At 62.3% G+C, this 54,311-nt stretch carries 59 protein-coding genes and 3 tRNA genes (2 of these 62 cut by a window edge); 26 read left to right on the top strand and 36 right to left on the bottom strand.

Annotated features, from left to right (window positions below; all coding sequences use genetic code 11):
* On the bottom strand, positions 1-12 hold the start of the coding sequence (locus OGV19_RS13805; protein ID WP_264309285.1) for a sigma-70 family RNA polymerase sigma factor. It extends 516 nt beyond the left edge of the window; the window shows 12 of its 528 coding nt (coding positions 1-12); its start codon is at positions 10-12; its stop codon lies off the left edge, out of view.
* 556 nt (positions 13-568) lie between these two features.
* Between OGV19_RS13805 and OGV19_RS13800 the strand changes: the two genes are divergently transcribed.
* Positions 569-766 (top strand): hypothetical protein, encoded by a 198-nt coding sequence (locus OGV19_RS13800; protein WP_264309284.1) that lies wholly within the window; start codon positions 569-571, stop codon positions 764-766.
* Between the two features lies 1 nt (position 767).
* Here the strand turns inward: OGV19_RS13800 and OGV19_RS13795 are convergent, their stop codons facing one another.
* Both OGV19_RS13795 and OGV19_RS13790 read right to left on the bottom strand, forming a co-directional pair.
* Entirely contained in the window at positions 768-1,181 is a 414-nt protein-coding gene (locus OGV19_RS13795) for a DoxX family protein (RefSeq protein WP_264309283.1), read from the bottom strand.
* A 103-nt stretch (positions 1,182-1,284) separates the two neighbouring features.
* Positions 1,285-1,369 (bottom strand) — tRNA-Leu (locus tag OGV19_RS13790).
* 327 nt (positions 1,370-1,696) lie between these two features.
* Here OGV19_RS13790 and OGV19_RS13785 point away from each other — a divergent pair.
* The 3 genes from OGV19_RS13785 to OGV19_RS13775 are packed head-to-tail and all read left to right on the top strand — an operon-like array spanning position 1,697 to position 4,674.
* Complete coding sequence (locus OGV19_RS13785) at positions 1,697-2,857, top strand: two-component system sensor histidine kinase NtrB (protein WP_264309282.1); 1,161 nt, start codon at positions 1,697-1,699, stop codon at positions 2,855-2,857.
* A gap of 5 nt (positions 2,858-2,862) precedes the next feature.
* A complete protein-coding gene (locus OGV19_RS13780) occupies positions 2,863-4,308 on the top strand; it encodes an ATPase domain-containing protein (protein WP_264309281.1) in 1,446 nt (481 codons plus the stop codon).
* Between the two features lie 12 nt (positions 4,309-4,320).
* On the top strand, positions 4,321-4,674 hold the full coding sequence (locus OGV19_RS13775) for a response regulator (protein ID WP_264309280.1): 354 nt from the start codon (positions 4,321-4,323) through the stop codon (positions 4,672-4,674).
* A gap of 45 nt (positions 4,675-4,719) precedes the next feature.
* Here OGV19_RS13775 and csrA read toward each other — a convergent pair whose 3' ends face one another.
* The 8 genes from csrA to OGV19_RS13735 form a co-directional block, all read right to left on the bottom strand.
* Positions 4,720-4,917, bottom strand: a complete 198-nt coding sequence (gene csrA / locus OGV19_RS13770; RefSeq protein ID WP_004375914.1) for a carbon storage regulator CsrA — start codon at positions 4,915-4,917, stop codon at positions 4,720-4,722.
* Between the two features lie 253 nt (positions 4,918-5,170).
* On the bottom strand, positions 5,171-6,193 hold the full coding sequence (locus OGV19_RS13765) for a DNA topoisomerase IB (protein WP_264309279.1): 1,023 nt from the start codon (positions 6,191-6,193) through the stop codon (positions 5,171-5,173).
* A gap of 57 nt (positions 6,194-6,250) precedes the next feature.
* A complete protein-coding gene (gene modC / locus OGV19_RS13760; RefSeq protein WP_264309278.1) occupies positions 6,251-7,342 on the bottom strand; it encodes a molybdenum ABC transporter ATP-binding protein in 1,092 nt (363 codons plus the stop codon).
* A 1-nt stretch (position 7,343) separates the two neighbouring features.
* The gene (modB, locus tag OGV19_RS13755; RefSeq protein WP_264309277.1) at positions 7,344-8,024 is read right to left on the bottom strand and encodes a molybdate ABC transporter permease subunit; all 681 of its coding nucleotides are present in this window, start codon (positions 8,022-8,024) and stop codon (positions 7,344-7,346) included.
* Positions 8,024-8,782, bottom strand: a complete 759-nt coding sequence (gene modA, locus OGV19_RS13750; protein WP_264309276.1) for a molybdate ABC transporter substrate-binding protein — start codon at positions 8,780-8,782, stop codon at positions 8,024-8,026. The genes modB and modA overlap by 1 nt, the downstream gene beginning before the upstream one ends.
* Positions 8,783-8,888: 106 nt before the next feature.
* Complete coding sequence (locus tag OGV19_RS13745) at positions 8,889-9,965, bottom strand: NAD(P)H-dependent flavin oxidoreductase (protein WP_264309275.1); 1,077 nt, start codon at positions 9,963-9,965, stop codon at positions 8,889-8,891.
* A gap of 51 nt (positions 9,966-10,016) precedes the next feature.
* Complete coding sequence (locus OGV19_RS13740) at positions 10,017-10,187, bottom strand: hypothetical protein (protein ID WP_264309274.1); 171 nt, start codon at positions 10,185-10,187, stop codon at positions 10,017-10,019.
* Positions 10,188-10,194: 7 nt separating this feature from the next.
* Positions 10,195-10,497, bottom strand: coding sequence for a DUF1883 domain-containing protein (locus OGV19_RS13735; RefSeq protein WP_033696846.1), 303 nt, complete (start codon positions 10,495-10,497; stop codon positions 10,195-10,197).
* A 161-nt stretch (positions 10,498-10,658) separates the two neighbouring features.
* Between OGV19_RS13735 and OGV19_RS13730 the strand changes: the two genes are divergently transcribed.
* The 9 genes from OGV19_RS13730 (at position 10,659) to OGV19_RS13690 (ending at position 19,343) form a co-directional block, all read left to right on the top strand.
* A complete protein-coding gene (locus OGV19_RS13730) occupies positions 10,659-11,018 on the top strand; it encodes a hypothetical protein (protein ID WP_264309273.1) in 360 nt (119 codons plus the stop codon).
* Between the two features lie 144 nt (positions 11,019-11,162).
* Positions 11,163-11,813, top strand: coding sequence for a c-type cytochrome (locus tag OGV19_RS13725; RefSeq protein WP_264309272.1), 651 nt, complete (start codon positions 11,163-11,165; stop codon positions 11,811-11,813).
* 62 nt (positions 11,814-11,875) lie between these two features.
* On the top strand, positions 11,876-12,724 hold the full coding sequence (locus OGV19_RS13720; protein ID WP_264313941.1) for a c-type cytochrome: 849 nt from the start codon (positions 11,876-11,878) through the stop codon (positions 12,722-12,724).
* Between the two features lie 204 nt (positions 12,725-12,928).
* Complete coding sequence (locus tag OGV19_RS13715) at positions 12,929-14,290, top strand: UDP-glucose dehydrogenase family protein (protein WP_264309271.1); 1,362 nt, start codon at positions 12,929-12,931, stop codon at positions 14,288-14,290.
* Between the two features lie 48 nt (positions 14,291-14,338).
* Entirely contained in the window at positions 14,339-15,178 is an 840-nt protein-coding gene (gene galU, locus OGV19_RS13710; protein ID WP_033696852.1) for a UTP--glucose-1-phosphate uridylyltransferase GalU, read from the top strand.
* A 97-nt stretch (positions 15,179-15,275) separates the two neighbouring features.
* Positions 15,276-16,631 carry a glutathione-disulfide reductase gene (gene gorA, locus OGV19_RS13705; RefSeq protein WP_264309270.1) on the top strand — a complete coding sequence of 452 codons (1,356 nt, stop codon included), beginning with the start codon at positions 15,276-15,278 and terminating at the stop codon, positions 16,629-16,631.
* A 213-nt stretch (positions 16,632-16,844) separates the two neighbouring features.
* On the top strand, positions 16,845-17,408 hold the full coding sequence (ahpC, locus tag OGV19_RS13700; protein ID WP_264309269.1) for an alkyl hydroperoxide reductase subunit C: 564 nt from the start codon (positions 16,845-16,847) through the stop codon (positions 17,406-17,408).
* Positions 17,409-17,532: 124 nt separating this feature from the next.
* Positions 17,533-19,095, top strand: a complete 1,563-nt coding sequence (ahpF, locus tag OGV19_RS13695) for an alkyl hydroperoxide reductase subunit F (RefSeq protein WP_264309268.1) — start codon at positions 17,533-17,535, stop codon at positions 19,093-19,095.
* Between the two features lie 59 nt (positions 19,096-19,154).
* Entirely contained in the window at positions 19,155-19,343 is a 189-nt protein-coding gene (locus OGV19_RS13690; protein ID WP_264309267.1) for a hypothetical protein, read from the top strand.
* Between the two features lie 5 nt (positions 19,344-19,348).
* On the opposite strand, the gene OGV19_RS13685 is transcribed toward OGV19_RS13690, so the two are convergent.
* From OGV19_RS13685 to nhaR, 3 genes are all read right to left on the bottom strand, one after another.
* Positions 19,349-19,996, bottom strand: a complete 648-nt coding sequence (locus OGV19_RS13685; protein WP_264309266.1) for a YceH family protein — start codon at positions 19,994-19,996, stop codon at positions 19,349-19,351.
* Between the two features lie 88 nt (positions 19,997-20,084).
* A complete protein-coding gene (gene sstT, locus OGV19_RS13680) occupies positions 20,085-21,296 on the bottom strand; it encodes a serine/threonine transporter SstT (protein ID WP_264309265.1) in 1,212 nt (403 codons plus the stop codon).
* Between the two features lie 82 nt (positions 21,297-21,378).
* Positions 21,379-22,272 carry a transcriptional activator NhaR gene (gene nhaR / locus OGV19_RS13675; RefSeq protein WP_264309264.1) on the bottom strand — a complete coding sequence of 298 codons (894 nt, stop codon included), beginning with the start codon at positions 22,270-22,272 and terminating at the stop codon, positions 21,379-21,381.
* 135 nt (positions 22,273-22,407) lie between these two features.
* Here nhaR and OGV19_RS13670 point away from each other — a divergent pair, with 135 nt between their 5' ends.
* Both OGV19_RS13670 and OGV19_RS13665 read left to right on the top strand, forming a co-directional pair.
* Positions 22,408-22,647 (top strand): hypothetical protein, encoded by a 240-nt coding sequence (locus OGV19_RS13670; protein WP_264309263.1) that lies wholly within the window; start codon positions 22,408-22,410, stop codon positions 22,645-22,647.
* Between the two features lie 28 nt (positions 22,648-22,675).
* Positions 22,676-23,428, top strand: coding sequence for a TerC family protein (locus OGV19_RS13665; protein ID WP_264309262.1), 753 nt, complete (start codon positions 22,676-22,678; stop codon positions 23,426-23,428).
* Positions 23,429-23,555: 127 nt separating this feature from the next.
* Here OGV19_RS13665 and OGV19_RS13660 read toward each other — a convergent pair whose 3' ends face one another.
* The gene (locus tag OGV19_RS13660) at positions 23,556-23,735 is read right to left on the bottom strand and encodes a hypothetical protein (RefSeq protein WP_264309261.1); all 180 of its coding nucleotides are present in this window, start codon (positions 23,733-23,735) and stop codon (positions 23,556-23,558) included.
* 166 nt (positions 23,736-23,901) lie between these two features.
* On the opposite strand from OGV19_RS13660, the gene OGV19_RS13655 reads away from it, so the two are divergent.
* Positions 23,902-24,645 carry a peptidase C39 family protein gene (locus OGV19_RS13655; RefSeq protein WP_264309260.1) on the top strand — a complete coding sequence of 248 codons (744 nt, stop codon included), beginning with the start codon at positions 23,902-23,904 and terminating at the stop codon, positions 24,643-24,645.
* Between the two features lie 50 nt (positions 24,646-24,695).
* Here OGV19_RS13655 and OGV19_RS13650 read toward each other — a convergent pair whose 3' ends face one another.
* Entirely contained in the window at positions 24,696-25,979 is a 1,284-nt protein-coding gene (locus OGV19_RS13650) for an NAD(P)/FAD-dependent oxidoreductase (RefSeq protein WP_264309259.1), read from the bottom strand.
* A gap of 201 nt (positions 25,980-26,180) precedes the next feature.
* Between OGV19_RS13650 and OGV19_RS13645 the strand changes: the two genes are divergently transcribed.
* From OGV19_RS13645 to OGV19_RS13630, 4 genes are all read left to right on the top strand, one after another.
* Positions 26,181-26,257 (top strand) — tRNA-Val (locus OGV19_RS13645).
* Between the two features lie 171 nt (positions 26,258-26,428).
* Positions 26,429-26,505: transfer RNA gene (locus OGV19_RS13640), tRNA-Val, on the top strand.
* Between the two features lie 168 nt (positions 26,506-26,673).
* Complete coding sequence (locus OGV19_RS13635) at positions 26,674-27,243, top strand: SPOR domain-containing protein (RefSeq protein WP_264309258.1); 570 nt, start codon at positions 26,674-26,676, stop codon at positions 27,241-27,243.
* 130 nt (positions 27,244-27,373) lie between these two features.
* A complete protein-coding gene (locus OGV19_RS13630; protein ID WP_264309257.1) occupies positions 27,374-27,799 on the top strand; it encodes a GTP pyrophosphokinase in 426 nt (141 codons plus the stop codon).
* Between the two features lie 3 nt (positions 27,800-27,802).
* Here OGV19_RS13630 and OGV19_RS13625 read toward each other — a convergent pair whose 3' ends face one another.
* From OGV19_RS13625 to OGV19_RS13570, 12 genes are all read right to left on the bottom strand, one after another.
* Complete coding sequence (locus tag OGV19_RS13625) at positions 27,803-28,495, bottom strand: endonuclease (protein ID WP_264313863.1); 693 nt, start codon at positions 28,493-28,495, stop codon at positions 27,803-27,805.
* Between the two features lie 6 nt (positions 28,496-28,501).
* Positions 28,502-28,744 (bottom strand): DUF1654 domain-containing protein, encoded by a 243-nt coding sequence (locus tag OGV19_RS13620; protein ID WP_027596110.1) that lies wholly within the window; start codon positions 28,742-28,744, stop codon positions 28,502-28,504.
* Positions 28,745-28,894: 150 nt separating this feature from the next.
* A complete protein-coding gene (locus OGV19_RS13615; protein ID WP_264313862.1) occupies positions 28,895-30,091 on the bottom strand; it encodes an amino acid aminotransferase in 1,197 nt (398 codons plus the stop codon).
* Between the two features lie 17 nt (positions 30,092-30,108).
* A complete protein-coding gene (locus OGV19_RS13610) occupies positions 30,109-31,755 on the bottom strand; it encodes a thiamine pyrophosphate-dependent enzyme (protein ID WP_264313861.1) in 1,647 nt (548 codons plus the stop codon).
* Positions 31,756-31,766: 11 nt separating this feature from the next.
* A complete protein-coding gene (locus tag OGV19_RS13605) occupies positions 31,767-33,179 on the bottom strand; it encodes an amino acid permease (RefSeq protein ID WP_264313860.1) in 1,413 nt (470 codons plus the stop codon).
* Positions 33,180-33,398: 219 nt separating this feature from the next.
* Positions 33,399-34,328 carry a LysR family transcriptional regulator gene (locus OGV19_RS13600; protein WP_264313859.1) on the bottom strand — a complete coding sequence of 310 codons (930 nt, stop codon included), beginning with the start codon at positions 34,326-34,328 and terminating at the stop codon, positions 33,399-33,401.
* Between the two features lie 8 nt (positions 34,329-34,336).
* Positions 34,337-35,056, bottom strand: a complete 720-nt coding sequence (locus OGV19_RS13595) for a B3/B4 domain-containing protein (protein WP_264313858.1) — start codon at positions 35,054-35,056, stop codon at positions 34,337-34,339.
* 133 nt (positions 35,057-35,189) lie between these two features.
* A complete protein-coding gene (locus tag OGV19_RS13590) occupies positions 35,190-36,485 on the bottom strand; it encodes an NAD(P)/FAD-dependent oxidoreductase (RefSeq protein ID WP_264313857.1) in 1,296 nt (431 codons plus the stop codon).
* A 53-nt stretch (positions 36,486-36,538) separates the two neighbouring features.
* The gene (locus OGV19_RS13585; protein ID WP_264313856.1) at positions 36,539-36,961 is read right to left on the bottom strand and encodes a RidA family protein; all 423 of its coding nucleotides are present in this window, start codon (positions 36,959-36,961) and stop codon (positions 36,539-36,541) included.
* Between the two features lie 28 nt (positions 36,962-36,989).
* On the bottom strand, positions 36,990-38,129 hold the full coding sequence (locus OGV19_RS13580) for an ornithine cyclodeaminase family protein (RefSeq protein WP_264313855.1): 1,140 nt from the start codon (positions 38,127-38,129) through the stop codon (positions 36,990-36,992).
* 274 nt (positions 38,130-38,403) lie between these two features.
* The gene (locus OGV19_RS13575; RefSeq protein ID WP_264313854.1) at positions 38,404-39,714 is read right to left on the bottom strand and encodes an alginate export family protein; all 1,311 of its coding nucleotides are present in this window, start codon (positions 39,712-39,714) and stop codon (positions 38,404-38,406) included.
* Positions 39,715-39,903: 189 nt separating this feature from the next.
* Positions 39,904-41,391 (bottom strand): aldehyde dehydrogenase family protein, encoded by a 1,488-nt coding sequence (locus OGV19_RS13570; protein ID WP_264313853.1) that lies wholly within the window; start codon positions 41,389-41,391, stop codon positions 39,904-39,906.
* Positions 41,392-41,668: 277 nt separating this feature from the next.
* On the opposite strand from OGV19_RS13570, the gene OGV19_RS13565 reads away from it, so the two are divergent.
* From OGV19_RS13565 to feaR, 3 genes are all read left to right on the top strand, one after another.
* Positions 41,669-43,165 carry an APC family permease gene (locus OGV19_RS13565; protein ID WP_264313852.1) on the top strand — a complete coding sequence of 499 codons (1,497 nt, stop codon included), beginning with the start codon at positions 41,669-41,671 and terminating at the stop codon, positions 43,163-43,165.
* Complete coding sequence (locus OGV19_RS13560; protein WP_264313851.1) at positions 43,146-43,730, top strand: DUF3156 family protein; 585 nt, start codon at positions 43,146-43,148, stop codon at positions 43,728-43,730. Before OGV19_RS13565 ends, OGV19_RS13560 begins: the two co-directional genes overlap by 20 nt.
* A 114-nt stretch (positions 43,731-43,844) precedes the next feature.
* Complete coding sequence (gene feaR, locus OGV19_RS13555; protein ID WP_264313850.1) at positions 43,845-44,786, top strand: transcriptional regulator FeaR; 942 nt, start codon at positions 43,845-43,847, stop codon at positions 44,784-44,786.
* 163 nt (positions 44,787-44,949) lie between these two features.
* On the opposite strand, the gene OGV19_RS13550 is transcribed toward feaR, so the two are convergent.
* Both OGV19_RS13550 and OGV19_RS13545 read right to left on the bottom strand, forming a co-directional pair.
* The gene (locus tag OGV19_RS13550; RefSeq protein ID WP_264313849.1) at positions 44,950-45,315 is read right to left on the bottom strand and encodes a cupin domain-containing protein; all 366 of its coding nucleotides are present in this window, start codon (positions 45,313-45,315) and stop codon (positions 44,950-44,952) included.
* Between the two features lie 29 nt (positions 45,316-45,344).
* Positions 45,345-46,643, bottom strand: a complete 1,299-nt coding sequence (locus OGV19_RS13545; protein ID WP_264313848.1) for an NAD(P)/FAD-dependent oxidoreductase — start codon at positions 46,641-46,643, stop codon at positions 45,345-45,347.
* Positions 46,644-46,884: 241 nt separating this feature from the next.
* On the opposite strand from OGV19_RS13545, the gene hpaR reads away from it, so the two are divergent.
* From hpaR to OGV19_RS13530, 3 genes are all read left to right on the top strand, one after another.
* The gene (gene hpaR, locus OGV19_RS13540) at positions 46,885-47,307 is read left to right on the top strand and encodes a homoprotocatechuate degradation operon regulator HpaR (protein WP_264313847.1); all 423 of its coding nucleotides are present in this window, start codon (positions 46,885-46,887) and stop codon (positions 47,305-47,307) included.
* A 180-nt stretch (positions 47,308-47,487) separates the two neighbouring features.
* Complete coding sequence (locus tag OGV19_RS13535; RefSeq protein ID WP_264313846.1) at positions 47,488-48,657, top strand: p-hydroxyphenylacetate 3-hydroxylase oxygenase component; 1,170 nt, start codon at positions 47,488-47,490, stop codon at positions 48,655-48,657.
* Positions 48,658-48,732: 75 nt separating this feature from the next.
* A complete protein-coding gene (locus OGV19_RS13530) occupies positions 48,733-49,671 on the top strand; it encodes a p-hydroxyphenylacetate 3-hydroxylase reductase component (RefSeq protein ID WP_264313845.1) in 939 nt (312 codons plus the stop codon).
* A 40-nt stretch (positions 49,672-49,711) separates the two neighbouring features.
* Here OGV19_RS13530 and hpaI read toward each other — a convergent pair whose 3' ends face one another.
* The 6 genes from hpaI to hpaE form a co-directional block, all read right to left on the bottom strand.
* On the bottom strand, positions 49,712-50,515 hold the full coding sequence (gene hpaI, locus OGV19_RS13525) for a 4-hydroxy-2-oxoheptanedioate aldolase (RefSeq protein WP_264313844.1): 804 nt from the start codon (positions 50,513-50,515) through the stop codon (positions 49,712-49,714).
* A 10-nt stretch (positions 50,516-50,525) separates the two neighbouring features.
* Positions 50,526-51,329 (bottom strand): 2-oxo-hept-4-ene-1,7-dioate hydratase, encoded by an 804-nt coding sequence (gene hpaH, locus OGV19_RS13520; protein WP_264313843.1) that lies wholly within the window; start codon positions 51,327-51,329, stop codon positions 50,526-50,528.
* A gap of 17 nt (positions 51,330-51,346) precedes the next feature.
* Positions 51,347-52,654 carry an MFS transporter gene (locus OGV19_RS13515; protein ID WP_264313842.1) on the bottom strand — a complete coding sequence of 436 codons (1,308 nt, stop codon included), beginning with the start codon at positions 52,652-52,654 and terminating at the stop codon, positions 51,347-51,349.
* A gap of 44 nt (positions 52,655-52,698) precedes the next feature.
* Complete coding sequence (locus tag OGV19_RS13510; protein WP_264313841.1) at positions 52,699-53,109, bottom strand: 5-carboxymethyl-2-hydroxymuconate Delta-isomerase; 411 nt, start codon at positions 53,107-53,109, stop codon at positions 52,699-52,701.
* Between the two features lie 59 nt (positions 53,110-53,168).
* Positions 53,169-54,092, bottom strand: coding sequence for a 3,4-dihydroxyphenylacetate 2,3-dioxygenase (gene hpaD / locus OGV19_RS13505; protein WP_264313840.1), 924 nt, complete (start codon positions 54,090-54,092; stop codon positions 53,169-53,171).
* Between the two features lie 190 nt (positions 54,093-54,282).
* Positions 54,283-54,311, bottom strand: the end of a protein-coding gene (hpaE, locus tag OGV19_RS13500) for a 5-carboxymethyl-2-hydroxymuconate semialdehyde dehydrogenase (protein WP_264313940.1). The gene runs 1,432 nt beyond the window's last position; only the last 29 of its 1,461 coding nucleotides appear in the window; the start codon falls outside the window, past its right edge — the gene reads right to left on this strand; its stop codon occupies positions 54,283-54,285.

The following is a 54,311-nucleotide window of genomic DNA, read 5'->3' as shown; positions in this document are numbered from 1 at the left end:
CGCGTAAGACACCGGAAGGTTCCTGATCGTATATGCGGATAAGAATTGATCGCGATTATAGGGGTGGGGCTGGACTTTGCAATATGGTCAGGGTTTATAGTCCCTTGCCGTGCGCGTGGCAGTCGCTCAGCGCTTGTTCAGGTCAGGGCAGCACCGGGGGGGCAGGGGGCATCGCCATCGACGCCGATGGCACGCACCGTATCTGGCTGGATTATCAGATTGCTCAGGGCTGAGGCCGTGCGATTATCTGCCGGCAAAAGAAAAACCCGCCGAAAAGGGGCGGGCTAAAGGAACGTACGGAGCAAGGTCAGTGTGCCAGGCAGGTTGTCAGTAATCCGTGAAGATGAGGTCATGAGCCTGTCGTTTGGTGCGGGCATTGTTGGATCTTGGACCGTAGCCATTCCTGTGCGGCCGGCCAAAAAAAGCCCGCCATGAAAGGCGGGCAATAAACGCTTGAAGGGAGAGCCTGCAGGCTGCCCTTGCCTGGTTAACCCAGCATTAAGCCGCCATCCATTGACCTTGCCCCTTGTTCAGCCTATATAGGCCTCCCGCCAATCCAGGAGCCAGCATGCGCGACGAAGACGACCTGCACGAACCCGAGCATGACCACTTGCTCGACCACGAATTCCTTTACGACGATATAGAGCGCGAGGCAGACGCCCAGGGCGCCGAAGACGAAGTCGAGGAAGATGAGGAAACGCTGGATGACCTCGATGACGAAGATCGCGATCACCCAGCCTGGTATGACGACTGCGAAGACGAATGAGTCAGCGGCGGTCCAGCGAGAAACGCCCAGGGCCGCTCACCGCCAGCAACAGCAAGCCGCCAATGATGCTCAGGTTTTTCAGGAACTGAGTCATGTTGGCGCTGCGCTCGGGGTCGACCATGTTCCAGAAGGGATGGCCGATCAGCGCCGTGCCCAGCACGAACAGTGCGAACAGAAAGGCCAGTGGGCGTGTGTAGAACCCCAGAATCAGCACGATGCCGACAAAGAACTCCATGATCACCGCGACTGCCGCGGCAAGCATTGGGGCAGGGGCGCCCAGAGAGGTCATGTAGCTGACCGTGCCTTCAAAACCGGTCAGCTTGGCCCAGCCGGACACAACAAACAGAATCATCAGCAAAATGCGGGCAATCAGGATGATGATGTCGCGTTGACCATCGAACAGGGAGTAGCGCATGGCGGCGTTCCAGTGGACGGGGACAAACTCCACTCTAGCAGTTGCACCGGGAATTTCCGCTGGACAGAAAAAGGCGCCACAAAGGCGCCTTTTCGAAGGAATTTGGTGCGAGTGGCGGGACTCGAACCCGCAAGGCTCACGCCGACAGATTTTAAGTCTGCTGTGTATACCAATTCCACCACACTCGCACTTGAATGGGTCCAGGCGACCGGTGTGCTTCTAAGCCATGCTTATAAGCAGAAGCGCCTTGCATTCAAGCGCGCTTTATAACCCATTGTTATAGTTGAGTCAACCGCAGCACCTATGATCAAGGAAGTGAAGGGGCAATCGAATGGGTGATTGACACCTTGCTATCATTACGCCACTGTTGCCCCCTCATTTGGATCCAATGGTTGTGAAACGATGACTCGGGGCAACTCGTCCGATGCGACCAATCAGTTGCCACGGGGGCGGATGCAGGGGGGCACTCCTGGCCACGCCTAATTCCTCCCTTCCGCTGTGCCTGTGGAGTTTGCATGGTTTCAGCTGACTGCATCGACCACCCTGCCATGCCCGCGCACCGTTACGAACAACTGGTTCAATCGGTGGTGGACTACGCCATCTACATGCTTGATCCGTCCGGGCACGTGGTGTCCTGGAACGCCGGCGCCGAACGTATCAAGGGCTATCGCGCCGATGAAGTGATCGGCCAGCATTTCTCGTTGTTCTTCACCCCTCAGGATTGTGCCGAAGGGCGCCCTGAACGCCTGCTGCGCCAGGCGCTGGAGCAGGGTGTGGCGCAGGATGAGGGGTGGCGCGTGCGCAAGGACGGCTCGCAGTTCTGGGCACTGGCGGCGCTGGATGTGATCCGCGATGACCTTGGGCAGATCGTCGGTTTGGCCAAGGTCACCCGGGATATCACCGACCGGCGCGAAACGGCGCTGCAGCTCGATGCGGTGCGTGCCCAGCTGTTCCAGGCGCAGAAGCTCGAAGCGCTCGGCCAACTGACCGGTGGCCTGGCGCACGATTTCAACAACATGCTCACTATCATCTTGAGTTCGGCGCGGCTGGCCCTGACCACTCAGAACCCGGCGCGTATCCAGCGCATGCTGCAACACATTCTCGACGCCGGCCAGCGGGGCACCGAACTGACCCAGCAGTTGCTCAGTTTTGCCCGCAACCGAAAGCTCGATATCGCCCGCATTGCGCCCCTGGAGTTGATCGCCGCCACCCGTGGGCTGCTTGAGCATGCGCTGCCGAGCGACATCGACCTGCAGCATCGCCTGCCACCGAACCTGCCATCCATAGAAGTGGATGCCGGGCAGTTGCAGATGGTGCTGCTGAACCTGCTGTTCAATGCCCGTGACGCCATCGAGGGTCAAGGCAGCATTCGCCTGGCGGTTGACGTTGTCGAGCTTGCCGGGGAGGTGGAAGGGTTGCGTGGCCGCTACGTGTGCTTCGAGGTGCAGGACAGCGGAAGCGGGATCGCCCCCGAAGTGCTGCCCCGTATTTTCGAGCCTTTCTTCACCACCAAGGCTTTCGGCAAGGGGACTGGCTTGGGCCTCAGCCAGGCTTATGGCTTCGCCAAGCAGAGCAATGGCACCATCAGCGTTGACAGCGTGCTCGGCAAAGGGACCTGCATGCGCCTTTATTTGCCAGCGTGTGACCAACAAGCAGATTGCCAACTCGACAGGTAGACACCATGGCACAGGCACTCAAGCGGCTGGTGACGGGGATCGAAGGGCTCGATGCGCTGCTCAGGGGCGGATTGGTGGCAGGTGCGTCGTACATCATTCAAGGCCCGCCGGGTGCTGGCAAAACCATCCTGGCCAATCAGTTGGCCTGTCACCACGTACAGGGTGGCGGCAGGGTGCTGGTGGCGACGCTGCTCAGTGAATCCCATGAGCGGCTGTTCCAATACCTGGCGACCTTGGAGTTTTTCGATCCGACTCTGGTCGGAGACCAGATTCAGTTCGTCAGTGCCTTCGACACCCTGGAACAGGAAGGGCTCGATGCCGTCGTCAAGCTGTTGCGCCAGGAAATTAGCCGCCAACAAGCCAGTCTGCTCATCGTCGACGGGGTACTCAATGCCCGCGTGCGCGCACAGACCTCCCTGGATACCAAGAAATTCGTTTCGGAACTGCAAGGCCATGCGGCCTTCGCCGGTTGTACCGTGCTGTTGTTAACCAGCGCACGGTTGGATGAGGGGAGCCCGGAGCACACCATGGTCGATGGCGTGATCGAGCTGGGCGAACAACTGGTGGGCAGCCGTGCGGTGCGCCATATCCAGCTGCGCAAGACACGTGGCAGCGCAGCCTTGTCGGGGCGACACGAATGCCTGATCGATGAGGCAGGCATGCATGTCTTCCCGCGGCTGGAGACGCTGTTCAGCCATCCCACGCAGATTGGCCGCGCCGCCTTGAACCGGATTTCTTCTGGTATATCGACCCTGGATGACATGTGCGGCGGCGGGCTGGCGACGGGCTCGGTCAGCCTGCTGATGGGGCCGTCAGGCATCGGCAAGACGTCCCTGGGCCTGGCATTTCTCGGTGCATGCACCCCGCAGGCGCCTGGGGTGCATTTCGGTTTCTACGAGACACCGGAACGCGTGCGGCTCAAGGCTGCGTCGCTGGGCTACGACTTTGCTGCACTGGAGCGCGAAGGCGCTGTGCAGTTGTGCTGGCAACCGATCACAGACGGTTTGCTGGACCAGGTCGGTGTGCGCTTGCTTCAGCGCGTCGAGGCGCAAGGCAGCAAGCGTGTGGTCATCGACAGCCTGGGCGCGTTCAGCCGCCTGGCGATCGACCCGGCGCGGCTCAATGCGTTTTTGCCTGCCTTGATCGGCGAGTTGCGCGCGCGCGATGTCAGCGTGCTGCTGACCTGGGAAATGCGCGACATCTTCGGGTCGGAAATCACTGCCCCGGCACCGGACCTGTCGAGCATCGTCGACAACCTGATGTTGATGCGCTTCGTCGAGCTGGATTCGCAGCTGCGGCGCATGCTGTCGATCCTCAAGGTGCGTGACAGCCACCATGACCCTGCGCTGTACGAACTACTGCTCGGCCAGCAGGGCATTACCTTGCGCAAGGCTTTCGAGGGTGCCAGCGGTGTGCTCTCGGGGACCCCGCTGCCGCAAGGGAGCGAGTGACGGGGCTGGCTGATGAACACTATTTTGATCGTTGATGACGAATACCTGATCGCCGACATCCTCGGCTTTGCCCTGGAGGATGAAGGGTATCTGGTGGAGAAGGCGAGCAATGGCCTCAAGGCCCTGGAAGCGCTCAAGGAAAAGCGCGTCGAACTGGTGATCACCGACTACATGATGCCCCTGCTCAATGGCGAAGAGCTGGTGCGTTTGATGCGCGATGAGCTGCAGCTAAGCGACCTGCCGGTCATCTTGATGAGCGGCGCTCAGGCCAGCCAAGGGTGCCCGGAGCTGTTCGCCGCAGTGTTCGACAAACCCTTCGACATGGACAGGATGATCGCCAAGGTGCGCGAACTGCTGGGCACCTGAGGCGCCGTCGATCAAGCGCGTCCGTGCGGCTTGAGGCAGGTCCGCTCAGTGCGAGTCGTCGTGTTTTTCCGGGGCTGGGCTGCCAGCCTGGATACGCTTGAAGATCTCTTCGCGGTGCACCTGGACATCTTTTGGTGCATCGATACCAATCCTCACCTGCATCCCTTTGACGCCCAGAATGGTGACTTTGATGTCATCGTTGATGACGATGCTTTCGCCAACCTTACGGGTGAGTATCAGCATGTAGTTCTCCTTGGTAATGTTGAAATCCGTCGGGCTAATTGCCGCGGCGGTGGGAGCCAGTCCCTCTTCCTTCTCATTAAAGACGCTTTCGGCGGATAGGAATTCCCCGACAGACAAATTCTGTTGCGTGTCCTGAGTTGCAGGCGCCGAACCCCACTGCAAGCGGAGTGTCGGCGAAGGTGCTCGGTGGCAAGAATAGGGGGGTTCAGCCCGTATGGGAAATTTCTCTGCATCATGGGCTAAATAGACAGTGTCAATGATCGTCCTGTTCCTCCAATGCCTGAAGAAATAACAGCAATGCCACTTCCTCGGGGTCCAGGCCCTTGCGATTGCGCTTGCGCGGCAAGCTGGTCAGGCGCCCGACGGCAAAGTGTTCCAGCACTGCCGGGTGGATGTAGCAGCGCCGGCACACGGCCGGGGTGTTGCCCAGGCGGGTGGCGACCTGCTTGACGATGCTGGCGACCTGGCGCTTCGCTTCGCTCTCCGGCTCCCAGGCCAGCGGCCTGAGCAGGTTCAGCGCCAGGCTGCTGCCGGCCCAGGTGCGGTAGTCCTTGGCGGTGAAATCGGCGCCAGTGAGTTGCTGCAGAAACTGGTTGATCTCACTGGAGCCGATGCTGTGGCGTTGGCCGTCTTCGTCCAGGTACTGGAACAGCGCCTGGCCCGGTAGCTCCATGCAGCGCTTGAGCAGGTTGGCCAGGCGCCGGTCCTGCAGGGTGACATCGTGTTCGACGCCGCGCTTGCCGCGGAACTGGAAGCGGATGGTGCCGCCTTGCACCTTGACGTGGCGGTTGCGCAGTGTGGTCAGGCCGTATGACTGGTTGTCGCGCAGGTAGCGCTGGTTGCCGATGCGGATCAGGGTGTGGTCCAGCAGGCTCACCACCAGTGCCATGACCTTTTCCCGGTCCAGGCCCGGGCGGGCCAGGTGGGTTTCCAGTTGCGAGCGCAATTTCGGCAGTGCCTGGGCAAAGGCCAGCATCCGCCCATATTTGTGCTGGTCGCGCAGTTCGCGCCATTGCTCGTGGTAACGGTACTGCTTGCGGCCACGGGCATCGCGCCCGGTGGCTTGCAAATGGCCTTGCGGGTCAGCGCAGATCCACACTTCACGGTAAGCCGGTGGGATCACCAGGGCGGCTATGCGCGTGAGGGTATCGGGGTCGCGCACCCGCTGGCCTTCGGCGTCGAAGTAGATGAAGCGGTCGCGCCAGCGTCGCCGGCTCAGGCCTGGCTGGCTGTCGTCAACGTAATGCAAAGTCCGGGGCAGGGGGCAGTCGAGCATCGGCGGCAAGCCTCGATCAGGTCACTGATCAGTGGACAACGGCCGCGTGGTGGTTGCTCAGCCCAACAATGCCACCGACTTGATCTGGGCAAACAATGCCTGGCCTGGGTGCAGGCCAAGCTGGTCCGCCGAGAAGCGGGTGACCCGTGCCAGCAAGGCGTTGCCGCCAGCGTCCAGGCTGACCAGTACATGGGCTGGGTTGTCTGCCGGGCGGCTTTCACGTACCCGCACCGGCAACCGATTGAGGATGCTGGAGGTGCTGTCTGCCGTCAGGGCCAGGCTCACATCGCGGGCCTGCACCTTTACCCGCAGGGTGGTGCCCATCACGTGCGCGGGGTGGGCGATGCGCAGTATGGGCGCGCCACTGCCGGGCAGGCGCAGGTCGAGCAAGTCGTAATGGGGGTCATGGCCAACCACCAGGCCTTCGAACACCACCCCGGCGTCCTCGCCCTGGGCCAACGAAAGGTCAAGGCGCGCGAGCGTTTCGCTAATCGGGCCGCTGGCCATGGCCTGGCCTTGTTCCAGCAACACCAGGTGGTCTGCCAGGCGCGCCACTTCGTCCTGGGCGTGGCTGACATACACCAGCGGGATGTCCAACTCGTCATGCAGGCGCTCCAGATACGGCAAAATCTCACGCTTGCGTGGCCCGTCGAGGGCGGCCAGTGGCTCGTCCATCAATAACAGCCTTGGGCTGCTCAACAGTGCGCGGGCGATACCGACCCGTTGCGCCTCGCCACCAGACAGCGTCGCAGGCCGGCGTGCAAGCAGGTGGCCGATGCCCAGTAGCTGGCAGGCGTGTTCCAGGTTGACCTTGCGCTCGCCGGGTGCCACCCGGCGCCAGCCAAACTCCAGGTTGCCGCGCACCGACAAATGCGGGAACAGGCTGGCTTCCTGGAACACGTAGCCCACCGGTCGCAGGTGCGGCGCCTGGAAGTAGCCGCGCGCGCTGTCTTCCCAGACCACACCGTTGACTTCGATGTACGCGCTGGCGGCGCGCTCCAACCCCGCCAGGCAGCGCAGGCAAGAGGTTTTGCCAGACCCAGAGTGGCCGAACAGCGCGCTGACCCCACGCCCCGGCAGTTGCAGGTCGACATCCAGGGTGAAGTCGTCGCGCGCAAGCTTCAGGCGCGCCACAATCGATCCAGTCATTTCAGCTCCAACCAGCCTTGCCGCGGCGCCCAGCGTACAGCAGGAGCAGCACCAGGAACGAGAACACCAGCATGGCACCGGCCAGCCAGTGGGCTTGCGAATACTCCATCGCCTCGACGTGATCGAAGATCTGCACCGAGACCACACGGGTCTTGTCGGGGATGTTGCCGCCGATCATCAGCACTACGCCAAACTCACCCACGGTATGGGCGAAACCGAGGATGCTCGCAGTGATGAAGCCGGGACGGGCCAGCGGCAGTACCACATGAACGAAAGTGTCCCAGGGGCTGGCGCGCAGGGTGGCTGCGACTTCCAGCGGCCGCTGGCCGATGGCGCCAAAGGCGTTTTGCAACGGCTGCACCACAAAAGGCATGGAATAGATCACCGAGCCGATCACCAGCCCCGAGAAGCTGAACACCACGCTACCCAGGCCCAATGCCTGGGTAGCCTGGCCAAGCCAGCCATGAGGGCCAAGGGCGATCAGCAGGTAGAAGCCGATGACCGTTGGCGGCAATACCAACGGCAATGCCACCACCGCGCCCACCGGCCCGCGCAGCCATGAGCGCGTACGCGCCAGCCACCAGGCGATGGGTGTGCCGACCACCAGCAGAATCAAGGTGGTCAGGCTGGCCAGTTTGATGGTCAGCCAGATGGCACCCAGGTCACTGGCGTCCAGTGGCATCAGAGTTCATAGCCATAGGATTTGATCACCGCAGCAGCTTTCGGGCCCTTCAGGTACTCGACCAGCGCCTTGGCGGCGGCACTGTCCTTACCTTTGTTGAGGATCACGGCGTCCTGGCGGATGGGGTCGTGCAGGGTGGACGGCACGATCCAGGCCGAACCGGTGGTGACCTTGCCGTCCTTGTAGATCTGCGACAGTGCCACAAAGCCCAGCTCGGCATTGCCGGTGGAAACGAACTGGAAGGCCTGGGTGATGTTCTGGCCTTCGACGATCTTGCCCTTGGTGGCCTCGGTCAGCTGCAGCTTGTCCAGCACCTGGGTCGCGGCCAGGCCGTAAGGGGCGGCTTTAGGGTTGGCGATGGACAGGTGCTTGTACGCATTCTTCTTCAGTACTTCACCCTTGGCGTCCACGTAACCTTCCTTCGCCGACCACAAGGCCAGGGTGCCGATGGCGTAGGTGAAGCGCGAACCGGGGACGATTTCTTTTTCCTGCTCAAGCTTGGCTGGGGTGCTGTCGTCGGCGGCGAGGAACACTTCGAACGGTGCACCGTTCTTGATCTGCGCATAGAACTGCCCGGTGGCGCCATAGGCCGCGACCAGCGTGTGGCCGGTGTCTTTCTCGAAGTCCTTGGCGATGGCCTGGATCGGTGCTGTGAAGTTCGCTGCGACCGCGACCTGGACTTCGTCGGCCCAGGCAGTGTTGAGGCAGATCAGGCTGGCCAGGGCAGTGGCGGCCAGGTGGAACGGGCGGATACGCATGAAGACAGCTCCTTGGGTTATCGTTATAGCGTGAACTATATAGCGATAGGCCGTTTGCCGGGAAGAGGCCTGGCGGCAACAGTCTTACATGCGTTCGCAAACCTGCTCAGCGCCCAACCCGTTCCAGCGCCTTGAAGGCAATGTCCCGGGTCAGCTCACCCGCTGGCATGTGCCTGCCCAGGCGCAGCGCCTGGCCCGACCACAGGTTGCTGAAGTCGCTGTTGCCTTGTGGGTCGGTGACAGCGCGCAGTGGCATCAGCGCACCACCGGCCAGCGGGAAGCGCGGCGCCAGGTCGCTCATCGGCCCCAGCTCGCGCATGATGCGGTTGTTGATGCCCCGCGCCGGGCGGCCGGTAAACAGGTTGGTCAGCGCCGTGTCGCTGGCTGGCGCAGTGTCCAGTGCGCGGCGGTGGGCCGCAGACACATTGGCCTCGGGGCAAAACAGGTAGGCCGTGCCGATCTGCACGGCCGAGGCGCCAAGGGCCAGGGCGGCGATCAGGCCGCGGTGGTCGCCGATCCCGCCGGCGGCAATGACCGGCACCTTGACCGCATCGGCAATCTGCGGCACCAGGGCGAACGTGCCAATCTGGCTGGTGATGTCTTCGCTGAGGAACATGCCGCGATGGCCACCGGCTTCATAGCCCATGGCGATGATCGCGTCGCAGCCGTGGCGCTCCAGCCACACCGCTTCTTCTACCGTGGTGGCGCTCGACAGCACCTTGGCGCCGCTGGCCTTGACCCTTTGCAGCAACTGCGCCTCCGGCAGGCCGAAGTGGAAACTCACCACTTCAGGGCGCAACTGCTCGACCAGCTGGCAGCTTTGCTCATCGAAAGGCGCACGGTTGGAGACCGGGGTAGGGGCCTCGAAGTCGGCACCCACTTCGCTGTAGTAAGGCTTGAGTGCCTGCTTCCAGCGTTCATCGCGCATCACATCGGGTGGCGGTGGCTGGTGGCAGAAGAAGTTCAGGTTCAACGGCCGCCCAGGGCAGGCGGCGCGGAATGCTGCGATCTGGGCACGCACCTGTTCGCCGGTAAGCATGGCGCAGGGCAGCGCACCCAGGCCACCCGCAGCGCCCACGGCGATGGCCATGGGCGCGCCGGTCGCACCTGCCATCGGCGCCTGGAGAATGGGCAACTCGATGCCCAGCAGATCGAGGATGCGACGGTCGGGCCAGTGGCTCATGCGATTCTCCATGCGGGCGGCGTGATCGGTGCGGCAGTACGCGCGGGGCGTTTACAGGGCTTTGCTGACCTGGATGTCGCTGATCTTCTCGGCATCGTCGCCGTGGATCTTGCGCAGTGCCTGCAGAGCCTGCTCCTGGGAAGCATCGGGCATGAGGGCGAAATCCCAGCGGCGCTCGCCGTCGAGTTTGTATTTGATGACGTACTTGATGGTCTGGGTCATGGCGGTCTTATCTGAGTTTCGACGACGAGCGACGGATGATCTTGATCTTGTGGGTCAAGGTCGGCTTGCGCGTTACCGAGATCGGGCGAGTGGTCACGGTATCGAGGGTGATGTTCCAGAAACCAGTGCTTGGGACAGTGATTTTTGCCGGGAACTGGTCGAAGGCTCCCCCATGATAGGTGTGCCGGCCGCCATTTTTGAAACTGCGGAAGTTGGCGTCGTTCATCAGGCGGATGTTGCAGCGCTGGGAGCACTCGATGACGACGATATCGTCCTCGTTCAGGTGCTCGCGCTGGTGTACGAATTTCATGTGATGCTCCGCAAAGTTTGGATCTGCAAAGGCGAAAGATACCACGATGTAGCGCTACACTGCCGCGCTCGATGGTCGGGCGTAGATAAATCTGCCAGAGCAGGGAGCAAAACGGCCTGGCCGTGGTCGAACGGGATTCTTGAAAGGCAGAGGTGCTGCAAATGAAGTGGATGGTGGCGGCGTTGTCCCTGACGCTAGGTGGCTGTGTCAGCGTTTCGGAACTTGAGCAATCCCGCGAGACGCTGGGTGTGATCTCTGGCAAGACGCCGCGTGAGTACGCCGATTGCGTCAAGCAGAAACTGGCCGATACCCGTGATCCGTTGGTCGAGGAGCAGCGCGGCGATGGCCTGCGCCTGATCGTACCGCAGAAGCTCACCTCAGGGGCCGGGCCTGCGGCGCTGGTCGATATCGACAAACGGGGCAGCGGCAGCAGCATCAAGTTGCGTGAACGGTTGAACAACTTCCCGCTGCGCCTGGGCGATGTGCGCACGGCAGCGACGCAATGCATTTCTGGCCATTGATCTGGCGCAAGTGATTCACGGTTAAAAGGCCAATCGCCCTCGCTTGGCCCCTCTGACATTGTTGCGATTTGCCTTACGGGGCTAGTATCCATTTGCTTATGTTTTTTGAGCCTAAGCTTATAACAAAAGAAATGGAGATTCGTGATGACCCCGTTGAGTCGAGTCGTGATCGGCAGCCTGCTGATCCTGGCCTGGCCCACGGCGCATGCCGCCGATGGCCAGAAAGTCTTCACCCAGGGCGGGGAGAACCCCGCTGCCATGGCCTGTCTTGGCTGCCATGGACCAGACGGCAAGGGCATTGCCGCTGCTGGATTCCCCCGATTGGCCGGGCTACCGGCCGGCTACCTCAGCAAACAATTGCATGACTGGCGTGCCGGCACCCGCAAGCAGCCGGTCATGGAGCCGCTTGCAAAAGCCTTGAGCGAAGACGAAATCAAAGCGGTCAGCGCCTACCTGGCCAGCCTCCCGGCAGAGCCTGCAAGTGACCTGCGCCGACAGCAGATTGCCGATGACCCCACCACGCGCATGGCGCTTTACGGTGACTGGGGGCGGCAGATCCCAGGTTGTGTGCAATGCCATGGCCCCGGTGGCAGCGGTGTCGGTGAGCATTTTCCTCCCTTGGCCGGCCAGCCTGCGGCTTACCTGGTGGCGCAGCTCAATGCCTGGCGCGACGGCAGCCGCAGCAATGACCCCAACCAGCTGATGGTTGGCGTGGCCAAGGCCATGACCGATGACGAGGTCAAGGCGATCGCCGAGTTCTTTGCCCGCCCCGCCAGCCAGGAGGTCACGCCATGAAGCCCTTGATACCCGCCCTGTTGCTGTTGGCCATGGGCACTGCCCAGGCGGCCCCGATCGCCATGGAAGACCAGTCGCAGTTGAAAGTGCCCGGCGTGCAAGCTGCGCCGCAGTTCGTGCCGCCTGCCGAGAGCGAACTGCCGGACAATGCCTTTGGCAAGATGGTCCGCCAGGGCCATGCGCTGTTCGTCGATACTCGCCGCTTGATGCCAGAGGCCGTGGGCAATGGCTTGAACTGCAGCAACTGCCACCTCGACCAGGGGCGTCTGGCCCACTCTGCGCCGATGTGGGGTGCGTACCCGATGTACCCGGCTTATCGCAAGAAGAACGACAAGGTCAACACCTATGCCGAGCGCATCCAGGGGTGTTTCCAGTTCAGCATGAACGGCAAGCCTCCGGCGGCAGACAGCCCGCAGATGACGGCGTTGTCGGTGTATGCCTACTGGTTGTCGACCAAGGCACCTACAGGCGTGGAGATCGCCGGGCGTGGCTACCCGGACGTGGCGCAACCCAAAGGTGGCTACGACTTCAAGCGCGGCCAGCAGGTATACCGTGAGCAATGTGCGATCTGCCACGGCGACAATGGCGAAGGGCAGAAGGTGGCCGGCGAGTATGTGATGCCGCCGCTGTGGGGTAAGGACGCCTACAACTGGGGGGCCGGGATGCACCGTATCAATACGGCAGCGTCCTTCATCAAATACAACATGCCACTGGGCAAACCTGGCAGCTTGAGCGATGAACAGGCCTGGGATGTGGCGGCGTGGATCAACCGCCATGAACGGCCGCAAGACCCGCGTTTGGTCGAGGGGTCGGTTGAGAAGACGCGGCTGAAGTTTCATGCCAATGACGGGGTAAACCTGTATGGGCAGAAGGTCGAGGGGGTGCTGATCGGGCAGGGAACGGGTAGCTGATAGGGTGCCTGTACCGGCCTCTTCGCGGGCAAGCCCGCTCCCACAGCATCTCCGCCAGTTTGGAGGGTAGCGCTGTACCGGTGGGAGCGGGCTTGCCCGCGAAGAGGCCAGCACAGGCAACAACTGCTTTTGTCATCTGCCTGTCACCGCCCTGCAACCACTGCCGGGTTGCAATGACCGCCATCATCCTCAAGGAGCGCGGCCATGGAACTCTGTGTGATCGGGGCGGGGTATGTCGGCTTGGTGACGGCGGCCTGTTTTGCCGAAATGGGCAATCACGTGGTCTGCCTGGAGCGTGACCCGCAGCGCCTGAGGCTGTTGCGTCAGGGCCAGAGCCCGATCCATGAGCCTGGCCTGCAGGCGCTCTTGCACAGTGGCATGCAAGCGGGCCGGCTGGCATTCAGCGATGACTGGCAGCAGGCCCTGACCAGCGCCGAGGTGGTGTTCATCGCCGTAGGCACGCCCAGCCAGGAGGATGGCTCGGCCGACCTGCAGCATGTGCTGGCCGTGGCCGACAGCCTGGGGCGCTATTTGACCCGCCCGTGCCTGGTGGTGAACAAATCGACAGTGCCGGTAGGCACCGCAGCGCGTGTGGCCCGGCACATTGCGCTTGGCCTGCGCGCGCGTGGTGCAGGCTTTGCCGTCGAGGTGGCGAGCAACCCCGAGTTTCTCAAGGAGGGCAGCGCCATCGATGACTTCATGCGCCCGGACCGCATCATCATTGGCAGCGACAGCGCAGCGGCCGGCCAGTGCCTGCAGCGGTTGTATGCGCCGTTTGTGCGCAACCATGAACGCATTCTGTTGATGGCGCCACGCGCCGCCGAATTCACCAAATACGCTGCCAACGCCTTCCTGGCCACCAAGATCTCCTTCATCAACGAACTGGCCGGGCTGTGCGCGCAGCTGGATGTGGACATCGAGCAGGTGCGGCGGGGTATCGGCAGTGATCGGCGTATTGGCAGCCATTTTATCTACGCAGGCTGTGGCTACGGCGGCTCATGTTTCCCCAAGGATGTCCGCGCCTTGATCCGTACTGCCGAACAGCAGGGTTACCAGGCCGCTATCCTGCAGGCGGTACAGGCCCGTAACGAAGAACAGAAAACCTTGCTGTTCAAGGCGCTGCACCAGCACTTTGGCGGCTTCATGCGCGGGCGTACCGTGGCGCTGTGGGGGTTGGCCTTCAAACCGGGCACCGACGACCTGCGCGAGGCGCCCAGCCTGGTGCTGATTGACGCCTTGCTGGCGGCGGGGGCTCGGGTGCAGGCCTGCGACCCGGTGGCCCTGGGCGGCATGGCGGGGCGCTACCCGCACGCCGTGGCCAATGGTCAGTTGCGCCTGACCGAAGACCCTTATGCCTGTGTCGAGGGCACGGACGCCCTGGTGCTGGTGACCGAATGGAAGCAGTTTCGCCAGCCGGATTTCCTCCGGATGCGGGGGCTTATGCGCATGCCAGTGGTATTTGATGGACGCAATATTTACGATCCACTGGAACTATCTACACTGGGTTATCTCTATCATGGCATCGGTCGGCCTCAGGTGGGGCATTGTAAGGTGACTGCCGCCTGATTAGACTGCGCCGAATTCCACAGGCCTAGCCTTTGTTTAAGGACGTATATGATCAAGAAATGCTTGTTCCCGGCCGCCGGTTACGGCACCCGCTTCCTGCCCGCTACCAAAGCCATGCCCAAGGAAATGCTGCCGGTGGTCAACAAGCCACTGATCCAGTATGGCGTTGAAGAGGCGCTGGATGCCGGCCTGAACGAGATCTCCATCGTCACGGGTCGTGGCAAGCGCGCCTTGGAAGACCACTTCGACATCAGCTATGAGCTGGAAAACCAGATCAAGGGCACCGACAAGGAAAAATACCTGGTCGGTATCCGTCGTCTGCTCAACGAGTGCTCCTTCTCCTACACCCGTCAGACCGAAATGAAGGGCTTGGGCCACGCGATCCTCACCGGCCGTCCGCTGATCGGCGACGAGCCGTTCGCCGTCGTCCTGGCCGACGACCTGTGCGTCAACCCGGAAGGTGACGGTGTACTGACCCAGATGGTCAAACTGTTCAAGCAGTACCGCTGCTCGATCGTTGCCATCCAGGAAGTCGACCCGCAGGAAACCAACAAGTACGGCGTGATTGCCGGCGAAATGATCCGCGACGACATCTACCGCGTGACCAACATGGTCGAAAAACCGGCCCCGGAAGACGCGCCGTCGAACCTGGCAATCATCGGTCGCTACATCCTGACCCCGGACATCTTCGATATCATCGCCAACACCGAGCCGGGCAAGGGCGGTGAAATCCAGATCACCGACGCCCTGCTGCAGCAGGCCAAAGATGGCTGCGTGATCGCCTACAAGTTCAAGGGCAAGCGTTTTGACTGCGGTGGCGCCGAAGGCTACATCGACGCGACCAACTTCTGCTTCGAGAACTACTACAAGACTGGCAAGGCTTACTGATAAGCCTGGCAGGTCTGAGAGCCACCCTTCGGGGTGGCTTTTTTGTTTGCGGCGGCCAACGGCGGTATGCTGGGCGCCAGCCTAGGAGACTGAATAAATGGCCTACGATTTTGATCTGTTCGTGATTGGTGCCGGGTCCGGCGGTGTGCGCGCAGCGCGTTTTGCCGCGGGCTTCGGCGCGAAGGTGGCGGTTGCCGAAAGCCGCTACCTGGGCGGTACCTGCGTCAACGTCGGCTGCGTGCCGAAAAAACTGCTGGTGTACGGCGCGCACGTCGCTGACGAACTGGAACAGGCTGCAGGTTTCGGCTGGACCCTGGAAGAAGGGCATTTCGACTGGGGCACCCTGATTGCCAACAAGAACCGGGAAATCGAGCGCCTCAACGGCATCTACCGCAATCTGCTGGTCAACAGCGGTGTGACCTTGTTGCAAGGCCATGCACGGCTGACCGGTGCCAACGAGGTAGAAGTCGACGGCCAGCGCTACACGGCCGAGCACATCCTCATCGCCACCGGTGGCTGGCCACAGGTGCCGGACATCCCCGGCAAGGAACTGGCCATTACCTCCAACGAGGCGTTCTACCTCAAGGCATTGCCACGTCGTGTGCTGGTGGTGGGCGGCGGTTACATTGCCGTCGAGTTCGCCGGCATCTTCCAGGGCCTGGGTGCCGACACCACCTTGCTCTACCGTGGCGACCTGTTCTTGCGCGGGTTCGACGGCTCGGTGCGCACGCACTTGAAGGAAGAGCTGGAAAAACGCGGCCTCGATCTGCAGTTCAACGCTGACATCCAGCGCATCGACCAGCAGGACGATGGCAGCCTCAAGGCCACCCTCAAGGACGGCCGCGAGCTGGTTGCCGACTGCGTGTTCTACGCCACCGGGCGCCGGCCGATGCTCGACAACCTGGGCCTGGAAAACACTGGCGTCGAGCTGGATGCACGCGGTTTTATTCGTGTCGATGAGCAGTACCAGACCACCGCGCCGTCGATCCTGGCCATTGGCGATGTGATCGGTCGCGTGCAGCTCACCCCGGTGGCCCTGGCCGAAGGCATGGCCGTTGCGCGGCGTTTGTTCAAGCCGGAGCAGTATCGCCCGGTGGATTACCAGAACATCCCTACGGCGGTGTTCAGCCAGCCGCCGATCGGTACCGTCGGCCTGACCGAGGAGCAGGCGCTGGAAGCCGGCCATAAGGTGCAAATCTTCGAAAGCCGTTTCCGGGCCATGAAGCTGACCCTCACCGACATCCAGGAAAAGACCCTGATGAAGCTGGTGGTCGATGCCGAGACCGACAAGGTGCTGGGTTGTCACATGGTCGGGCCGGATGCTGGCGAGATCGTGCAGGGCCTGGGGATTGCGCTGAAGGCAGGCGCGACCAAGCAGCAATTCGACGAGACCATCGGCGTGCACCCGACGGCGGCGGAAGAGTTCGTGACCATGCGTACCGTTACCCGCTGATTCTCGCTCGTGACGTATTGTAGGAGCGGCCTTACCGGGGCGCTCCTACACAAAGCAGCAGTTGCATTGTTCAGCGCTATCTCTTCTATTAATAAACCCTGGTTATAGCCAAAACCAATCAGCAGCATCAGCTTTGCCAATGAGCCTTCAGCGGGATGAACGGTTAGGATTCTCTCCATCAACTGATTCCAACCCCATGAAGGAGCGTCTCTCATGCCTATCATCAACAGCCAGGTCAAACCGTTCAACGCCACCGCCTTCCACAACGGCGAATTCGTTCAGGTAAGCGAAGCCGACCTGAAAGGCAAGTGGTCTGTCGTGTTCTTCTACCCGGCCGACTTCACCTTCGTCTGCCCAACCGAGCTGGGTGACCTTGCTGACAACTACGCAGAGTTCCAGAAGCTCGGCGTGGAAATCTACGGCGTGTCCACTGACACCCACTTCACCCACAAAGCCTGGCACGACACCTCGGAAACCATCGGCAAGATCAAGTACCCGCTGATCGGTGACCCAACCCACGTCATCTCGCGCAACTTCGATGTACTGATCGAAGAAGCCGGCCTGGCCGATCGCGGTACCTTCGTGATCAACCCGGAAGGCCAGGTCAAGATCGTCGAAATCAACGACGGTGGTGTAGGCCGCGATGCCAGCGAGCTGCTGCGCAAGGTCAAGGCTGCCCAGTACGTTGCCGCTCACCCAGGCGAAGTCTGCCCGGCCAAGTGGAAAGAAGGCGAAGCCACCCTGGCGCCATCGCTGGACCTGGTCGGCAAGATCTAAGGCCATGCGCTACTCGTGGGCGGTAAGCAGCCGCCAAAGCTGAAGTACTTACTGCCCCGCCAAACGCCCGGGCGCTACTGCCTGGGCGTTTTTGTATCCGAAGATTGAAAAAGGAATCGCCCGTATGTTGGACGCCACGCTTAAATCGCAACTGAAAGCCTACCTGGAGCGGGTCACCCAGCCGATCGAGATCGTTGCCTCCCTCGACGACGGCGCGAAGTCCCACGAATTGTATGACCTGCTGGTGGAAATCGCCGGCCTGTCGAACCTGATTACCCTGCGCGCGGATGGGGCCGACGCCCGTCGTCCTTCGTTCTCGCTCAATCGCCCAGGGGGTGACATCAGCCTGCGTTTCGCCGGCATCCCCATGGGCCACGAATTCACCTCCCTGGTGTTGGCGCTGCTGCAAGTCGGTGGCCACCCCTCCAAGGCCAGCGCCGAAGTGATCGAGCAGATCCAAGGGCTGGAAGGCGAATTCACCTTTGAAACCTACTTCTCGCTGTCGTGCCAGAACTGCCCGGACGTGGTCCAGGCGTTGAACCTGATGGCGGTGCTCAACCCCAACGTTCGCCATGTGGCCATTGATGGCGCGCTGTTCCAGGACGAAGTCGAAGCGCGCAAGATCATGGCGGTGCCGAGCGTCTACCTGAACGGTGAAGTGTTTGGCCAGGGCCGCATGGGCCTGGAAGAGATTCTTGGCAAGATCGACACCAGTGCCGGCACCCGCCAGGCCGAGAAGATCAACGCCAAGGACGCCTTCGACGTACTGGTGGTCGGCGGTGGCCCTGCTGGCGCCGCAGCCGCGATCTATGCCGCGCGTAAAGGCATCCGCACCGCTGTTGCCGCCGAGCGCTTTGGCGGCCAGGTGCTCGATACCCTGGCTATCGAGAACTTCATCTCGGTGCAGGAAACCGAAGGGCCGAAACTGGCCACTGCGCTGGAAGAGCACGTTAAGCAGTACGACGTCGACATCATGAACCTGCAGCGCGGTGAAGCGTTGATCCCGGCCACCGATGGCGGCCTGCACGAAGTGCGTCTGGCGGGCGGTGCCTCGCTCAAGGCCAAGACCGTGATTCTGGCCACCGGTGCCCGCTGGCGCGAAATGAATGTGCCGGGCGAGCAGGAGTACCGCGGTCGCGGCGTGGCCTACTGCCCGCACTGTGACGGCCCGTTGTTCAAAGGCAAGCGTGTGGCAGTAATCGGCGGCGGCAACTCTGGCGTGGAAGCGGCCATCGACCTGGCCGGCATCGTCGCCCAGGTGACGCTGATTGAGTTCGACAGCCAGTTGCGTGCTGACGCCGTGTTGCAACGCAAGCTGCACAGCTTGCCGAACGTCAAGGTGATCACCAGCGCGCTGACCACCGAAGTGCTGGGTAATGGTGAGAAAGTGTCCGGTTTGCGCTACAAGGATCGCACCACCGATGAGCTGCATGACCTGGCGCTGGAGGGCATCTTCGTACAGATCGGTCTGTTGCCGAACACTGACTGGCTGAAAGGTACGGTCGAGCTGTCGCCGCGTGGCGAGATTATTGTCGATGCCAAGGGCGCGACCAACATCCCCGGCGTGTTTGCTGCGGGGGACGTGACCACGGTGCCGTACAAGCAGATCGTGATTGCGGTGGGCGAGGGCGCCAAGGCTTCGCTGGCGGCCTTCGATCACTTGATCCGCACCTCGGCGCCGGCGTAAGCCAAGCGCACGCCTGAGGGTGTCTATCATTACCCCAGACACCCTCAGGAATCTCACCCATGACCCTGATCAGCCGCGAACCCTGGTGGCTAGTGCCACCCAAACCCGGGCAAAAGGAGCAGGACCTGCACTGGGGCTACCTGGAAATCTACGCCGACGGCCGTACCGTGTTCGTCGACCAGCGCCCCAGCGATAAAGAACTGGCCGAGCGCAAAAGCTGCCGCAACTTCCCCGCCCCCGAGCACTGAAGGGCTCAGCCTTCGAGCTCGGCCAGGCGCGCCTCCAGCGCTGCAATCCGGGCTTCCAAGGCCTCTATGCGCTCTTCCGAAACACTCCCGCCACTGCTGCGGGCGCCCCCTTCCTGCTGGCGCGCGGCCAAAATCGCCTCGATTTCTGCCGGGTCGCCCAGTGCATGGGTATAGCGGTCTTCGCGTTGGCCTGCCTGGCGCGGCAGGTGCAGGGCCAGGTCGCGTGAAATCAGGCGTTCCAGCTGGTGCTGGATCTGTTCGGTGTCGTCGAAGTCGTGCAGGCGGTTGCTGCGGCTGAGCAGCTCGTTGAGGGTTTGCGGGCCGCGCAGGAACATCAGGCCCATCAGCACCAGTTGCGCCGGCACCAACTCCAGGGCCTTGTCCACGCGCTGCTCCCAGCGGTCGGCGCGGCTGCCCATCTGCAAGCGTGTCATGCCCTGGCCTTCGAGCGCGCGCAAGGCCTGGCCGACTTGGCCTTGGGTGAGGTTCATCACCGGCTCGCGGCTGGTCTTCTGGTTACAGGCCAGGACCAGGGCATTGAGGGTCAGTGGGTAGCTTTCCGGGCTGGTGGCCTGTTTTTCGATCAGCGAGCCGAGGATGCGGATCTCGGTGCTGTTGAAACGGCCTTCACCTGCGGTTTCGTGTTCTGACATGGCCCAGTCTCATTGCGAGGAAAAGGCCACTAGCGTAGGTAAAGCCGCTGAATTAGGCAATTGGGACCGCAACGCGGCCCCAGCATTCTTAAGCCCCGCGCCGCTCTTCAGCCTGGCACGCCGCCGCCGTGAACAGCACATCGGTCGAAGAATTCAGCGCGGTCTCGGCCGAATCCTGCAGCACGCCAATGATGAAGCCCACGGCAACCACCTGCATGGCGATCTCGCTAGGGATGCCAAAAAGGCTGCAGGCCAGCGGAATCAACAGCAGCGAGCCACCGGCCACACCCGACGCGCCGCACGCGCAGACGGCTGCCACCACGCTCAGCAGCACCGCCGTCGGCAGATCGACCGGGATGCCCAAGGTATGCACGGCAGCCAGCGTCAGGACGGTGATGGTGATCGCCGCGCCGGCCATGTTGATGGTCGCGCCCAGGGGGATCGATACCGAATAGGTGTCTTCATGCAGGCCAAGGCGCTCCGACAGCGCCAGGTTGACCGGGATGTTGGCCGCCGAGCTGCGGGTGAAGAACGCCGTGATACCGCTCTCGCGCAGGCACAGCAGGGTCAGCGGATAAGGGTTGCGGCGAATCTTCCAGAACACGATCAGCGGGTTCATCACCAAGGCCACGAACAGCATGCAGCCAATCAGCACGGCCAGCAGGTGCAGGTAGCCGAGCAGGGCATTCAGGCCCGACTGGGCGAGGGTGGCGCTGACCAGGCCGAAGATGCCCAGCGGGGCGAAGCGGATGACCACGCGCACGATCAGGGTCACGCCGTTGGACAGGTCCTCGACCACGGTGCGGGTGGTTTCACCGGCATGGCGCAGGGCCACGCCCAAGCCGATAGCCCAGGTCAGCACGCCGATGAAGTTGGCGTTGAGCAAGGCGTTGACCGGGTTGTCTACCGCGCTCAGCAGCAGGTTCTGCATGACTTCGGTGATGCCGCCCGGCGCACTCAGGGTGGCCTCGCCGGTACTCAGTACCAGGTTCGACGGGAACAGCATGCTGGCGACCACAGCCACCACGGCTGCGGCGAAGGTGCCCAGCAGGTACAGCCAGAGGATCGGGCGGATGTGGGTTTCCTGACCGTGGCGGTGGTTGGCGATCGAGGCCATTACCAGGATGAACACCAGGATTGGCGCCACCGCCTTGAGGGCGCTGACGAATACCTTGCCGAGGAAGGCCAGGTCGCGGGCGACGTCGGGCGCCAGCAGTGCCAGGGCGATGCCGGCAAGCAAGCCGATGACGATCTGCGTCACCAGGCTGGTGCGGTTGAGGAGGCGGAAGACAGGGGTCATGTGCAGCGCAGTCTCGGTTTTTGAAAGGGCGGGACTTTACCACAGACCGCTGTAGGGCTTGCCGGCAATGAAGTCGGAAAAGTTACCAGTGAAACAGCTCCCGACGCGCCCCCTCGGTAATGGCCACGATGCCCGGGTGCTTGACCTTGCGCTCCACCGAAATGGCATAGAACGACTCATGTACCGCCTCGGTCTGCCCGATCAGTTCCACGCCATACTGGCGGCACACCTCCTCGGCGATAACGCTGGGCGCCACAAAAATACCGCTGCCCGATTGCCCAAACGCCTGCATCAGTGCGCTGTCATCGAACTCGCCAACGATGCGCGGCTGCACCTGTTGCTCGCCCAGCCAGCGCAACAAACGGCTACGCACCACCGTCTCCTGGCCCGGAATCAACAGCGGCGCATCCTGCAGGCAGGTAGGAAAAGGGCCAGCGTGGCGCTGCGCCAAGGCCTGGGTGGCAAAGAAACTCAGGCCGCACTCGCCCAGCTTCTGGCTGTAACCCTTGATGTCCAGGTGGTTAGGCATCGGGCTGTCGGAAATGACCAGGTCCAGGCGCTGGATCGCCAGGTCCGCCAGTAGCCGTTCGAGTTTGTCTTCCCGGCAGTTGATGCGCAGCACGTCGTCCAGCTCCATGGTCGGCGCCAGCAGGCGATAGACGATGGATTTGGGCACGACATCGGCCACGCCAACACGGAACAGGATCTGTTCCTGCGGGCCGGCGCGCAACATGGCTTCCAGCTCGCCACCGATCTGAAACATCTGCTCGGCATACACCAAGGTCTGGCGGCCGGTCTCGGTCAGCTCCAGTTGCCGGCCGACCCGTTGAAACAGTTCAAGGCCATAGGTCTGCTCGAACAGGCTGATCTGCCCGCTGATGGTTTGCGGTGTGAGGTTCAGCTGCTCGCTGGCACGCGCGATGCTGCCGGTCTTGGCCACGGCCCAGAAGTAATGCAGCTGGCGGTAGTTGAGCATCGGTGTGTTTCTCGATTCGTAAAAACCGAAGTATAACCGCTGAAAATACGAATTTTCCTGATGTATTGCCGTCTCTAGAATGCGACTCCATCAGGCGCCGTGTGCGCCGTCGGAATATCGACAAGCGAGGAACCCATGTTGCAGCTTAAATCCATCGGCACGCCTTTGGTGTTGGCCCTGGCCTTGTTCACCCTGGCCGGCTGCGATCAGGCCGAAAAATCCGCCCAGCAGATGCTCGACCAAGCCGCTCAATCGGCCAAGCAGGCCATCGACAAGACCAACGAAGCGGCCCAGCAGGCCCTGAGCGATGCCATCGGCAGCGAAGGCCAGCCGCCAAAAGATGCTGAAAAGAAAGAAAAGACCCAGGACATCTGACCCCAAGACCCGATGCAGGATTGATTAAATGGAATATTTGCTGGAACTCGCCGCAAGCCCGACCGCCTGGGTCGCCCTCGCCACGTTGGTGGCCATGGAGATCGTGCTCGGTATCGACAACCTGATCTTCATCTCCATCCTGACCAACAAGCTACCCCTGGAGTACCGCTCCAAGGCGCGGCGCATTGGTATCAGCATGGCCCTGGTCATGCGCCTGGCGCTGCTCAGCACGGTGGCCTGGATCGTCCAGCTGACTGAGCCGGTGATCGATGTGTTCGGCCATAGCTTCTCGTGGAAGGACATGATTTTGATCGCCGGTGGCCTGTTCCTGCTGTGGAAGGCGACCAAGGAAATCCACGAGAACGTCGACCCGCATGGCGCCAAGGAAGAGTCCAAGGCCGGTTCCACCATCACCTTGGGCTTTGCCGCGGCCATTGGCCAGATCCTGCTGCTGGATATCGTCTTCTCGATCGACAGCATCATCACCGCCGTGGGCATGACCGAACACCTGCCGATCATGATCATTGCCGTGATCGCTGCTGTGATCGTGATGCTGGTGGCAGCCGACCCGCTGGCCAAGTTCATCAACGACAACCCGACCGTGGTGATGCTGGCCCTGGGCTTCCTGATCATGATCGGCATGACCCTGATCGCCGAAGGCATGGGGGCTCATGTGCCCAAAGGGTATGTGTATGCGGCGATGGCCTTCTCGACCTTGATCGAGGTCCTCAACATCATGGCCCGCCGGGCGCGGTTGAAGCGCGAAGCGGCTGAGGGTTGATTGAGGGAAGCGGGGCCACGTGGGAGCGGGCTTGCCCCGCGAACACCGGCGAAGCCGGTGCCAACCACCGCGTGGCCCCATTCGCGGGGCAAGCCCGCTCCCACAGGTAGACATCAAATACTTGAGTTTAATGTGCCTCCACATGCCGCCGCGCCCTGCGCCCAACCTGAGGTTTGGCGAGGCCCTGCGGTGGCAGGTGGTGCTGATGGGAATGACGCCGCACGATACGCAGTACACCCCACAGCATGGCGGCTGCGACGCTCAGCCACATACCCACCAACATGAGGATTGCCACGGTCAGGCTCATGTGTGCCTCCTTCTCTCGGGCCAGCGCGCTGTGAGCCAGGGCTCGCCTTACAGACACTGCTTTAGTCTAGCTCGCCCCTTGTGACGTTCCATTGACCAAAGGTCTATTGCTTGGTCCGATTGGCTACAAGCCAGTGTCGGACTATACCCGCGCACCCAGGGGCCCTATGATCGGTGCCCAGAGCCGGGCGCTGCCTGCCTGGCGTCGGAACAAGCGAGTGCCCATGCAGCAAGTTTCCTTAAAATCGCTGGCCTCAGCCCCGCGCCGGGCGCTGCTGGCGTGCCTGGTGGCGGCCAGCCTGGCCGGATGTGCCAGCGCACCGCCCGCAAGCCTCAAAGGCCTGCCGCAACGGGTCGAGATCAGCAGCGTGCCGTTCTACCGTGGCAACGCCAACCATAGCGGGGCCATGGCCCTGGCCGCGCTGCTTTCTCAGCAGGGCGCGCCCATCACCCCTGGTTTGCTGGACAAGCCGCTGAACCTGCCCCAGGGCGCCGAAACGCTGGACACCAGCATCCCCCGCGTGGCGCGGGACTACGGCATGGTGGTGTATGCGCTGGACAAGCAACTGGATGCGTTGCTAACGCAGGTGGCGGCGGGCAATCCGGTGTTGCTGCGTTACGAGGAGGGTTCGGCCTGGTGGAGCGAGCCACGCTACGCAGTGCTGATCGGTTATGACCGTTACAAGCAGCGGGTACTGTTGCGCTCAGGCATGCACCGTCGGCAACTGATGGCCTTTGACGACTTTGCCTCGGCCTGGGCCAAGCAGGGGAGTTGGGCAGTGCTGGTGCAGCCGCCGCGGCAATTGCCAGCCCAGGTAGACCGGCAACGTTGGTTGCAGGCTGCCGATGAACTGGCCCGCGCAGGGCAGGAAATCGCCGCGAAGCAGGCGGTGAACAGCCTGGGGCGGTAAGCAGTACACCGGCCTCTTTGCCAAGAGGCCGGTGCGATGTTACTGAGGCATCAGAAGCCCAGACGGTCACGCAGGCTGTAGTACCAGGCACCAATGGCGCTGAACGGTACACGCAGCATCTGCCCACCCGGGAACGGGTAGTGCGGCAGGCCGGCGAACGCATCGAAGCGCTCTGCCTGGCCACGCAGCGCTTCGGCCAGCACCTTGCCTGCCAGGTGCGTGTAGGTCACGCCGTGGCCCGAGCAGCCCTGGGAGTAATAGATGTTGTCGCCGATGCGGCCGACCTGAGGCAGGCGCGACAGGGTCAGCAGGAAGTTGCCGGTCCAGGCGTAATCGATCTTCACGTTCTGCAACTGCGGGAAGGCCTTGAGCATCTTCGGACGGATGATCGCCTCGATGTTTGCCGGGTCGCGCGCGCCGTAAACCACGCCACCGCCGAAGATCAGGCGCTTGTCGCTGGTCAGGCGGTAGTAGTCGAGCAGGTAGTTGCAGTCCTCGACACAGTAATCCTGCGGCAGCAGGGTACGCGCCAGTTCTTCGCTCAGTGGCTCGGTGGTGATCACCTGAGTACCGCACGGCATGGACTTGGCGGCAAGCTCCGGCACCAGGTTGCCCAGGTAGGCGTTACCGGCGACGATGATGAACTTAGCGCGCACTTTACCCTGTGGTGTATGAACGACCGGGTTGGCGCCACGCTCGATGCGAACGGCCGGGGTTTGCTCATAGATGATGCCGCCCAGCGATTCGACCGCTGCAGCTTCGCCCAGGGCCAGGTTCAGCGGGTGGATGTGGCCGCCGCTCATGTCCAGCATGCCGCCGATGTAGCTGTCGCACGCGACCACTTCACGGATGCGCTTCTGGTCCATCAGCTCAAGCTGATTGTGGCCGAAGCGTTCCCACAGGCGCTTTTGCGATTCCAGGTGGCCCATCTGTTTAGAGGTGATGGCAGCGAACACGCCACCGTCTTTAAGGTCGCACTGGATGTTGTACTTGGCGACGCGCTCACGAATGATGCGGCCACCTTCGAACGCCATCTGGCCCAGCAGTTGTGCCTGTTTAGGGCCAACCGTGCGCTCGATCACGTCGATGTCGCGGCTGTAGCTGTTGACGATCTGGCCACCGTTGCGGCCAGATGCGCCGAAACCGACCTTGGCCGCTTCGACAATGCTGACCTTGAAGCCGTTTTCCAGCAGGAACAGTGCACTGGACAGGCCGGTGTAGCCGGCGCCAATGATGCACACATCGGTTTCCACCTCACCCTGCAGCGCCGGACGTGGCGGCACCGGGTTAGCCGAGGCGGCGTAGTAGGACTGGGGGTAGGGGGTGTTGGCCATGCTCGAGGAACCTCGTGTTTTATATTTTTAACGAATGTAGCGATGCTATCAATAATAATAAACACCCGCTAGTCGTCCGTTAAAAATCCTTTACCCGGCCGTCGCCGAGGCTTCTCTATAAAGAGGTTAAGATTCAGTAAGTTAGCGCGAAAAAAAGTGTTGACATGGTTTTTGGAATGCGTAGAATGCGCACCACACGACAGGCACATAGCTCAGTTGGTTAGAGCACCACCTTGACATGGTGGGGGTCGTTGGTTCGAGTCCAATTGTGCCTACCAAATCGAAAAGGGGTGATCCGCAAGGGTCACCCTTTTTTCATTCTGGTACGGTTTTGCCGGTCGGGAAGGGGTGTGAAGCAGCCCCCAGGGTCAATTACCAAAGTTTTTGATTTTTCTGAAAAAAAAGCTTTACAGGTACGCATTCGATGTCTAATATGCGCACCACACGACAGGCACATAGCTCAGTTGGTTAGAGCACCACCTTGACATGGTGGGGGTCGTTGGTTCGAGTCCAATTGTGCCTACCAAACAAAGTCCCGATCTTCGGGCAATGAAAAGGGCGATCCGAAAGGGTCGCCCTTTTTGTTTGTGCCTGAAAAAGCCTTACCGGCGTGTAACGCGCTGTATCAGCGTGGACGTCGGCGGCCGAGTGCCGCCATGTTAGACTCCGCCCCTTCGAATCTGGAGGTACACGCGTGCGCAAACTGGCTGTGGTAATGGCAGTGCTCGCCCTGGCGGGCTGTGAGAACGAGGTCGAAGGCGTGCACAAGCAGGTGGCCGAGCACCTGCACAACCCCAAGACCGCCAAGTTCGGCAACGTGCGGATCGACACGCAAGGCACCCTCTGCGGCCAGGTCCGCGGCAAGGACGACGCCGGGCAGTACGAAGCCTACCGCAGCTATGTGGCAATCAAGCGTGATGGCCAATACGAGATCATCGTCGACGACAGCGGCAACAACCTGCGCATCCGCGAGCTGTGCGGTGGCGCCGACCTGCAGCGCCGCGCCGAGGCGCTGGCCGGTGAGCCGGCGCCTGAAGGCTGGGATGTCGAAGTGGTGCAGGGCGCGAACATGGGCGCATTGAGCGACATGACCGCGCGCCTGATCGAGAAGGGCATTCCGTCTTCTGTCGAGTACCGCAACGGTAAGCCGGTTGTGCTGATGGGGCCGTTCCCGACCAAGGAAGAGGCCGAGGCGCGCAAGGCCGAAGTGATGGCCAAACTGGGGACTGACTCGGTGGTTATCCAGCACGGCGCCCAGCGTTAACTCCGCAACGCGATCCGCCAGGGCGTCTGCGCCGGCCTCTTTGCAGCACAAGGCTGCTTCTGCAAAGGGTGGGCGTGATACCCCCGTGCGGGCTATGCTTGCACTGGGAGAGCTGAACGGGGAGGGCCTCATGTCTACACTGGAGCGGGCCATTGCTGTGGCTGCCAGGGCGCATGAAGGGCAATACGACAAGGGTGGGGCGGCGTATATCCTCCACCCGTTACGCGTGATGATGCGGGTCGCCACACCCGAGCAGCGGATCGTCGCGGTGCTTCACGATGTTATCGAAGACACGCCGCTGACGTTGTCTGATCTGGCGCGTGAAGGTTTTGCACTGAAGATTCTCGCCGCCTTGCTGGCACTGAGCCGACGTGACGGCGAGGCCTACCAGGACTTCGTCGTACGCCTCGGGGTAGACCCGTTGGCGCGCACCGTCAAACTGGCCGACCTGGCCGACAACAGCGACCTTTCGCGCATCCCCTGCCCAGGCCCCGCTGACCTTGCGCGGCTGGCCCGTTACCGGGAAGCCAGCGCCTACCTGCAGACACTGGCGTGAACCTCAGCCGCAGGCCTTGAGGTTGACCGGCCCGACAAACGCGTTACCGCGCCCCATCACGCAGGCCACCTGCTGGTTGCGCTGCAGTTCCCAAACCTGCGGCGGATACGTCTTGTTCCAGGCCTCGAACAGCTGGCGGTCCTGCTTCGACAAGCGCAGGTTGTACTGCTTGCTCATGTAGAAGTACGTGCGTGCGATCATGCCCCGGATAGATGGGCGTGGCATGACCTTCTTGGCCTTGAAGTCGACCTGGGTCAGGCAACTGCCATATTGGCCCCGCTGCTCGGGCAGCCAACCGAAACTGAAGTTGCTGCGGTCGCCGTTGACCTCGCCGATGCTGGGCACCAGGTTGTGCAGGTCAGCCTCGGCGCGCTTGTACACCTCATCGTGTTGCGAGCACTGTTTGCGCCCGCCGTCCTGCCAGCACTGGCGTTGGTGGCCGATCTGCCAGGCTGGCACGATGTGCTCCCATTCGATGCGCGAAGCCCGTTGGGCATTCTTGCGCGGTGTATAGCCGCAAGAGGCCAGGTCGACCTTGTTGCCTTTGTACTTGCAGCCGCAATAGAACTCCGTCGACTGTGGCGCGTACAACTTCCAGGCGACCTTCTTGGCCTCCTGGAAGGTGCGTGGAGCATCGGCATGGGCGAACGGGATGGACACTAGCAGGCAGGCGGCAGCGAAAAACGAAACTCTCATGCGTGGTCAGTCTTCCTTGGGTACGGTCCAGAAAATCTGCACGCCACCATCGTCGCGATGGGCAAGGGTGACGTTGTCGTTTTCGGCGATTTCTTCGAGCAGGGTTTCCCAATCATCCGGGGACTCCTGCTCCAGGCGGAAGATGAGCGCGGCACGGCTGCGCTGGGCGGTGGGGCTGTTGATGATCTTCTGGATACGAACACCCAGTTGCTCATAGCTACTCGGCGTTGCTGAGGAGGTGCTGGCCACAGGCATTTCCTTGTTTTTGCTGTATGTGCATACAGTATTTCACTGTAAGCAAATTCGCAACTGCCTGTGAGGCGAAAGAGTGTGAGAGCTACGCGCATTTTCGCTGATGCGCCGCGCCGCTGAAGGCGCCCTTGCGGGCGCCAGCGTAAATCAACCTGCCGAGTGGCTTGCCAGAGCGTTGGCGACAGCGTCCAGGTTGGCCTCGTTGAGGCCCGCGATGCAGATACGGCCGCTTCGAATCAGGTACACCGCATGCTGCTCGCGGATGCTGTCCACGGCATCCGCGCTAAGGCCTGTGTAACTGAACATGCCTTTCTGATCGAGCAGGTAGTTCACATTCAGTGAAGCGTCGATGCCCTTGAACTTGGCATGCAGTGCATGGCGCATGTCGACCATGCGCAGGCGCATCGCCTCAAGCTCGGCGCGCCATGCCTGGCGCAGGTCATCGTCGGTCAGGATGGTGGCAACCAGTTCGGCCCCGTGCCTTGGCGGGTTGGAGTAGTTGGTCCGCACCGTCCCCTTGAGCTGGCCGGCAACCCGCGCGGCAATCGCTTCATTTTCACAGACCACCGACAACGAACCCACGCGCTCGCCGTACAAGGAGAACACCTTGGAGAACGAGTTCGCCACCAGCCCGGTAATGCCAGCCTTGGCCAGCGCGCGGATGGCGTAGGCGTCCTGGTCGACACCGTCGCCCATGCCCAGATAGGCCGCATCCAGGAACGGAATCAGGCTGCGTTGGCGGCACAGGTCGAATACCGCGTCCCACTGCTGCGGGGTCAGGTCGATGCCGGTCGGGTTATGGCAACAGGCATGCAGCAGCACGATGGCGTGCGCGGGCAGTTGCTCGAAACAGGCCAGCATGCGCTCGAACGCGACGTGGCTACCCGTCTCGTCCAGGTACGGGTAGCGGTTAACCGGGAAGCCGGCGCCGCTGAAGATTGCGAGGTGGTTGTCCCAGGTTGGGTCGCTGACCCACACGCCCGCCTCGGGGTAGTAACGCTTGAGGAAATCGGTCCCCACGCGCAAGGCCCCGGAGCCACCTACCGATTGCAGGGTGACGATGCGATCGCTTGTTTGCGGGGCGATCTCGCCGAACAAATAGGCTTGAACCGCGTTGCGAAAAGCTGGGTGGCCATCCATGGGCAGGTACAGGTTGGCTGCGGGGGCGACGCCATCGAGTTTCGCCTTGGCTGCCTTGACCGTGTCCAGCACCGGTACCTGTCCTGCTTCATCGTAATAGAAGCCAATGCTCAGGTTGACCTTCTCGGCGCGGTTGTCGCCGTGGAAGTCGTCCATCAGGGACAGAATGGGGTCGCCTGGGTAGGCTTCGACCTGCTCGAACATCTGGGTTACCTCCAATTTTAGTGAGAGAAGCTTGGGTGCAGGAACTGCCACGGGCTTGAGTCGCTGCCGCGCGGGACCGTGATTTCGATCAGCACGGGTTTGTCGGCTGCGAAGGCACGTTCCAGCACCGGGCGCAGGCGTGCCGGGCTGTCTACACGGTGTGCCTCGACGCCGAAGGCTTCGGCGAATTTGACGAAGTCCGGGTTGACCAGCTCCGAGCCCAGCAGGCGCCCACCGAAGCTTTCCTGCTGGTCGCGATAGACGTTGCCGAATGCGTTGTTGTTGAACACCAAGGTGACCAGGTTGAGCTTGTACTGCACTGCCGTTGCCAACTCCTGGGCAGCGAACATGAAGCCGCCGTCACCGCAGATCGAGACCACGGCTTTGTCCGGGTGGGCTGCCTTTACCCCCAGTGCAGTCGGGAAGCCGAAGCCCAGGGTGCCTTGGTGGCCCGAGGTGACCAGGGTGCGCGGTTTGTACACTGGGAAGCCAAAGATCGAGGTGAAGCCCACCTGGGAAATTTCCTCGATGAAGAAGCCGTCTCGTGGCAAGACATCACGGATCACGCGCAGGTAGTCCAGTTGCGGTTGCACGCACTGGATGGCCTGCTCGGCGGCGGCCTTGGTTTCAGCCAGCTGCGCATCACGCCGTTTGGGAGCGCCGTGCTTGAGCACTGCCTGGGCCAGGGCCGCAGCGCCATCGGCTGCGTCGGCCACCAGGTTGACGTCCGCTGCAATGCGGCGCACTTCAGCCGGGTCGATATCGATACGAATCAGCTTCAGCCCTGCAGGGCGGTGGCGCCAGCGAATATCCAGCAGCTCGAAGCGTGAGCCGATGACCACGGCGACATCGGTCTGTGCCCAGATCCGTGCACCTGCTGCGACGGTAAAGCCCAGGGGATGGTCGTCGGAGACGACACCGCGCCCGCCTCGGAAGCTTACGACGGGTGCACCCAATACCTCGGCCAGTTGATTGACTTCAGCACTGGCGTCCAAAGCGCCCGAACCGACGAAGATCATCGCGTTCGAGGCTTGGCTCAGCAGCTTCGCTGCGACGTCCACGGCATCGGTGTCGACTGGAGGCTTTGGCTGCAGCGCGAGAGGTTGCTGGATCTGCACCGCAGCGCGCTGGGTGAAAAAGTCCCACGAGGCTTGCAGTGACACCACGCCTGGCCGGCCCGATTGCATCGCCTGGAAGGCCTGGGCGACGCGCCAAGAGGTCTCGGCAGGTTGCTCGATATGGGCCGCCCACTTGCCAATGCTTTGCAGCACTTCGAGCTGTCGTGGCAGTTCATGCAACTGGCCGCGCCCGCGGTCCTTGAAGGGGCTCATGACGTCGCCGGTCAGGGCCAGCACCGGGGCGTTGCAACCCTGCGCGGTCAGCATCGCCGCGCTGGCGTTGAGGATGCCCGGGCCGGGCACAACGGTGAAGACCCCTGGGCGCCCGGTGGAGCGGGCATAACCGAATGCCATGTAGGCACTGGTTTGCTCGTGACGCGCGCCGTAGATACGCAGGCTGTCACTATTACGGGCCAGGGCATCGGTCAGGCCATAGATCTGCGCGCCCGGCAGCGCGAACACAGTATCCACGCCATGGGCTTTGAGGCTCTCGACGATGGCATCGCCCCCGGTAAGAGTCTGCACGTTCGCTTGATCAGTTTTCATCGGGGTACCTATCAGGAAGGGCTGGAAACAATGTGAGTAGCGGCCGGGTTGCTTTTCAACTTTCGGTAACTGAGGAACATGACCAATAACCAGCACGGCATCAGCAGTACCGAAATACGCATGCCTGGGATAAAGGCAATGATCAGCAGTAACCCGACAATAAAGGCCATGCACAGGTAATTGGTGAACGGGTACAGCGGGGAGCGGTAGGCGGTGAGCTGGCCTGTTTCACGCTTGGCCTTGCGGAACTTCAAGTGGATGAAGCTGGTCAGCGCCCAGTTCATCATCGTGGTGGCAACCACCAGCGACATCAGTGTTTCCAGTGCACCTTCCGGCGACAGGTAGTTGATAACAACCGAACTTGCCGTCACCAGGCCGGTGAGCAGAAGTGCATTGATCGGGATACGCCGCTCGCTCAACTTGATCAACGCACGGGGGGCATGGCCCTGGTGCGCCATGGCATGCAGTTGGCGTGAGTTGCAGTACACCACCGCGTTGTAAACCGACAGGGCAGCCGTCAACACCACGAAGTTGAGTACGTGGGCCGCGTAATCAATGTTCAGCAGGCTCAGAATCTTGACGAACGGGCTGGCGCTGTAGGGGTCACCCGATGCAGTCAGCGAAGCGACCAGGTTGTCCCACGGGGGCAGTGCCAACAGCACGGCCAACGCCAGGACATAAAACAAGCCGATGCGATACAGCACGGCGTTGATGGCGCGGGGGATGGTCTTGCTTGGGTGCTTGGCTTCGCCCGCGGTGAAACCGATGAACTCCAGGCCGCCGAAGGCGAACATGATCAACGGCAGCGCCATGATCAGCCCATGCCAGCCATGGGGCATGAAACCACCGTGGCTCCACAGGTTGCTGACCGCTGCCTGCGGCGGCGTGTTGGGGCCGAAAATGAACCAGCTGCCCATCGCGATCATCATCACGACTGCGCCTACTTTGATGATTGCGAACCAGAACTCCGACTCACCATAAACCTTGACGTTGAGGGTATTGATGCCGCTGATCAATACCAGAAAGAACCCGGCCGTTGCCCAGGTTGGAAGTTCGGGCCACCAGAACTGCATGTATTTACCGAGTGCGGTAAGTTCGGCCATGCCCACCAGAAAGTAAGTGACGGTATAGTTCCAGCCGGTGAGGTAGCCCATGAAGCCACCGCCGTATTTATTGCCAAAATGGCTAAGCGATCCGGAGACGGGTTCATCCACCAGCATCTCGCCCAGTTGGCGCATGATCAGAAAAGCGATGAGCCCTGCAATCATGTAGCCAATCAGCAGGCTTGGCCCCGCCGACTTGATAACACCGGCACTGCCCAGGAACAGGCCAGTGCCAATGGCCCCGCCCAGCCCGATCATTTGAATATGCCGGTTTGAAAGGTTTCGCTCGAACGCGGGTTGTGAAACGTTGGTTCTGCTCATCGTTTTATTCTCGATTGTTTTCAGGTGCACGGGCGCCTGCCCGCGAACCTGAATGATTTGGCAGAGTAATAAGGGACGTGCTCGGTAGTGGGTTAAGCGAGGCGCAACGGGTTTAACGTGTCACCTGGCTGGCAACTACGTTAACACCAAAAGTTTCCAACGAAGTTTCAGTTATTAAATGCGGACTATGCAGATACTGGATAGTCAGCTTCAACGTGTTCAAGTGCCCGGGCTAAGGGAGTGCGATTGCTGGCAATGGGTATGAACAAGGCGCCGGAACCAGGCATGTTCAGGTGAGCTGTGGGTGCGGCTGTGCCACACCACCCAGTAGCGGAATTGATGCGCCATGAAGTCCAGGGGGCGATAGCAGACACCCCCTTGTTCCGACCATTTTCGTGCGATGTGCTCGGGCAGCATCAACAACAGGTCGCTGTCGCGAATCACGCTCAGGGCTGCAGAGTAGAAGGGGACGCTGAGCTTCAGGTCGCGCTGCAGGCTGTGCCTTCGCAGGTAGGCTTCGAGGAAGCCGTCCTTGTCGCCGCCGGTGGTGATCTTGACGTGGCGCCACGCCAGGTAGGCGGTGATATCCAACGTTGAAAGGGACGCCAGTGGGTGGTCGTCACGCATGCAGCACACGGCGCGGTCTTCACCGATGATCCTGCCGTGATAGGCGGCAGGAGTGCCTTCCAGCATGCTGGTGACGACATCCAGTTCACCCGTTGCCAACCACTCGAAACGGTCGGGCTGCCACAGCCGAAAATCGATATCGGCCCCTGGGGCGAGGTCTGCCATCTGTGCAAGCAAGCCCGGCAGGATGTGCTGTGCGACATAGTCCGAACCTGCCAGGCGAAAACGCCGGGCGCAGGTGAGGGGGGTGAATGCTGTGGGTGTGCTCATTTCCTGGAGTTTTTCCAGGATGGTCTTGATCGGTTCGATCAACGCTTCCCCGCGCTCGGTCAGCACATACTCACGCTGTTGCCTGATCATCAGCGGGTCGGCAAAGGCTTCGCGCAACTGCGCCAGATGGCGGCTGACACCGGACTGGCTGGTGCCCAGGCGCAGGGCCGCCTGGCTCAGGTTGCGCAGTTCAAGAATCGTCAACAGTGCCGTCAGTTGCGCAATGCTCAAATGGCTGAAGGCACTGTTCATCATTGCCCTCAGTCGAGGCTGACAGTGAACGTGGGGTGGTCGGCATCCAGCACGGCATGCCCAACGCAGAGGCCGCCGCAGTAACGCTCGACCAGCGAGACGATGTCGAATATCGCAGCCAGTACGTTTTCTCGGCTGATTGGAGGCAGGCCATCGATGTCGAAAAAGACGCAGTCTGTGTCGGCGAGGGTGCGGGTGTCGCCCGCTTGGCGCCAGGTCCAGCGCCGGGTCAGTACCCGATTGCCGGCAGCCAGTACGACTTCACCTGGGGAAGGGGTTTCCAGTGCGTCGCCTGGGCCTGCGAGAAAGCGGTCTTCGGCAACCGTCTTGCGCAAGGTCAGGTGTTTGGACTCGGGGCCGACAGGGTGCACACCGGCTGGCAGCACATGGCGCAGGGACACCAGGTTGCCGATATCGACCAGTGGGTTGATGTCCGGCAGGCTATCTGGCTTGAGCACGCGGCGGCTGAGCGCTTCGATCGAACTGCGATGCTCCGAAGGTTTGGCGCCGAACAGCCGGTAGGCGTCCCGCCACGCTGCGATTGGCGGATAGTCGGCCGGGTTGCTCTCGATCCGCTGGCGAAGCTCGACCTCGGCTTGCCTGAGCAGTGCAGTCAGCGCCGCGTCGGGGCGGCTGTTGTCCAATGCCTTGAAGACGATCACGCCGCGCCGGTACTGCGGGTGATCGGCAAAAATGTCTGGGTTTATCGTGTAGGTGAAAGAACTCACGCTTGCTCCTGTTCGGGACATGGACCGCTGTGCAGAGGCCCCGAATATAGCACCGGGGCAGCGCGCTGCCGGTAGCGCAAGCCGGGATTCAACTATGCACAAGGTGGATAGTTGAATCGCTCCAACGCCGGGCTTAAGCGAAGCGTTCGAACCGGTAGGGGCTTGGATCGATCAGCGGTGGCGCCTGCGAAACCAGGTCGGCCGCCAGTTGGCCCGCCGCCGGCGAGGTGCCAAAGCCATGGCCGGAAAACCCGGTCGCCAGCGTCAGGCCGGGAATGGCTTGCACCGGGCCGATTACCGGGTTGGAGTCCGGGGTGACGTCGATCGTGCCCGCCCAGGCAGAGGCGATCCGTGCCTGCTCGAACACGGGCCATGCGGCCTTGAGGTTGCGCAGGGCTTCGTCGTTGAGTGCCGTGTTGGCCTGCGGGTCCTGAACCCTGACGCGCTCGAAGGGCGTGACCTGCGAGGCGCCCCAGCGCCGGGCCAGGGCCAGGTCCTTGAAAAAGTACTTGCCGAAGCTGATGCGCAAGAAGTCACGCTGTGCTTTGAGTTGCGGCAGGTAGCGCCTGCCCAGCAACAGGTGGTCCAGGGTCAGGAACGCATCGAGCGCCCCGCGCTGGGTAATGATGTAGCCGCCATCCTTGTGCTTGCGGAAGGAAAAGTCCGGTGCGCCCACGGCAATGTCGGTCGGGCCTTCCAGTGGGTGGGTACGCAGCACAGAACAGGTCAGCGGCAGGGTGGGCAGGTCGATGTTGAGGTTGCCGAGAAACTTGCGAGACCACAAACCACCGGCCAGCAACACCTGCTCGCAGCGGATTTCGCCTTGCTCGGTGACGACGCCGCTGACCCTGCCGGCGGCGGTGACCAGTGTGCGCACGGCGCAGTTCTCCACGATTACCGCGCCTTTGGCGATTGCTGCACGGGCGATGGCACTGGCCGCCAGGGTCGGTTCCGCGCGGGCGTCCGAGGCGGTGTAAATACCGCCGGCCCAGTCGGCGCGGCCACCTGGCACCTTGTTGGCAATCTCCTTGTTGCTGAGCAGGCGAGAGTCCAGCCCCAGGTGCTCGATGCTCTTGAGCCAGCTCTCGTGCATGCCCATCTGCGTGTCGTTACGGCCGACGAACATGATACCTGCTTGCCGGTAGCCCACATCGCAGCCCACCCGTTCTGCCATCTTCGCCCACAATTGATCGGCCGCCAGGGCCAACGGAATGTCGTGCGCATGGCGGTTGGTCTTGCGCACCCAGCCAAGGTTGCGCGAAGACTGCTCGCCCGCAAGGCGGCCTTTCTCCAGCACCACCACGGGGATGTTGCGCTCGGCCAGGGTCAGGGCTGCGGTAAGGCCGATGATGCCTCCCCCGATGATCACCACGCTCGTGGCCTGAGGGTGGGTGGTCGGGGTGTGCACAGGATCAATGACGGGGGACATGGCTTCACTCGGCGGCAGTGTGAACGGAACGTTGCGGGTTCAAGGCTGGTGTATCACTCGCCCAGCCGGATCAGCGTGACCTGCGCGCGCGAGGCACCCCGGTACGCCGTCACTTCCAGCTCGACCTTGTAGACGGTCGAGCCCAAGGGTGGGCAGGTGACGGTGGTGGACGGGTCAATGCCTCTGAATTTCTCGCCGATCACCTCCATCACCTTGGGCACATCGGCCGGGTCCTGGATGAACACGCGCGAGCTGATGACATCGCCCAGCCCTGAATCGACTGCCGCCAGTGCGCTTTCGATGTTGGCGAACACCTGGTGGGTCTGTTCGATCACGTCTTCGGGGATGACTTGGGTTTGCGGGTTGCGCCCGGCGGTGTTGGACACGTAGATCCAGTTGTCCACCGCCACCAGGCGGGAGTAGCTGGCCATGTCTTCGAATTTGGAGCCGGTTTTCAGTTTGGTGATTTGAGTCATGGGGGTAACCTTTTTGAGTTGAGGGGGATCAGCTGAGGACGGGTTTTTCCCAGAGGTTGAGCTTCACACCGATGCCTTTCTCGACCGCGTTGCGGTACACGACGGTGCCCCAGGCGACGTCTTCGACGGGCATGCCGCCGACTGACATGAGGATGATTTCGTCGTCGTTCAGGCGCCCGGGTGCATCACCGCTGATGATCTTGCCGATGTCTTCGACGTGCGCGGCGTCGAGCTTGCCTTCGGCGATCATGTCCATGAAGCGCACGCCTACCAGCGGCACATGGTTGTGCGCAGGCTTGGGCAGTTCCTCGAACCACGCTTCGTACAGCCCGGTGTTGTCCACCACTTTGCGCACATCCGAACGCTCCATGCCTTCATCGATGCTGCAGGGGGCGGGCATTGCCAGAAACGCGCCGGGCTTGACCCACTCGCGCCGCACCAGCGGATAGGTGGAGGGGTCGCCGACTTCGCCCGAGCTGCAATAGCTGACCAGGTCGGCGTCACGCACTACCTCTTCCAGGGTCTGCACGACGCGGAGGGTGGTGATCTGCGGGAAGCTCGCCTTGACCCAGGCAACGAATTCATCAAGGTTCTTCTGGCCACGGCCCTTGATCTTGATCGTGTCCACCTGCGGGCACACGGCCATGAACGCGGCCACCGTGGTCTTGCCCATCACACCGGGCCCGGCCAGGCCGATGACCTTGGCGTCCTTACGGGCCAGGTGGCGCGCGCCGACACCGGGGATGGCGCCGGTGCGGTACGCCGACAGCAGGTTGGCCGACATGTGCGCCAGGGGCGCGCCGGTGTCGGCGTCGTTGAGGGTGAACATCAGGATCGAGCGCGGCAGGCCCTTTTCCCGGTTGGCGATGTTCGAGCCGTACCATTTGGCGCCTGCGGTACGGAAGTTGCCGCCCAGGTAGGCGGGCATGGCCATCATGCGACGGTCTGCGGTCGGCTTGGGCATGTGCGGGAACGGCGATTGCTCGGGGAAGGTGATCATCGCGCCGTGGGAGTCGTTGTTCGGGCCGGCCATGCGGTAATCGCCCTGGTAGAGCAGGTCGAACATTTCTTCCATGGTGTCGACACAGGCGGGCATGTCGGTGACGCCGGCGCGGATCATGTCCTGTTCAGACAGGTAGATGAAGTCAATTCGGGTATCGAGGGTCATGGCGAGTCTCGCAGGGCGGCCGTTGTCAGGTGTTGTTGTTATGGCTGGGGTGTGATTCGTGCAGTCAGTTTCGCTAACGACCGGCAGGCCGTCTTGCGTCAGCGTGCCAGGCGATTTGACCCGTTGTGCCAGGGTGGGATGAGCGATCTCAAAATGTGGGAGCACTGTCTTGTTCAAGTTCTAAAAATTGACGCAATACCTGTGGGAGCGGGCTTGCCCCGCGAACACCGGCGAAGCCGGTGCCATGCACCCCGTAGCCCCATTCGCAGGTGGTTTAGAACGGTACCGCGACAGTCAACTGGCTGTAGACGTTGGTGCCGTTACCACCCACCTGGTTGCCGCCGCTGCGCTCATCCTTGCGAGGCTGATACAGGCCCACCAGCGGGCTGATGATCAGGTGGTCGTTGACCGCCCATTCTAGGTAGACATCAAGTTCCCGGGCGTCTAGGTTGAGGCTGTCGCGAGTACGCACGGTATCGAAGTCGAAATACAGCACGCCGACCGTTAGGTTTTCCAGCGCAGTAGCCTTCACGCCAACATGGTGGATGCCGGTATTGCTGTTGAATGGGCCTGCGTAGTTGGCGGCGACTTCACCCTGGAACCAAGTGCCGTAGCCACTGGACAGGCCACTGAATAGCGAGTCCCAGCCGGCCGAGTAGCGGGTGTAGCGATAGGTCACCTGAGGCGCCCATGGCAGGTCGGCGAAGGTGTAGCCAGCCTGCAGGTACCAGGCTTTTTCCGGGCCGCCTTGCTTGTCTTGCCAGGCGTATTCGAAGGCGAAACTGGCATTGTCGATACCGGCGCTGCCTTCGCCCCGCAGGCTATAGACGTCCATGCCTTCCCGCGCTTTTTGGAACGCGCTGGCCCATTGGTCGGTGACGTCGATGCCATGCACCCAGGTCAGCCCCAAGGTGCCCAGGGCATGGGTGTAGTCCAGGGTGCCTGCGGCCAGTTCGGTCTCGGCTTGGGCACGGTTATCGGACTTGAGCCACAACAGGCTGCCATGCAGCCCATCTTGCCCGCCCAGGCGCAGGATCGCCGTGCGGTCGAACGCATGGCGCGCAGCCAGGTAGTAGGCGCCGCCGCGGTCCAGGGTGCCGTCCGCCACGCCGTTGCCCAGGTTGGGGCCGTCGTCGTTGATCAGGAAGCCGCTGCCCAGACGGATCACCTGCCGCCCTGCGGAAATATCCACACCGTCCTTGCCCAACCAGGGCAACAGATCGCCTGAACGCCAGCCCAGGTAGGCGTCCTCGATCTTGGTGGTGCGTTCGGAGCCATCGGTATTGCCAGCGGCATCGCCATCGCCCCAGGTGGCGGAGCTCACCCAGTTCAATGCGCCATAGAGGGTGCCATTGCCCGCCAGGCCCTGATCGCCGCTCAGGCCGTACTTGATGAAGCCCTCACGCCAGGTCGAGCCACCGGTGGTGCCGTCATAGTTCTTGCGGCTGTTGAACATGCCCCACACCGCGAGCATGTCGGCATTCAAGTGGCTGTCGTCGTCGGCGTAAAGCTCGTAGGCCGGCGCTGCCTGGCTGGCCAGAAGAGTGGCCAGGGCCAGGGCGGACAGCCGTTGCGGTTTGAACATAGCACTTCCCTCGATTGTTCTCGGCACCTTGCAAGGCAGCCTTTGTTGTTCGGGGGCATCCTCGTGGGGGCGAGGTGCCATCGCGGTTGGCTGCGACGGCCTATTAGCGCGTGGATGGCTGGGTGGGGTCTTGTTCGTGGCTGCCAAGGCGCTTGCACGCCTTGGCCAGGTCTACTCAGTGGGCTGCTTTTAGTAGCGGATCATCACCGACTTGAGCTCGGTGAAATCATCAATGAACGCCGAGCCGAACTCGCGGCCGATGCCGGACGCCTTGATACCGCCGAAAGGCACGGCCGGGTCGAGCAAGGTGTGCATGTTGACCCACAGGGTGCCGGCCTGGATTTCTGGGACAAGCCGCATGGCCTTGCCCAGGTCGTTGGTCCACAGGCTGGCACTGAGGCCGTAGGGCGTAGCGTTCATCAGGTGCAGCAGTTCGTCTTCGTCATCGTAAGGCAGGAAGGTGGCCACCGGGCCAAAGGTTTCCTGATTGAGCAGGGTGTCGCTTGCCGACTTGGCGAGTATCACCGTCGGCTCGACAAAGCAGCCTGGGCCATCGCCAATGTGCCCACCATGGATGATCTGGCTGCCTTCGCTGCGCGCGGTGGCGAACAGTTCGGCCAGTTTTTGCTGGTGTGGCTTGTTGGCCACGGGGCCGAACTGGGTCGACTCATCCAGCGGCGAACCGATTTTCAGTTGGCCCAGGCGCTGGGACAGCGCGTCGAGCAGCGGGTCGATGCGCGAGCGGTGGACGAAGAAGCGCTCACCTGCGGCGCAAATCTGCCCCGAGTGCAGGAAGCCCGCTTCGATGATGCCGTCGACGGCCTTGTCGAGCGCCACATCCGGCAGGAACGCTACCGAGTTCTTGCCGCCCAGCTCCAGCGTTGCCCGGGTCAGCTTCGCGCCCATGGCGGCCTGGCCGACGGCGATGCCGGTAGGCACGGAACCTGTGAACGAAACCTTGTCGGTGCCGGGGTGCTCGATCAGCGCCTTGCCCACCAGGCCGCCACCGGTCAACACGTTGAGTGCGCCCGGCGGTAGGCCGGCCTCGCTGGCCAGCTCGGCAATGCGCAGCAACGTCAGCGGGGTGAACTCGCTGGGTTTGAGAATGATGCTGCAGCCGGTGGTGAGGGCCGAGGCCAGCTTCCAGATGGCGATCATGGTGGCGAAGTTCCACGGCACGATGCCCACGACCACGCCAATCGGTTCGCGCAGGGTGAAGGCGCTGTAGCGCTCGCCGGCAAACGAGGGCAGGGATGGGGTGATGGTCTGGCCGGTGATCTTGGTGGCCCAGCCTGCGTAGTAGCGCAAAAAGTGCGCGGCCTGCTCGACTTCGAACGCCCGCGCGATGCCGATCAGCTTGCCCGACTGCAAGGTTTCGAGCTGGGCCAGTTCCTCGCGGTTGGCTTCCAGCAGGTCCGCCAGCTTGAACAGCACGGCGGCGCGTGCGGCAGGGCTGGTGCGTGACCACGTCGTGAAGCCCTGGCGGGCTGAGCGCACGGCATGGTCCACGTCGGCCTGGTTGGCGTCGGCGATGTGGGCGATGGTTTCGCCATTGGCCGGGTTGACTACGCCGAAGGTCGAGGACGACTGGCTGGCGATGTGCTGGCCGTGAATGAACACGCCATGTTGTCGGGCCATGAATGCCGTGACGGCGGGAAGAAGGGTAATGTCGCTCATGCTGACTCCGAAGGCAGAAGGGCGCGGCCTGGCAGGCCGCCAAAGCGTCGAGCATAGTGAGCGGGCACGGTGTTGATCTTGCATCTGCGTGACGGCGGCATGACGCTGCGTGCCAGGCATGCTGGTGCTGGCAGGCAGCAACAAGGGCCACGGCAGCCATGGGCAAGACGCCCCGCCAGTGGCGGCGCACAGTGATTACGCAGGGAGGCAACCAACAGCCGTGCGTGCAGGTTCGCTTGCCGCGTTCAACGCCACAAAAACAAGCCGGGGCATAACGATGTCACTCAACAACAAGCTCACCGAGCATCTCAACCGGGGCAGTGTCGGGTTCCCCACGGCGCTGGCCAGCACCGTCGGGCTGATCATGGCCAGCCCGGTGATCCTCACCGCGACCATGGGGTTTGGCATTGGCGGCAGTGCCTTCGCCTTGGCCATGGTCATCGCGGCATTGATGATGCTGGCGCAGTCGACCACCTTTGCCGAGGCGGCCTCGATCCTGCCGACCACAGGTTCGGTGTACGACTACATCAACTGTGGCATGGGCCGGTTCTTCGCCATTACCGGCACGTTGTCGGCCTACCTGATCGTGCATGTGTTCGCCGGTACCGCCGAAACCATCCTGTCCGGGGTCATGGCACTGGTGAACTTCGAGCACCTCAATACCCTGGCTGAGTCCGCAGGCGGTTCGTGGCTGCTGGGTGTCTGCTTCGTGTTGTCGTTCGCGGTGCTCAATGCCTTTGGGGTCAGTGCGTTCAGCCGGGCCGAAGTGATCCTCACCTTCGGCATGTGGACCACGTTGATGGTGTTTGGCGTGCTGGGCCTGATTGCCGCGCCGGCGGTTGAGCTGGAAGGGCCGTTCGGGGCGTCGCTGGTCGGGACCGACCTGATGACCATCCTCTCGCTGATCGGCATGGCCATGTTCATGTTCGTCGGCTGTGAGTTCGTCACGCCGCTGGCGCCGGAGTTGCGCCGTTCGGCCTGGGTGCTGCCGCGGGCCATGGCGTTGGGCCTGTTTGGCGTGGCCAGTTGCATGTTCATCTACGGTGCGGCCATGAAGCGCCAGGTGGAAAACGTCGTGCTCGATGCCGCCAGCGGTGTGCACTTGCTCGACACGCCCATGGCCATCCCGCGTTTCGCCGAGCAGGTGATGGGCGATATCGGCCCCGTGTGGCTGGGTATCGGCTTTCTGTTTGCCGGCGCCGCCACCATCAACACCTTGATGGCCGGGGTGCCGCGCATCCTCTACGGCATGGCGGTGGATGGTGCGCTGCCCAAGGCCTTTGCCTACCTGCATCCACGTTTCAAGACGCCGTTGCTGTGCATTCTGGTGGTTGCCCTGATCCCTTGCCTGCACGCCTGGTACCTGGGCGGCAACCCGGACAACATCCTGCACCTGGTACTCGCGGCAGTGTGTGCCTGGAGCACCGCCTACCTGCTGGTCACGCTGTCGGTGGTGATCCTGCGCATCCGCCGCCCCGACCTGCCGCGTGCCTACCGCTCGCCGCTGTTCCCGCTGCCGCAGATCATTTCCAGCGGCGGTATCGTCATCGGCATGGCGTTCATCACCCCACCGGGCATGAACCCCGCCGATATCTACGTACCGTTCGCCATCATGCTGGCCTGTACCGCAACCTATGCGCTGTTCTGGACGCTGTGCGTGCAGAAGGTCAACCCGTTCAAGCCTGCGCGGGTGGAGGATGTGCTGGAGAAAGAGTTCGCGGCAGAGCCAGGCCATGCAGTGGAGCACCGGCATCATGATCAGACGTTTGCGTGAGCGCCTGCTGGCACCGCGTGCCCCGGCCGGTTACCGGCCTGGGGCCACGCTGGGGCTGCTGTCGCGTAACCTGGGGCAGGTGCAGATGCACCTGCTGGAACCGGCCCACGGGGTGATCGACAACCCGGCGCAAGGCTGGCATGCCGAGGTGCGCGAGTGCGTCGAGGCACACCTGCTGATGCACGTGGTGACCTGTGAATTCCAGTTGTGCATGCCTGCCCTGCAAGAGGGCGGGGTTACCCTTGAAATGCGTCATACGGGTGCAATCCGCCGTACTGGCCTTGCCTGCGTGTACCGCGGCGGCGACAAGGCGCGCTTTACCCAGGTACGTGATCGGCTATTGAGCGATGCGCAACTGACCGCCGCGCTCATGCCGCTGGATTTCAAGCGCCTGACCCTGGAGTGTCGCGCAGGCCACTGGTGGCTGACCCTGGAGCACATGGGCGGCAGCGAAGTGGTCAACCGCATGCCGGCGTTTCGTCGCTACATTCAGATCAGCCCGCCGCAACGGGCGCACCTGATGGCCTGCCTTGCCCTGTTCGGGCAATCACTGCCCCGTCTCTGACCCCTTTTTGGCACGTGCCTTGCTCATGTTCCAGGCGAAAGATCACAGTTGTGCGACCATTGATAACATGTTAACAATGGCCGCATAACAACAAATTCTGCGTCGAGGGCATCCATGCACACTCAACAACCCAACCGTCAGGGGCTGGAACGCTGGACCACGGCCATGCAGCAGATCTGCGGCCGTTTCGAGACAGCGCTTGCCTCCAACCATTCCTTGTTCATCGGCGAGGTTTCTACGTTTTCCCGTGCGGGCCTGCCCCTGGCCAATCTGCGCACCAATGCCGGTAACATCCGCCGGCTGGGTGAAAACCCGACCTTGGACGATGATCAGCATTGCTTTCTGGTCAGCCAGCGCATGGGGTATTCGACGGTGGCGCAGGGCGGCATGCGTGTCAGCCTGGCGCCGGGCGAGTTGTTGCTGATGGATTCTGTCGGGCGTTGCGAGATCACCCCCAACGGCCTGATCGAGCATGTCTCGCTGGCCCTTTCCCGCGAGCAGGTGCGCAAGCATGTGCAAGGCTCCGGGGCGATGTTCGGCAAGATTTCCTCGACCAATGCCTGTGGGCGCATGCTGCATGTGCTGATGGACCAACTGTGCAAAGAAGACCATGCCAGCGGTGACGGGGCGCAAGGTGATGCGCTGCAGACTGCCTTCATTGCGTTGCTCGAACCGGGTTTCGAACGCAATGGCGACCAGCCGCATGCACTTGGCCCGCTCAGTGGCGCCAACCTGCGCAGCTATGTGCAACAGGTGATCGACGACTCCCTGTCACAGCCCGGGCTGACCCCGGCCAACCTGGCCGGCCGGCTGAATATTTCGGTTCGCCACCTTTACCGCTTGTTCGAGGAGGAGGGCGACAGCGTCTGCCGCTATATCCAGCGGGCGCGTCTTAAGCGCAGCGCGGACGACCTGGCCAACCCGTTCTTCAAGCGCGATTCGATCACCTCGATCGCCTACAAGTGGGGCTTCACCGACTCGGCGCATTTCAGCCGGTCGTTCAAGAAGCAGTTCGAGCAATCGCCCAAGGATTTCCGCGCACAGGCCATGGCCTGATCGGCGATTTTGTAGCACGTCACCAATCCTGTGGGAGCGGGCTTGCCGGCGAAGAAAGCGACGCGGTAACGGGCACCGGCTTCGCCGGTGTTCGCGGGCAAGCCCGCTCCCACAGGGGGCGTCTGTTTGATTAAGTTAAGTGTTGTTCTATGAGAGCCAAGCCTCAGGCCACCGCCAGGTAATGCTTGACGAACGATTCGCTCAGCACCTCCCAGAGTACCGGCGTACCTTTGCTGACAAACCACGCATCACCGGCCTTGAAGCGGGTGACCTGCCCCGTGGACTCATCGGTCAGCTGAATTTCGCCGGTCACGATCACCGCCTGCTCGTCGAAGGGATAGACCATGCGGAACTTGCCGCGGGTGGTGCCGAAGTAGGCGCTGCTGACCGGGTCGGTCGGGGCGCCGTGGGTCATCTTGCCAAAGGCGTTGACCTCGCCTTCGAGAATCTCCGAGCCCAGATCGGCAACGGTGCCCCAGGGGTCCAGTTCGGACAGTTGTACGCCTCGCTTGACAGCGGTAAGGGTCATGGCAGTTCTCCAGTGGTGAGAGGAAAGGTTCAACGGCGGCCGTTGAAGTAGCCCGACAGCTGGTGCACGGCCTTGCCGGCCGTGAGCAGCAGTGGGCGAAAATGGTCCTTGCCGAGGATCTGTGCATGCTTGATCGAACGCAGCAGCTCATAGCGTGCCGACCCTTCAAGCATGCCTTCAGCGAGGATCTTGCAAATGATGTGGCTGGGCGTGACGCCAAAGCCTGAATAGCCCTGCACATAGAACGCGTTGGGGCGATTGCTCAGCGTGCCGATCTGTGGGAACAGGTTGGCGCTGGTGGCCATCGGGCCGCCCCAGGCCAGGTCAATGCGCACGTCCTTGAGGTACGGGAAAATCTTCAGCATCAGGGCGCGGTTCCACGCCTTGAGGTCCAGCGGGATGTGCTCGATGCAGGAGGTGGCGGCGCCGAACAGCAGGCGGTTCTCGCGGGTGACCCGGTAGTAGTCGATTACCGGGCGGATATCGCTGTAGGCGCCACGGATCGGGCTGATCCGCTCGATCAGTGGGTCTGGCAGCGGCTCGGTCATCATCTGGAAGGCGTAGGTGTTGATGGTGCGCGCGTGCAGCTCGGGCTCCAGCTTGTTGAGGAAGCTGTCGCAGGCCCACAGCAGTTTGCTCGCACGCACCGAGCCGCGCCCGGTACGCACCTTGATGCGCTCACCGTAGGTCACTTCCAGCGCCGGGCTGTGCTCGAAAATGCGCGCACCGTGGCCGACCAGGGCCTGGGCTTCGCCGAGCAGCAGGTTGAGCGAATGCACGTGGCCACCGCCCATGTGCAGCAGGGCGCTGCTGTAGGCGTTGCTGCCGATGATCTGGCGCACTTGCGAGCCCTCCAGGTAGCGGATCTCGTCATGCGCATTGATGGCTTTGAACTGCTTTTCCCAGGCGCGCAGGGTTTTTGCCTGGCGGCTGTTGAAACCCATGTAACCGTAACCGTGGCAGAAGTCGGCATCGATGTTGTAGCGGGCGATGCGCGCCTTGATGATGCCGGCGCCCAGTTCGCTGATCTTGAAGATCTCTTTCAAGCCCTTGTCGCCGACGCTGTGTCTGATCTTTTCCAGATCATGGCCGATACCGGCCATGATCTGCCCGCCATTGCGCCCGGTGCCGCCGAAACCCAGGTAGCGGGCTTCGAGCACGACGATGTTGGTCACGCCTTTTTCTGCCAGTTCCAGCGCAGTGTTGATCCCCGAAAACCCACCACCGATGACCACGATATCCGCCTCGATGTCACTTTCCAGCGTGGGGAAGTTCAGGTTGTACTTTTTGGTCGCGCAGTAATAGGTCGGGCTTTCGAGGGTGATCATGGCGCAGCCTGCTGATTTGGAGTTGTGATAGGGCCGTTTCGCAAGCGCACTGGCACATGGGGTCATTGAGCGCCTGGCTGTCGTCAGGTGTCTTGTGCTTGCCTGCCAGCGAGTGTAACCAGCCTGCCAGTGCCGCTGGCAGCGGTTGACCGAGCCTGTCATCGGCTGATTGGTTAATGTATTAATGAGCCCGTGCTGGCATACTGGCCTGCTCGCCACTTTCCATGATGCCCGGGCACGCATGACCACACCAAGACCCTCTTTGACCCTTACCCTGCTGCAGGCTCGCGAAGCCACGATGGCGTTCTTTCGACCGGCCTTGAATGCCCATGACCTGACCGAACAGCAATGGCGGGTCATTCGTATTTTGCGCCAGCAGGGCGAGCTGGAAAGCCATCAGCTCGCCGAGCTTGCCTGCATTCTCAAACCCAGCATGAGCGGTGTGCTCAAGCGGCTCGAACGTGATGGGGTGGTTGCACGGCGAAAGTCGCCGGAAGACCAGCGACGGGTGTTCATCAGCCTGACGGACAAAGGGCAGCAGGCGTTTCTGGCAATGAGCGAGGAAATGGCCCGCAACTATGAAAGGATCCTCAGCCAGTTCGGCGAAGACAAACTGCAGCAACTGATGCAGCTGCTCAACGAAATGAAAAAGATCAAACCGTGACGCGCCAGCGGCCATGGAAAGTGCAATTTTCCCGCCGTAACGTGCATTTCGAGGTTTAGCCCTACCTCACATACTGAACGTGTCTTTACAGACTTTCCGGCTGCTCCATCGCACCGCAACGCCCGCACGACAGGGCTTGGTGCAGCCGAAGTCGACTCTCCAATAATAAAGAGACCGTTCATGAAAAAGCCAAATCCCCTGCTCGAAGACCTCAAGTCGATCCTGCCGACGATTGCCGCCAATGCCGTCCGTGCGGAGCAGGATCGCAGTGTCCCGGCAGAGAATATCGCGCTGCTCAAGAGCATCGGCATGCACCGTGCCTTTTTGCCCAAGCACTATGGCGGCATGGAGATTTCGCTGCCGCAGTTTGCCCAGTGCATTGCCTTGCTGGCGGGCGCCTGTGCCAGTACCGCGTGGGCCATGAGCCTGTTGTGCACCCACAGCCATCAGATGGCGATGTTCTCGGCCACGCTTCAGCAGGAGGTCTGGCAAACCAACCCGGATGCGACGGCCAGCAGCAGCATTGCGCCCTTTGGCCGTACCGAAGAAGTCGAAGGCGGCGTGACGTTCAGCGGCGAGATGGGCTGGAGTTCCGGCTGTGACCATGCCGAGTGGGCGATCATGGGCTTCCGTCGCAAGAATGCCGAAGGCACGCAGGACTACTGCTTTGCCGTCCTGCCGCGCAGTGACTATGAAATCCGTGATGACTGGTACGCCGTTGGCATGCGCGGCAGCGGCAGCAAGACCTTGATCGTGCGTGACGCCTTCGTGCCTGAGCACCGCATCCAGAAGGCCAAGGACATGATGGAAGGCAAGTCGGCAGGCTTTGGGTTGTACCCGGACAGCAAGATCTTCTTCGCCCCATACCGCCCGTATTTCGCCAGTGGTTTCTCCACCGTCAGCCTCGGTGTCGCCGAGCGCATGCTGGAAGTGTTCCGCGAGAAAACCCGCAACCGCGTGCGTGCCTACACCGGCGCGGCAGTGGGGGCGGCAACGCCTGCACTCATGCGCTTGGCCGAGTCCACTCACCAGGTGGCAGCCGCGCGTGCCCTGCTGGAAAAAAGCTGGGATGAAATCGCCGAGTACAGCGAGCGCCATGAATACCCGACACGCGCCACGCTGGCGTTCTGGCGGACCAACCAGGGCTATGCCGTGAAGATGTGCATCCAGGCGGTGGACCGGCTGATGGAAGCGGCCGGTGGCGGCGCCTGGTTTGAAAGCAACGAGATGCAGCGCCTGTTCCGTGATGCGCACCTGACCGGTGCCCACGCCTACACCGACTATGACGTTTGCGCGCAGATCCTCGGCCGCGAGCTGATGGGCCTGGAGCCTGATCCGGCGATGGTCTGAGCCGCCGGCTGGCCGTTCCCCCTTACAAACACAACAACAAACAGGGCAGGCCCTTGGCCTGCCCGGGAGTCTTGCATGTCCAATGAAACCGCCACTGCCTTCGATAGCCGAGCCTTCCGCCGCGCGCTGGGCAACTTCGCCACCGGCGTAACCGTTGTCACCGCCGCTGGCCCCAGCGGGCGCAAGGTCGGCGTCACCGCCAACAGCTTCAACTCGGTCTCGCTGGAGCCTGCACTGATCTTGTGGAGCATCGACAAACGCTCCACCAGCCATGAAGTATTCGAAGAAGCGTCGCACTTCGCCGTGAACATTCTGGCGGCGGACCAGATTGAGCTGTCCAACAATTTCGCGCGGCCCAAGGATGATCGGTTTGCAGGGATCGATTACCAGGAAGGGGCGGGGGGCGCACCGCTCCTGGCCGATTGCTCGGCGCGCTTTCAGTGTGAGAAGTTTCAGCAACTCGACGGTGGCGACCACTGGATTCTGGTCGGCAAGGTGGTGGCGTTCGATGACTTTGGCCGTTCTCCACTGCTGTACCACCAGGGCGCCTACTCGATGGTGCTGCCACACACGCGCATGACCCAGCGGGCGGAGGGCCAGTCGCCGAGCAGCCACTTCCAGGGCCGCCTGCAACACAACCTGTACTACCTGATGACCCAGGCGTTGCGTGCTTATCAGGGCGACTATCAGCCACGCCAACTGAGTACCGGGCTGCGTACCAGCGAGGCGCGCATGTTGATGGTGCTGGAGAACGATGCTGGGCTTGGGATGAACGACCTGCAGCGTGAAGTGGCGATGCCTGCGCGTGAAATCGAGGAGGCCGTTGCCAACCTCAAGCGCAAGGGCCTGATTGCTGATGACGAGGGGCGGGTGCGGCTGTCGGTGAAGGGGGTGGATGAGACCGAGGCGCTGTGGACCATTGCCAGGGAGCAGCAGGACCAGGTGTTTGGGCAGTTCAGTGATGAGCAGTTGGATACCTTCAAGACGGTGCTGAAGGCGATTATTCAGATGTGAGCCATTGATAGCTGGGGCTGCAGAGCAGCCCCAAGGATGTTCAGTAAACGCCGCCCCCCTCACTGACCGACGCCGAAGTACCTTTGAACTTCCCCGCCAGATCCTGCAGCCCACGCATCAACACCGTGGTATCCACCCCAACCGCCACAAATGCCGCGCCCAGTTCAATGTAGCGCCGTGCCAGCTTCTCGTCCGCGCTGAGAATCCCCGCAGCCTTGCCCGCCTTGCCGATACGCACGATGGCGTCCTCGATGGCCGCCTGCACCTCAGGGTGCCCAGGGTTACCACGATGGCCCATGGCGGCGCTCAGGTCGGCCGGGCCGATGAACACGCCATCGACCCCCTCGACGGCAACGATTTCATCCAGGTTGGCCAGCCCTTGCCTGTTCTCGATCTGCACCAGCAAGCACATCTGCGCGTCGGCCTGGTCGAGGTAGCCGGGAATGCTGTTCCAGCGTGATGCGCGCGCCAGTGCGCTGCCTACGCCGCGTATGCCCTTGGGTGGGTAGTGCATGGCCTGCACCAGCTGGTGCGCTTGCTCGGCGCTTTCCACCATGGGCACCAGCAGGGTTTGCGCGCCGATATCCAGCACTTGCTTGATCAGCGCGGTATCGCCAATCACCGGGCGAATCACCGCCTGGCTAGGGTAGGGAGCCACCGCCTGCAGCTGCGCGAGCATGCCGCGCAGGTCGTTAGGCGCGTGCTCACCATCGATCAGCAGCCAGTCGAAGCCGGCATTGGCGGCCAGCTCCGCGCAGTACGCATCGGCCAGGCCGAGCCACAGGCCGATCTGCGGCTCGCCACTGCGCAGGCGTTGTTTGAAGTGGTTGACGGGCATGTCCATGGGCAAGTCCTCAAACGAAACGGCAGGCAATCGAGCCGAGCAGGTCGTAGTCGACGTGGAAGGTGTCGCCAGGCCGTGCGGCCACCGGGCGCGTGAAGGAGCCGCCAAGGATGATCTGGCCCGGCTGCAGTGTGACGTCATACGCGGCCAGCTTGTTGGCCAGCCAGGCGACACCCTTGGCCGGGTGGTTGAGCACCGCGGCGCTGACCCCGGACTCTTCGATCACGCCGTTGCGGTAGAGCACGGCCGGTACCTTGCGCAGGTCGATCTCGGTGGGGCGCACGGCGCGCCCGCCCATGACCACGCCCGCGTTGGCGGCGTTGTCGGAAATGGTGTCGAACACCTTGCGCGTGGCCTGAGTCTGCGGGTCGACCTGCTGAATGCGTGCGTCGATGATTTCCAGCGCAGGGATGACCCATTCGGTGGCGTCCAGCACATCGAACACCGTGACATTGGGGCCTTTGAGCGGCTTGCCGAGAATAAAGGCCAACTCCACTTCGACGCGCGGCACGATAAACCGCTCGAAGGGAATGTCGCTGCCTTCATCGAACAGCATGTCGTCCAGGAGCGCGCCGTAGTCTGGCTCGGTGATGTTCGAAGACACCTGCATGGCGCGGGAGGTGAGGCCGATCTTGTGGCCGACCAGCTTGCGCCCGGCTGCAATCTTCTTGGCGACCCAGGCGCGCTGGATGGCGTAGGCATCTTCGATGGTGATAGCCGGTTGGTCGAGCGAAAACTGGCGCACCTGTTCGCGGGTGCGCTCGGCCTGGTCGAGCCGCTCGGCAGCCTGTTGGATGAAAGCGTTATCAAGCATGGTCAGAGTCTCAGGGTTCAAGGGTTGACGATGGCGGCGCGAGTGCGCAGCACCAGCAGGCCGCCGAGGGTGATGAGCGCGGCGAGCACATACAGCGCAAGGCTGGCACTTTGGGTGGTGTCGCGGACCCAGCCGATGAAGTAGGGCGTGGCGAACGAGGCGATGCTGCCCAGCGAGCTGATCAGGGCGATGCCGGCTGCCTGGGTACGGCCATTGAGAAAGGCCGGTGGCAGTTGCCAAAACATCGGCAAGGCAGCGCTTGCGCCCATACCTGCCAGCACCAGGCCGGCCAGCACGGGCAGCGCCTGGTGGGGCGCAAGGGCGGCGATCGCGATCCCGGCCGCCGCCATCAACAGCGGCACGCAGAGGTGCCAACGGCGTTCGCGATGGCGATCGGACGAGCGTCCGCAGGCGAGCATGAACACGCAGCCGGCCAAGTACGGCACCGCGCTGAGCAGGCCGACACTGGCGTCGCTGCCGATGCCGGCGGTATGGATCAGGCTGGGCATCCAGAACGCCAAGGTGTTCACCGCCAGCATCACCGCGCAGTACACCGCCACCAGCAGCCACACCGCAGGGCTTGCAACGATACCGGCGAACGACGTGACCGATTTGCGTTGTTCTTCCTGGCCGAACTGGGCGCGCAGGGCGGCTTTTTGTTGCGCATCGAGCCAGGCAACCTGCTCGAAGCGTTCCGGCAGGACGGCCAGCACGATCAAGCCGAGCACGATGACCGGTGCGCCTTCGATCAGGAACATCCACTGCCAGCCACGCAAGCCCGCGGCGTCATGCATGAAGGCCAGAATGCCGCCCGACAGCGGCCCGCCAACCACGCCTGCCAGCGGCACGGCAATGGCGAACAATGCAGTGATCTGCGCCCGGCGGCCTGCCGGGTACCAGCGATTGAGGTACACCAGAATGCCTGGGAAGAACCCGGCCTCGGCCGCGCCCAGTGCGAAGCGCAGCAGGTAGAACGCGCTGCTGCTCTCGATCAGCAGCATGCTGGTCGACAGTGCACCCCACACCACCATCAGGCTGGCGATCCAGCGGCGTGGGCCGAAGCGGTCGAGCATCAGGTTGCTCGGCACGCCGAACAGCGCGTAGGCAATGAAGAACAGCCCGGCGCCCAGCCCGTAGACCGTATCGGACAGGTGCAGGTCCTGGCTCATCTGCATCTTGGCGAAGCCGATGTTGATGCGGTCCAGGTGGGCGAACAGGTAACACACCAGCAGCAACGGCATCAGCCGCCAGGTGACGGCCCGGTGTGTACTGTCGAGGAGTGTGGCTTGCGCCGTGGTGCGCGAGGCATGCTCTAGTGTGCTCATATTCTTGTACTTATTGTGGGATGAGGCGGTGAAAGGTGCCGGCCTCAGGCCGGCTTGTTGAACAGCGGGTGCAGGGTGCTGTGCTTGGCGTCGTAGACCTGCGCGTTGCTCTCGTCGATCTGCAGGGTGATGCCGATCGGGCGTTGCTGGAGCAGCGCGTCCAGGTGCTGCTTGAGCACGTGCAACAGGCTGTCGCCGACTGCCTTGTGAACGTCAGCGGGGCGGCCACTGCCCATGCGCAGGTTGGCGTACAAAAAGCCGTAGTCGCCGTTGCCATCGGCCACCGCGCAGTGCGCGGCGGGGTAGGCCAGCACACGGGTACCGCCGGTGGGGAACACCGCTTTGCCGGCGGCATCGCGCTGTTCGAGCATGGTGTCGGCCAGGGCGCGGCACAGGCCTGGGATGTCGGCGTCGGTTTCAAGGTCTGGGGTGTAGAGCAGAACCAGGTGTGGCATGAAGGGCATCCTCGTAGCTGAAGCGCCTGGCCGCCCGGCAGAGCGGCCAGGCAGCGGGATCACAGGCGGCTGGTGGACACCACGGCTGCCGGGTTGGCGGCCTGCGCAGCGGGAATGGCAGCGCCATCCTGCGGGGTGACCGGGAAGATCGCGTTGATCTGGCCGGTGCCCGACGAGCCGAAGTACGGCGTTACCACGTCGGCCTTGCCGTCATACTTCGACCAGCCCAGGGCACCGAGCAGCATCGCGGTGTCATGCATGAACCCCTCGCCGTGGCCCTTGGCGGCGTATTCCGGGAGCATGCCGCAGAACGCCTCCCATTCCCCGTTCTCCCACATCTGCACCACGCGGTGGTCCAGGGTTTCCAGGAACGGGCTCCACACCTTGGTGGCGAATTCCGGCGCCTGGCCGTTCTGGGCGAAGCGGTGTGACAGCGAGCCGCTGGCCAGGAACGCCACGGTGCCGTCGTAGTGATCTTCCACCGCCTTGCGCATGGCCCAGCCGAGGCGGGCGCTGTCGGCCAGGTAGTGGGAGGTGCACAGCGCCGAGACCGAGACCACTTTGAAGTGCTGGTCCTGGTTCATGTAGCGCATCGGTACCAGGGTGCCGTATTCCGGGCCCAGGGTGGTGGCGTGGTGGGCCATGGTCTCGACGTTGAAGCGGTTGCACTCTGCTGCCAGCAACTGCCCGAGCGCGGTGTTGCCCGGGAACTCGTATTCCATGTTGCTGATGAAGTGCGGCAGTTCGTTGCTGGTGTAGACGCCCTTGAAATGCGGGCCGCAGAGCACGTGGTAGTTGGCGTTGACCAACCAGTGAGTGTCGAACACGACAATGGTGTCGACGCCGAGCTCACGGCAGCGTCGGCTGATCTCGTAGTGCCCGTCGATGGCAGCTTGCCGAAAGCCCTGGCGCGGGCCAGGCAGCTCGGACAGGTACATGGACGGTACATGGGTAATCTTGGCAGCGAGAGCGAGTTTGCCCATGGAAATCTCCGGTAAGAGGATGTTGTTATGGTGTAGGAGCAAACGACTTGCTCAAGACTTCGAAGCCTGCGCAACCCCTGTGGGAGCGGCCTTGCCCCGCGAACACGGGCGAAGCCCGTGCCATTCACCGTGGTGCCTGCTTCGCGGGCAAGCCCGCTCCCACAGGGTTACCCGCTCGATCGAGACGGCTTTATACACCCCAGCGCGGTATGTGGTGGC

The organism is Pseudomonas putida (assembly GCF_025905425.1).
Lineage (GTDB): Bacteria > Pseudomonadota > Gammaproteobacteria > Pseudomonadales > Pseudomonadaceae > Aquipseudomonas > Aquipseudomonas putida_AF.
The sequence above is the reverse complement of the archived record's forward strand: the minus strand, read 5'-3'. Positions and strand labels throughout refer to the sequence as shown.

What these genes read in the sequence shown, in the direction of transcription:
- OGV19_RS13515 (WP_264313842.1), bottom strand. Translation starts at nt 52,654, where the DNA reads ATGAGCACACTAGAGCATGCCTCGCGCACCACGGCGCAAGCCACACTC.
- OGV19_RS13785 (WP_264309282.1), top strand. Translation starts at nt 1,697, where the DNA reads ATGGTTTCAGCTGACTGCATCGACCACCCTGCCATGCCCGCGCACCGT.
- hpaD (WP_264313840.1), bottom strand. Translation starts at nt 54,092, where the DNA reads ATGGGCAAACTCGCTCTCGCTGCCAAGATTACCCATGTACCGTCCATG.
- OGV19_RS13800 (WP_264309284.1), top strand. Translation starts at nt 569, where the DNA reads ATGCGCGACGAAGACGACCTGCACGAACCCGAGCATGACCACTTGCTC.
- hpaR (WP_264313847.1), top strand. Translation starts at nt 46,885, where the DNA reads ATGACCACACCAAGACCCTCTTTGACCCTTACCCTGCTGCAGGCTCGC.
- hpaH (WP_264313843.1), bottom strand. Translation starts at nt 51,329, where the DNA reads ATGCTTGATAACGCTTTCATCCAACAGGCTGCCGAGCGGCTCGACCAG.
- OGV19_RS13775 (WP_264309280.1), top strand. Translation starts at nt 4,321, where the DNA reads ATGAACACTATTTTGATCGTTGATGACGAATACCTGATCGCCGACATC.
- OGV19_RS13600 (WP_264313859.1), bottom strand. Translation starts at nt 34,328, where the DNA reads ATGAACAGTGCCTTCAGCCATTTGAGCATTGCGCAACTGACGGCACTG.
- OGV19_RS13565 (WP_264313852.1), top strand. Translation starts at nt 41,669, where the DNA reads ATGTCACTCAACAACAAGCTCACCGAGCATCTCAACCGGGGCAGTGTC.
- csrA (WP_004375914.1), bottom strand. Translation starts at nt 4,917, where the DNA reads ATGCTGATACTCACCCGTAAGGTTGGCGAAAGCATCGTCATCAACGAT.
- gorA (WP_264309270.1), top strand. Translation starts at nt 15,276, where the DNA reads ATGGCCTACGATTTTGATCTGTTCGTGATTGGTGCCGGGTCCGGCGGT.
- OGV19_RS13580 (WP_264313855.1), bottom strand. Translation starts at nt 38,129, where the DNA reads ATGACCCTCGATACCCGAATTGACTTCATCTACCTGTCTGAACAGGAC.
- OGV19_RS13615 (WP_264313862.1), bottom strand. Translation starts at nt 30,091, where the DNA reads ATGTTCGAGCAGGTCGAAGCCTACCCAGGCGACCCCATTCTGTCCCTG.
- hpaI (WP_264313844.1), bottom strand. Translation starts at nt 50,515, where the DNA reads ATGGACATGCCCGTCAACCACTTCAAACAACGCCTGCGCAGTGGCGAG.
- OGV19_RS13625 (WP_264313863.1), bottom strand. Translation starts at nt 28,495, where the DNA reads ATGAGAGTTTCGTTTTTCGCTGCCGCCTGCCTGCTAGTGTCCATCCCG.
- OGV19_RS13735 (WP_033696846.1), bottom strand. Translation starts at nt 10,497, where the DNA reads ATGAAATTCGTACACCAGCGCGAGCACCTGAACGAGGACGATATCGTC.
- OGV19_RS13560 (WP_264313851.1), top strand. Translation starts at nt 43,146, where the DNA reads ATGATCAGACGTTTGCGTGAGCGCCTGCTGGCACCGCGTGCCCCGGCC.
- modA (WP_264309276.1), bottom strand. Translation starts at nt 8,782, where the DNA reads ATGCGTATCCGCCCGTTCCACCTGGCCGCCACTGCCCTGGCCAGCCTG.
- OGV19_RS13730 (WP_264309273.1), top strand. Translation starts at nt 10,659, where the DNA reads ATGAAGTGGATGGTGGCGGCGTTGTCCCTGACGCTAGGTGGCTGTGTC.
- OGV19_RS13575 (WP_264313854.1), bottom strand. Translation starts at nt 39,714, where the DNA reads ATGTTCAAACCGCAACGGCTGTCCGCCCTGGCCCTGGCCACTCTTCTG.
- galU (WP_033696852.1), top strand. Translation starts at nt 14,339, where the DNA reads ATGATCAAGAAATGCTTGTTCCCGGCCGCCGGTTACGGCACCCGCTTC.
- nhaR (WP_264309264.1), bottom strand. Translation starts at nt 22,272, where the DNA reads ATGCTCAACTACCGCCAGCTGCATTACTTCTGGGCCGTGGCCAAGACC.
- OGV19_RS13655 (WP_264309260.1), top strand. Translation starts at nt 23,902, where the DNA reads ATGATCGGTGCCCAGAGCCGGGCGCTGCCTGCCTGGCGTCGGAACAAG.
- OGV19_RS13715 (WP_264309271.1), top strand. Translation starts at nt 12,929, where the DNA reads ATGGAACTCTGTGTGATCGGGGCGGGGTATGTCGGCTTGGTGACGGCG.
- sstT (WP_264309265.1), bottom strand. Translation starts at nt 21,296, where the DNA reads ATGACCCCTGTCTTCCGCCTCCTCAACCGCACCAGCCTGGTGACGCAG.
- OGV19_RS13535 (WP_264313846.1), top strand. Translation starts at nt 47,488, where the DNA reads ATGAAAAAGCCAAATCCCCTGCTCGAAGACCTCAAGTCGATCCTGCCG.
- OGV19_RS13570 (WP_264313853.1), bottom strand. Translation starts at nt 41,391, where the DNA reads ATGAGCGACATTACCCTTCTTCCCGCCGTCACGGCATTCATGGCCCGA.
- OGV19_RS13685 (WP_264309266.1), bottom strand. Translation starts at nt 19,996, where the DNA reads ATGTCAGAACACGAAACCGCAGGTGAAGGCCGTTTCAACAGCACCGAG.
- OGV19_RS13795 (WP_264309283.1), bottom strand. Translation starts at nt 1,181, where the DNA reads ATGCGCTACTCCCTGTTCGATGGTCAACGCGACATCATCATCCTGATT.
- OGV19_RS13530 (WP_264313845.1), top strand. Translation starts at nt 48,733, where the DNA reads ATGTCCAATGAAACCGCCACTGCCTTCGATAGCCGAGCCTTCCGCCGC.
- OGV19_RS13670 (WP_264309263.1), top strand. Translation starts at nt 22,408, where the DNA reads ATGTTGCAGCTTAAATCCATCGGCACGCCTTTGGTGTTGGCCCTGGCC.
- OGV19_RS13740 (WP_264309274.1), bottom strand. Translation starts at nt 10,187, where the DNA reads ATGACCCAGACCATCAAGTACGTCATCAAATACAAACTCGACGGCGAG.
- OGV19_RS13745 (WP_264309275.1), bottom strand. Translation starts at nt 9,965, where the DNA reads ATGAGCCACTGGCCCGACCGTCGCATCCTCGATCTGCTGGGCATCGAG.
- OGV19_RS13665 (WP_264309262.1), top strand. Translation starts at nt 22,676, where the DNA reads ATGGAATATTTGCTGGAACTCGCCGCAAGCCCGACCGCCTGGGTCGCC.
- OGV19_RS13725 (WP_264309272.1), top strand. Translation starts at nt 11,163, where the DNA reads ATGACCCCGTTGAGTCGAGTCGTGATCGGCAGCCTGCTGATCCTGGCC.
- OGV19_RS13545 (WP_264313848.1), bottom strand. Translation starts at nt 46,643, where the DNA reads ATGATCACCCTCGAAAGCCCGACCTATTACTGCGCGACCAAAAAGTAC.
- OGV19_RS13610 (WP_264313861.1), bottom strand. Translation starts at nt 31,755, where the DNA reads ATGAAAACTGATCAAGCGAACGTGCAGACTCTTACCGGGGGCGATGCC.
- OGV19_RS13650 (WP_264309259.1), bottom strand. Translation starts at nt 25,979, where the DNA reads ATGGCCAACACCCCCTACCCCCAGTCCTACTACGCCGCCTCGGCTAAC.
- OGV19_RS13765 (WP_264309279.1), bottom strand. Translation starts at nt 6,193, where the DNA reads ATGCTCGACTGCCCCCTGCCCCGGACTTTGCATTACGTTGACGACAGC.
- ahpC (WP_264309269.1), top strand. Translation starts at nt 16,845, where the DNA reads ATGCCTATCATCAACAGCCAGGTCAAACCGTTCAACGCCACCGCCTTC.
- OGV19_RS13550 (WP_264313849.1), bottom strand. Translation starts at nt 45,315, where the DNA reads ATGACCCTTACCGCTGTCAAGCGAGGCGTACAACTGTCCGAACTGGAC.
- OGV19_RS13585 (WP_264313856.1), bottom strand. Translation starts at nt 36,961, where the DNA reads ATGACTCAAATCACCAAACTGAAAACCGGCTCCAAATTCGAAGACATG.
- OGV19_RS13690 (WP_264309267.1), top strand. Translation starts at nt 19,155, where the DNA reads ATGACCCTGATCAGCCGCGAACCCTGGTGGCTAGTGCCACCCAAACCC.
- OGV19_RS13720 (WP_264313941.1), top strand. Translation starts at nt 11,876, where the DNA reads ATGGAAGACCAGTCGCAGTTGAAAGTGCCCGGCGTGCAAGCTGCGCCG.
- OGV19_RS13510 (WP_264313841.1), bottom strand. Translation starts at nt 53,109, where the DNA reads ATGCCACACCTGGTTCTGCTCTACACCCCAGACCTTGAAACCGACGCC.
- OGV19_RS13605 (WP_264313860.1), bottom strand. Translation starts at nt 33,179, where the DNA reads ATGAGCAGAACCAACGTTTCACAACCCGCGTTCGAGCGAAACCTTTCA.
- feaR (WP_264313850.1), top strand. Translation starts at nt 43,845, where the DNA reads ATGCACACTCAACAACCCAACCGTCAGGGGCTGGAACGCTGGACCACG.
- OGV19_RS13590 (WP_264313857.1), bottom strand. Translation starts at nt 36,485, where the DNA reads ATGTCCCCCGTCATTGATCCTGTGCACACCCCGACCACCCACCCTCAG.
- modC (WP_264309278.1), bottom strand. Translation starts at nt 7,342, where the DNA reads ATGACTGGATCGATTGTGGCGCGCCTGAAGCTTGCGCGCGACGACTTC.
- OGV19_RS13780 (WP_264309281.1), top strand. Translation starts at nt 2,863, where the DNA reads ATGGCACAGGCACTCAAGCGGCTGGTGACGGGGATCGAAGGGCTCGAT.
- OGV19_RS13630 (WP_264309257.1), top strand. Translation starts at nt 27,374, where the DNA reads ATGTCTACACTGGAGCGGGCCATTGCTGTGGCTGCCAGGGCGCATGAA.
- modB (WP_264309277.1), bottom strand. Translation starts at nt 8,024, where the DNA reads ATGCCACTGGACGCCAGTGACCTGGGTGCCATCTGGCTGACCATCAAA.
- ahpF (WP_264309268.1), top strand. Translation starts at nt 17,533, where the DNA reads ATGTTGGACGCCACGCTTAAATCGCAACTGAAAGCCTACCTGGAGCGG.
- OGV19_RS13660 (WP_264309261.1), bottom strand. Translation starts at nt 23,735, where the DNA reads ATGAGCCTGACCGTGGCAATCCTCATGTTGGTGGGTATGTGGCTGAGC.